40 protein-coding genes, 1 tRNA gene and 2 pseudogenes (1 of these 43 only partly in view) are annotated in these 57,671 nt (G+C 35.3%); 23 read left to right on the top strand and 20 right to left on the bottom strand.

The genetic code is table 11. The annotated features are described in order from the left end of the window. Positions 1 to 417 precede the first annotated feature (417 nt). The 7 genes from trxA to F6K06_RS06525 all read right to left on the bottom strand — a co-directional run bounded on the left by trxA (position 418) and on the right by F6K06_RS06525 (position 9,877). Positions 418 to 750: a thioredoxin gene (trxA, locus tag F6K06_RS06495; RefSeq protein WP_124146701.1), complete on the bottom strand. Its 333-nt coding sequence runs from the start codon at positions 748 to 750 to the stop codon at positions 418 to 420. Positions 751 to 2,483: 1,733 nt separating this feature from the next. Continuing rightward, positions 2,484 to 3,647 carry a GuaB3 family IMP dehydrogenase-related protein gene (locus tag F6K06_RS06500; protein ID WP_287238641.1) on the bottom strand — a complete coding sequence of 388 codons (1,164 nt, stop codon included), beginning with the start codon at positions 3,645 to 3,647 and terminating at the stop codon, positions 2,484 to 2,486. Positions 3,648 to 4,407: 760 nt separating this feature from the next. Next, on the bottom strand, positions 4,408 to 5,457 hold the full coding sequence (locus F6K06_RS06505) for a DMT family transporter (protein ID WP_287238643.1): 1,050 nt from the start codon (positions 5,455 to 5,457) through the stop codon (positions 4,408 to 4,410). A 367-nt stretch (positions 5,458 to 5,824) separates the two neighbouring features. Next, complete coding sequence (locus F6K06_RS06510; RefSeq protein WP_124146698.1) at positions 5,825 to 6,361, bottom strand: hypothetical protein; 537 nt, start codon at positions 6,359 to 6,361, stop codon at positions 5,825 to 5,827. Positions 6,362 to 6,964: 603 nt separating this feature from the next. Continuing rightward, the gene (locus F6K06_RS06515; protein ID WP_124146697.1) at positions 6,965 to 7,144 is read right to left on the bottom strand and encodes a hypothetical protein; all 180 of its coding nucleotides are present in this window, start codon (positions 7,142 to 7,144) and stop codon (positions 6,965 to 6,967) included. Further along, positions 7,145 to 8,380, bottom strand: coding sequence for a response regulator (locus F6K06_RS06520; protein ID WP_124146696.1), 1,236 nt, complete (start codon positions 8,378 to 8,380; stop codon positions 7,145 to 7,147). 294 nt (positions 8,381 to 8,674) lie between these two features. Beyond that, positions 8,675 to 9,877, bottom strand: coding sequence for a response regulator (locus F6K06_RS06525; protein ID WP_287238647.1), 1,203 nt, complete (start codon positions 9,875 to 9,877; stop codon positions 8,675 to 8,677). Between the two features lie 605 nt (positions 9,878 to 10,482). Between F6K06_RS06525 and F6K06_RS06530 the strand changes: the two genes are divergently transcribed. The 6 genes from F6K06_RS06530 to F6K06_RS06555 all read left to right on the top strand — a co-directional run bounded on the left by F6K06_RS06530 (position 10,483) and on the right by F6K06_RS06555 (position 21,950). Continuing rightward, the gene (locus F6K06_RS06530) at positions 10,483 to 13,389 is read left to right on the top strand and encodes a tetratricopeptide repeat protein (RefSeq protein ID WP_287238650.1); all 2,907 of its coding nucleotides are present in this window, start codon (positions 10,483 to 10,485) and stop codon (positions 13,387 to 13,389) included. A 748-nt stretch (positions 13,390 to 14,137) separates the two neighbouring features. After that, positions 14,138 to 15,763: a S8 family serine peptidase gene (locus F6K06_RS06535; RefSeq protein ID WP_124146693.1), complete on the top strand. Its 1,626-nt coding sequence runs from the start codon at positions 14,138 to 14,140 to the stop codon at positions 15,761 to 15,763. A 405-nt stretch (positions 15,764 to 16,168) separates the two neighbouring features. Further along, on the top strand, positions 16,169 to 17,587 hold the full coding sequence (locus F6K06_RS06540; protein WP_124146692.1) for a hypothetical protein: 1,419 nt from the start codon (positions 16,169 to 16,171) through the stop codon (positions 17,585 to 17,587). A gap of 25 nt (positions 17,588 to 17,612) precedes the next feature. Next, a complete protein-coding gene (locus F6K06_RS06545; RefSeq protein WP_287238655.1) occupies positions 17,613 to 19,010 on the top strand; it encodes a DUF1822 family protein in 1,398 nt (465 codons plus the stop codon). Positions 19,011 to 19,812: 802 nt separating this feature from the next. Continuing rightward, on the top strand, positions 19,813 to 20,781 hold the full coding sequence (locus tag F6K06_RS06550; protein WP_124146690.1) for a tetratricopeptide repeat protein: 969 nt from the start codon (positions 19,813 to 19,815) through the stop codon (positions 20,779 to 20,781). A 233-nt stretch (positions 20,782 to 21,014) separates the two neighbouring features. Next, positions 21,015 to 21,950 (top strand): tetratricopeptide repeat protein, encoded by a 936-nt coding sequence (locus F6K06_RS06555; RefSeq protein ID WP_124146689.1) that lies wholly within the window; start codon positions 21,015 to 21,017, stop codon positions 21,948 to 21,950. 877 nt (positions 21,951 to 22,827) lie between these two features. Here the strand turns inward: F6K06_RS06555 and F6K06_RS06560 are convergent. After that, a complete protein-coding gene (locus tag F6K06_RS06560; RefSeq protein ID WP_124146688.1) occupies positions 22,828 to 24,261 on the bottom strand; it encodes a GUN4 domain-containing protein in 1,434 nt (477 codons plus the stop codon). A 743-nt stretch (positions 24,262 to 25,004) separates the two neighbouring features. Next, positions 25,005 to 25,877, bottom strand: a complete 873-nt coding sequence (locus F6K06_RS06565; RefSeq protein WP_124146687.1) for a PhzF family phenazine biosynthesis protein — start codon at positions 25,875 to 25,877, stop codon at positions 25,005 to 25,007. Between the two features lie 46 nt (positions 25,878 to 25,923). On the opposite strand from F6K06_RS06565, the gene F6K06_RS06570 reads away from it, so the two are divergent. The 3 genes and pseudogenes from F6K06_RS06570 to F6K06_RS06580 form a co-directional block, all read left to right on the top strand. Then, positions 25,924 to 26,271: a hypothetical protein gene (locus tag F6K06_RS06570; RefSeq protein WP_287323193.1), complete on the top strand. Its 348-nt coding sequence runs from the start codon at positions 25,924 to 25,926 to the stop codon at positions 26,269 to 26,271. Between the two features lie 27 nt (positions 26,272 to 26,298). Next, entirely contained in the window at positions 26,299 to 26,475 is a 177-nt protein-coding gene (locus tag F6K06_RS06575) for an IS1 family transposase (RefSeq protein WP_124146686.1), read from the top strand. A gap of 277 nt (positions 26,476 to 26,752) precedes the next feature. Further along, positions 26,753 to 27,265 (top strand): annotated as a pseudogene (locus F6K06_RS06580) (IS1 family transposase); the annotation flags it as partial. Between the two features lie 16 nt (positions 27,266 to 27,281). Here the strand turns inward: F6K06_RS06580 and F6K06_RS06585 are convergent. Beyond that, positions 27,282 to 27,443 carry a hypothetical protein gene (locus tag F6K06_RS06585; protein ID WP_161564662.1) on the bottom strand — a complete coding sequence of 54 codons (162 nt, stop codon included), beginning with the start codon at positions 27,441 to 27,443 and terminating at the stop codon, positions 27,282 to 27,284. A gap of 553 nt (positions 27,444 to 27,996) precedes the next feature. Between F6K06_RS06585 and metH the strand changes: the two genes are divergently transcribed. From metH to F6K06_RS06605, 4 genes are all read left to right on the top strand, one after another. Further along, positions 27,997 to 31,581, top strand: coding sequence for a methionine synthase (gene metH / locus F6K06_RS06590; protein ID WP_124146684.1), 3,585 nt, complete (start codon positions 27,997 to 27,999; stop codon positions 31,579 to 31,581). Positions 31,582 to 32,338: 757 nt separating this feature from the next. Beyond that, positions 32,339 to 32,680, top strand: a complete 342-nt coding sequence (locus F6K06_RS06595) for a hypothetical protein (RefSeq protein ID WP_124146683.1) — start codon at positions 32,339 to 32,341, stop codon at positions 32,678 to 32,680. Between the two features lie 99 nt (positions 32,681 to 32,779). Beyond that, on the top strand, positions 32,780 to 33,784 hold the full coding sequence (locus tag F6K06_RS06600; RefSeq protein WP_287238667.1) for a gamma-glutamylcyclotransferase family protein: 1,005 nt from the start codon (positions 32,780 to 32,782) through the stop codon (positions 33,782 to 33,784). Positions 33,785 to 34,271: 487 nt separating this feature from the next. After that, positions 34,272 to 34,904, top strand: a complete 633-nt coding sequence (locus F6K06_RS06605; protein ID WP_124146681.1) for a GUN4 domain-containing protein — start codon at positions 34,272 to 34,274, stop codon at positions 34,902 to 34,904. Between the two features lie 178 nt (positions 34,905 to 35,082). Here the strand turns inward: F6K06_RS06605 and F6K06_RS06610 are convergent, their stop codons facing one another. The 4 genes from F6K06_RS06610 to F6K06_RS06625 form a co-directional block, all read right to left on the bottom strand. Beyond that, positions 35,083 to 36,066 (bottom strand): zinc-binding dehydrogenase, encoded by a 984-nt coding sequence (locus tag F6K06_RS06610; protein WP_287238671.1) that lies wholly within the window; start codon positions 36,064 to 36,066, stop codon positions 35,083 to 35,085. A 9-nt stretch (positions 36,067 to 36,075) separates the two neighbouring features. Next, on the bottom strand, positions 36,076 to 37,074 hold the full coding sequence (locus tag F6K06_RS06615) for an NAD(P)-dependent alcohol dehydrogenase (protein ID WP_124146664.1): 999 nt from the start codon (positions 37,072 to 37,074) through the stop codon (positions 36,076 to 36,078). A 450-nt stretch (positions 37,075 to 37,524) separates the two neighbouring features. Next, positions 37,525 to 38,895: a bifunctional UDP-N-acetylglucosamine diphosphorylase/glucosamine-1-phosphate N-acetyltransferase GlmU gene (glmU, locus tag F6K06_RS06620; protein WP_124146663.1), complete on the bottom strand. Its 1,371-nt coding sequence runs from the start codon at positions 38,893 to 38,895 to the stop codon at positions 37,525 to 37,527. 862 nt (positions 38,896 to 39,757) lie between these two features. Beyond that, positions 39,758 to 40,648 carry a tRNA (5-methylaminomethyl-2-thiouridine)(34)-methyltransferase MnmD gene (locus tag F6K06_RS06625; RefSeq protein ID WP_124146662.1) on the bottom strand — a complete coding sequence of 297 codons (891 nt, stop codon included), beginning with the start codon at positions 40,646 to 40,648 and terminating at the stop codon, positions 39,758 to 39,760. A gap of 42 nt (positions 40,649 to 40,690) precedes the next feature. Here F6K06_RS06625 and F6K06_RS06630 point away from each other — a divergent pair, with 42 nt between their 5' ends. From F6K06_RS06630 to F6K06_RS06655, 6 genes are all read left to right on the top strand, one after another. Then, positions 40,691 to 42,106, top strand: a complete 1,416-nt coding sequence (locus F6K06_RS06630) for a hypothetical protein (protein ID WP_124146661.1) — start codon at positions 40,691 to 40,693, stop codon at positions 42,104 to 42,106. A 247-nt stretch (positions 42,107 to 42,353) separates the two neighbouring features. After that, entirely contained in the window at positions 42,354 to 42,911 is a 558-nt protein-coding gene (locus tag F6K06_RS06635; RefSeq protein WP_124146660.1) for a hypothetical protein, read from the top strand. Between the two features lie 10 nt (positions 42,912 to 42,921). Next, the gene (locus F6K06_RS06640; protein WP_124146659.1) at positions 42,922 to 43,749 is read left to right on the top strand and encodes a sulfurtransferase; all 828 of its coding nucleotides are present in this window, start codon (positions 42,922 to 42,924) and stop codon (positions 43,747 to 43,749) included. A gap of 174 nt (positions 43,750 to 43,923) precedes the next feature. After that, positions 43,924 to 44,112: a hypothetical protein gene (locus F6K06_RS06645; RefSeq protein ID WP_287308804.1), complete on the top strand. Its 189-nt coding sequence runs from the start codon at positions 43,924 to 43,926 to the stop codon at positions 44,110 to 44,112. Further along, positions 44,099 to 44,353, top strand: a complete 255-nt coding sequence (locus F6K06_RS06650; protein WP_124146658.1) for a hypothetical protein — start codon at positions 44,099 to 44,101, stop codon at positions 44,351 to 44,353. The genes F6K06_RS06645 and F6K06_RS06650 overlap by 14 nt, the downstream gene beginning before the upstream one ends. A gap of 992 nt (positions 44,354 to 45,345) precedes the next feature. Next, entirely contained in the window at positions 45,346 to 47,028 is a 1,683-nt protein-coding gene (locus F6K06_RS06655; protein WP_124146657.1) for a tetratricopeptide repeat protein, read from the top strand. A gap of 854 nt (positions 47,029 to 47,882) precedes the next feature. Here F6K06_RS06655 and F6K06_RS06660 read toward each other — a convergent pair. Next, positions 47,883 to 49,394 (bottom strand): MBOAT family protein, encoded by a 1,512-nt coding sequence (locus F6K06_RS06660; RefSeq protein ID WP_287238683.1) that lies wholly within the window; start codon positions 49,392 to 49,394, stop codon positions 47,883 to 47,885. Positions 49,395 to 49,840: 446 nt separating this feature from the next. On the opposite strand from F6K06_RS06660, the gene F6K06_RS06665 reads away from it, so the two are divergent. Together F6K06_RS06665 and F6K06_RS06670 are read left to right on the top strand one after the other, a co-directional pair. Continuing rightward, positions 49,841 to 49,913 (top strand) — tRNA-Phe (locus tag F6K06_RS06665). A gap of 612 nt (positions 49,914 to 50,525) precedes the next feature. Next, positions 50,526 to 51,479 (top strand): annotated as a pseudogene (locus F6K06_RS06670) (hypothetical protein); the annotation flags it as partial. A gap of 104 nt (positions 51,480 to 51,583) precedes the next feature. Here the strand turns inward: F6K06_RS06670 and F6K06_RS06675 are convergent. From F6K06_RS06675 to F6K06_RS06695, 5 genes are all read right to left on the bottom strand, one after another. After that, complete coding sequence (locus F6K06_RS06675) at positions 51,584 to 52,210, bottom strand: reverse transcriptase/maturase family protein (protein WP_287238685.1); 627 nt, start codon at positions 52,208 to 52,210, stop codon at positions 51,584 to 51,586. 8 nt (positions 52,211 to 52,218) lie between these two features. Beyond that, positions 52,219 to 53,421 carry an RNA-guided endonuclease TnpB family protein gene (locus tag F6K06_RS06680; protein ID WP_287238688.1) on the bottom strand — a complete coding sequence of 401 codons (1,203 nt, stop codon included), beginning with the start codon at positions 53,419 to 53,421 and terminating at the stop codon, positions 52,219 to 52,221. Positions 53,422 to 53,487: 66 nt separating this feature from the next. After that, a complete protein-coding gene (locus F6K06_RS06685) occupies positions 53,488 to 53,940 on the bottom strand; it encodes a hypothetical protein (protein WP_287238692.1) in 453 nt (150 codons plus the stop codon). 191 nt (positions 53,941 to 54,131) lie between these two features. Next, positions 54,132 to 55,052 (bottom strand): Rpn family recombination-promoting nuclease/putative transposase, encoded by a 921-nt coding sequence (locus F6K06_RS06690; protein WP_287238695.1) that lies wholly within the window; start codon positions 55,050 to 55,052, stop codon positions 54,132 to 54,134. Positions 55,053 to 55,215: 163 nt separating this feature from the next. Beyond that, complete coding sequence (locus tag F6K06_RS06695) at positions 55,216 to 56,139, bottom strand: Rpn family recombination-promoting nuclease/putative transposase (protein ID WP_124154519.1); 924 nt, start codon at positions 56,137 to 56,139, stop codon at positions 55,216 to 55,218. Between the two features lie 452 nt (positions 56,140 to 56,591). Here F6K06_RS06695 and F6K06_RS06700 point away from each other — a divergent pair, with 452 nt between their 5' ends. Both F6K06_RS06700 and F6K06_RS06705 read left to right on the top strand, forming a co-directional pair. Further along, positions 56,592 to 57,140 (top strand): hypothetical protein, encoded by a 549-nt coding sequence (locus F6K06_RS06700; RefSeq protein WP_124154518.1) that lies wholly within the window; start codon positions 56,592 to 56,594, stop codon positions 57,138 to 57,140. Between the two features lie 473 nt (positions 57,141 to 57,613). After that, a protein-coding gene (locus F6K06_RS06705; RefSeq protein ID WP_124144991.1) for a YtxH domain-containing protein crosses the window boundary here: on the top strand, positions 57,614 to 57,671 show its start. 290 nt of this gene lie beyond the right edge of the window; the window shows 58 of its 348 coding nt (coding positions 1–58); the start codon lies at positions 57,614 to 57,616; the stop codon falls past the right edge of the window.

A 57,671-nucleotide genomic window follows, 5' to 3' on the forward strand; every position in this document is an offset into this window, starting at 1 on the left:
GAATCTCGGCTAAGTCATAAAATAGGTTGATTCTACCTTACTTGCTTGATAACTAGGACTGTAGAAAGAAAACAGTTTAATTATTGAGATTAGTCCACTAGAAACCTAATAGAGGATTATTTTCTCAATAAGAACATAACTGAGAACTACTGTCTGCTTTTAAGCAGAAATATATCTCAATTTAGATCGTTTTCCCTGTTGTTCTAGAGATACTTCATCAAACATTCAGTCTATAGAAGTGCGCGCTGGTATACTTACAAATTGCAGGAGCTGCCAATAGCTAAAATCTTGTATTATCAGCTTTTTATTTCCCCTATGGCTTGTTGCCTGCGCGCAACGTTATATCCTAATTATTTCTAAACATTTATGGATACAAACAGTTTTGTGCAACTTTCTACATATCTGTTTCAAAAATTCTCAATCATTCTCCAGGTACTTTTCTAAAGTTTGAGCCAATGTAGTTTTAGGAACGGCTCCAACCACCATATCAACTCTTTGGCCTCCCTTAAAAATCATCAAGGTAGGAATACTGCGAATCCCATACTGGCTTGCTACATTAGGATTTTCGTCCGTATTTACTTTAACTACTTTTATTTGTCCTTCGTATTGCCCTGCAATTTCTTCAACTACAGGAGCCACCATCCGGCATGGCCCGCACCAAGGTGCCCAGAAATCTACTAAAACTGGAACTTGACTTTCAAGCACTTCTTGCTTGAAACTGCTATCGGTGACTGGTGTTGGTGCTGTCATTCTTTACTAATCCTTAAATATGAATCTTGAATAGTATGGCGTAAATAGTATGGCGTAGGATTGTTGCTTCTTGGAGATTGCCTCTAGACTAGATTTAACTTGGTACCAAAGAAACCCTAGAATTTCTGCCAAGTATATCAGCCAGGATGGCTTCAGAAGCATTTCAGACTTGGTTGCTAGTCCAAGACACGGTCTGTCTGACCGCAAAGGTATGCCTATTTATTTACTAGGCTTAATGCAACTCAAATTTTTTTTTATACAGTTCATCAGTTGCCAGTTACGTCTGTTTAAAAACACCTTTATTATAATTTGGTATTTTTTGATTTTAGCAAGTTTACTTTTCCCAGAAAACACCAAATTTATTATTAGTTTAAGTGTTTTGGGAAAAATTTAAGATAAAATCCTGAAAAATATGGTAGGTTTTGATTCTACCAATGTATATATAAAGAGTATAGTATAGACTGGTATCAAGGTTAACAAACTATCATATAACATTCAATTAAAGTCTTCTCTAAGTACAATGTCACTTTAGTTAGTTAAGTCCACCATACAATCTTAAATTACTAGCTTTATTAATACTTTCTTTTATATCTTCTTCTGTGTCAAGTAGTATATAGAAAAATTAAAATACAAAGCGCAGAATCTTTTTTTCAAGTTAAGTTTTTCCCTATTCTCAAAAACTCTAGATATCTATCCGTAACTTTAACTTGATCAAGTCGCAAATAACTAACTAAGTAAACAAGTAACTATATTTATTTGTACCGTACTTGATTTGCACGAGAAATTTTATAAACAATTAAGCAATTAACTGAGTAGCTTACGCCGAATCTGTGATAACCTAATCACTATCAAAAAAATTTGATCTGAATCAAGCCTTAAGTGGCCATAAGGAACCGCCCAAACTAGAAAAGCTCGGGCGGAGTGTGGTGTGAGGAGTGAACGGAAACATGCATCTCCGCTATTACTATTGTGACATTTATTTTCAGATAATTCCAGGGTAATTTGTAAATTTCAAAACTATTTCACAAATTTTGTCAAGGGTACTGACATATCTTAAGTCATTGACATACTCTCCAGCGGTCAGCGACGGAGATTCTCCTAAAACCAGGATTCTTGGTTTGTGCTCCGCAAAGCTAGGCCAACAACGAGTCCACTTAAACTAATTACCAGAAGATATCTAGCTCAGAGATGGCTCTCTCCTCAAGGGTTTGCTCTATTCCAAAAGCCTCTGGGCTTATTCCCTACGGTACAGTTCAAAATCCTATAACTCTTTTCTTGGCCAGCATTTCCTCTATTGGTCGGCGTTCCCATAGCAAGGAAACCTTACCGGGTTCCGACCGCTTACCCCTGACAGCTACGCAGAGTCTGACGGCAGTTTTCAAGGTGCGTTGATCAATTATATAGCTAGGTTTTTAGAGCAGTTGAATACCTTTAGTTCTTTTCTAACTATAATACAAAGTCCCCCTTTTAGGGCTATCCATTACCCACATCTTTCTTAAGATAAAGCTTGACTTCTGAGATGTGTTATGAATAAGTCTTGGCTCGGCTTTTTCGGGAGAAAAATGTATTTTTATATACATTTTTTTGAAAACTTCAGTAGTTTTACTTAGCTACTATGATTTTTTCTCCTTTCTCCCCTGCTCCCTGCTCCCCTGCTCCCCACAAGTATTTCAAGACTTATGGGTAAGGGATAGCTTTTAGGGGGAGGCTTTAAACCTAATTTTTCGGTAAATCTACTTGCCCATACCTAATTGTTGAGCTTTTTGATAAACTTTACCCTCAGTCAACAATGAAGGAGCAATAACAACCTCAACTTGCTGCATTTCTTTCAAATCTTTAGCTCCCAAAGTGCCCATACTCGTTTTGAGAGCGCCCAATAAATTATGTGTACCATCGTCCAATAATGCCGGACCACGCAGAATTTGCTTGATGGTGCCAGTTGTACCGACCTTGATCCGAGTACCTCGTGGCAAAAGGGGACTAGGAGTAGCCATACCCCAATGATAGTCACGCCCTGGTGCTTCCGCGGCCCTAGCTATAGGCGAACCAATCATCACCCCATCAGCGCCACAAGCAATACATTTACAAATATCTCCACCAGTAATTAAGCCCCCGTCGGCAATAACTGGGACATAATTGCCAGTTTCTTGGTAATAATCATTTCGTGCTGCTGCACAGTCAGCTACAGCAGTAGCTTGGGGAACTCCTACACCTAAAACACCACGAGATGTACAGGCAGCACCAGGGCCAATACCTACTAGCACTCCTGCAGCCCCTACTTTCATTAAATTTAAGGCCACTTCATAAGTAACACAGTTACCTAAAACCACAGGCATAGGCATTTCTTGACAAAGCTTAACCAAATCCAGGTTTTCCACTGACTCAGGTGAAAGAAATGCAGTGGAAACAACTGTTGCCTGGACAAAAAATAAGTCTGCACCAGCATCAGCGACTACTTTTCCATATTTGAGTGCTCCCGCAGGTGTTAAGCTTACTGCTGCAATACCACCTTGGCTTTTTATTTCCTTAATTCTCTGAGAAATTAATTCTGGTTGAATTGGAGCTGAATAAAGTTCTTGCATTAAACCCACAAATTCATCTTTGCCCACAGAGCTAATTTTTTCCAATATTGGCACTGGGTCAGGATAGCGAGTTTGAATACCTTCTAAGTTGAGAACTCCCATTGCTCCTAACTCAGATAATAGAACAGCCATTTTGACATCAATTACTCCATCCATTGCACTAGCAATAATGGGAATTTCTCTTTCTATGCCGCCGATGCTCCATCTAGTGTCTGCTAAACTTGGATCGAGTGTCCGTTCCCCAGGAACTAGGGCAATTTCATCGATTCCGTAAGCTCTGCGAGCTGTTTTTCCACGTCCAATAAATATATCCACTACTTTTACCTATTCCCAAGACCATTTTAGTTAGGGTATCAAATTCAGAGGAGCATTGGTCATCAAGTCAAAAGTCTATAATTGAAAGTCAAACGCCAAACAATAGGAGTCAGGAGTCAGGAGTCAGGAGTCAGTAAGAATAGCCTATATATCTATAATATTATTTATTATTTAGTTAAAGTAAAACTCTGTGTTTAGTCAAATCGACATTTCTAGGTAAAGTCTTTTTAGCAGGGAAATTATTCGTAGCATTATTTTTTATATTTCATATTACTTCCGACATTCCGCACGTCAATTTATCAGGTTAAAAGTAGTATAAAAATTCCTGTATTGGCAGGTATTTCTGAATAAATTATCTTGATTGACCTTTCTCCAGAGTCATATTATTCGGAAAATATTCAGCATCAATACTCAATCACTTACCCAATTATGACTACTATTATTTTCTCCTGACTCCTGAACTCTGAATAGACATTTGGTGAAAATAAACTTGCCCTTTATTTGCTATAAACTAGAGTGTAATAACTCAAAAAATCATTTTTCGTGTTTTTTTTCTAAAAATATCTTCCCTGTTCTCTCCATACCTATTTCTTCCATACCTACTTTTACAAAAAGTCTATATCTTTTTCACGCCTATGTCTAATACATAGCAAGAAACGAATTGATTAGGACATAGATTAATAATGAACCGTAAGACAGATAAATACTTTTCCCACTTTTCCCTGTTCCCTCCATGCCTATTCCCTATTCCCTGCTATAGTTAAAAACCTTTAAATCCTAAACCTGTTTCTCTTTGCTGAGGATGAACCTTTTCAGCAAGTTGATTAATGGTAGTTTCGTTTTTATTCGCGACTTGACTCAATATAATTCCAACTAAAATAATAGCTCCCCCAATATAGTGAGCAGCGATGGGTTTTTCTCCTAATATTAAATAGGCTGCTATGACTCCAGCAATGGGATTAAATGCACTGGCAATAGAAGCATCAGAACTACTGGTTTTACTTAATCCTTTTAACCACAAAATTTGACCTATTACTACAATAACTGCACTATAAACTAACATCCATTGCCATAAAAAAGGCGAAAATAGTTCCATGAAATGACTACTTCCATAAAAATATAATGCGACAATAAAGAAGATAATACCTCCAAAACCATTACGAATAATATTAAAAAATCCTACGGGAATTCGATGAAGACGTGCTTTGCTAATAGTATTAGAAATTGCCGTAGCGGTCGCTCCAATTGCGGCTAAAATTTCTCCTGAATTGATAGATATCATATTTGTAGAATCAACTGAGTTTTGCCCAAAACTTTGCAAAACTATAATTAAAATTACTCCGGCAAATGAAATAATTGCTCCAGTAATTTTCCACCGATTAACTTTTTCTCCTAGCAAAAAAATAGCTAGTGCTAAAGTTAAGGGAGGTTCAATACGTCCAATTAATATTACATTGTTAACCATTGTGCGAGAAAGTGCTTCAAATGAGGCAGCAGGAGATAGAGCGCCAGCTAGGAATGCAACGGCTAACATACTTGCCCAATCTTGACTTGAAAATTGTTGAAAGTAACGTAGATTTAGCTGTTTTCTATAGATAATAATTAAAATTAATAGGGCACAGATATTTCCTACAAATAAAACATTACAAAATGAAATGGGATTTTCTCCAGGAAATTTTTCGGCACCAATTTCTGTTAATTGTTTTGTAATTGCGTTAGAAGCACCGAAAATAATGATTGCTAATAATAAGTAAATTTGTCCGGGGATTTTTTGCCAAAGGTTAGAGATATTTACAATTTTTTGGTTCATTTTTAACTATGGCTTGCTGATTAAATTTAAAAGTATTGACATATAAAGACAAGTGCCTTTTTGGAGTCTAAAAAAATGCCTGGTATCACGTCTAAAACGCTTAAAAAGTTAGTATTTTAGGCTCATAGTTGGGCAGAAAAATCCCAAATTGACAATTCAAATCCGAATAGTTAAGGTAAAAATCCTCTCATGAGCAAGGAAAAACAAGAAAAATTTTTCATAATTATTCAGCCCATTCCGTTTTCACTCTAGAGGTAATTATTAATAATTAATAATTACCTCCTCGCTCATTCCCATTTCTCCTGTCTCCTGTCTCCTGTCTCCTGTCTCCTACTCCGACTAAAAGACTTTTGAGCGCAAACCCTAACTAGAGTTTCCAAGACTGATGACAAGTCCAAGAGTTATTGGGATGGCGTTCATAAAATCGTAATTCCCATAATACCTCTGCTTGGGAATTGATGATTTTTTTTGCTATTTTTGCTAGTGTTTGTTGTTGTTCTGATGGAAATTTGTAGGCTAAACTGAGATGTAAATTATTTTTGAGGCGTAATTCATCAATACGAGTTTTTGAATTGGCTAGATGAGCAAAGTTAGCAATCAATTTTTCTAGCCAAATTGATTTTAATTGGAGATAATGAAAGTCTGTTTTTAACTCCATATCTACAACAACTATAGGTGGCGCTGGGCGATTTTGACTAGTATTGTTTAAGGCAGTATCTAAAGCTTGAAGATAAATTGGAACTGCGGTTAATTGGTCGTGAAAAAAACCTGTCAAGGTACAGTGCGGCATATATTGATGTGCAGCATTTTCACTACATTCTGCACGAGTAGTGGTGAAATATTCTTCTAGTTGATTATTTAGTTCACCTACTGGGCAAGCATATACGATAAATTCTCGTAGCATCAGATTATAGATTAAATTTATGATTTTTGAGTTTACAGCAGAAAAAAGAAGGAAGAAGGAATAATCTTACCGAATAATTAAGGTTTAAAGCCTCTCCTTTAAAGGAGAGAAAAAATTTTCCCTACTGCGTCAATCCTCTTCTTTTCAAGCAGAGGTAATAATTAATTATTAATTATTAATTATTAATTATTAATTGTTGAAGTTGTCTTAGTTTTAAGCTTTTGATTTGTCCTAACCTTTCCTTCGACTGCTATACAGCGCTTTTCAAATTGATCAACCACATCGTCACAAAAAAAATCCTGTAGGGGCGTTTTGCTCCGCAACATATAAAGCGGCAGCTTTGCGTTAGCAAATGGCCATTAGCCCCTAATTATTATTTGTAACATTCTTTTTTCATCCCTGGTATTACTCTCCTCTCCTGAATTCTGACTCCTGAATTATGAATATAGAACTCCATTCCACTTTCCTACGGAATTTTAGGCAAACACGAACAAAAACTTTCTTTTATATCAAATCCGTTTAATTCGGCACGTAAAAAATGTTCCATCTTCAACCATTACCAAATATTTCCCCATCTCTTCATCTCCCCATCTCTGGGTCTCCCTACCTCCTCACGCTTCCCACACTCCCCACACTCCCCTCCTGGGAGGGGTTAGGGGTAGGTCCCCACACTATGAATCTAATTACACCGATGCTACCGGATTTGATATTACTCTCCACTTCTGACTCCTGACTCCTGACTCCTGACTCCTGACTCCTAACTCCTGACTTCTCATATTGCAATTAAGAAAACTGTAGAGCTAGGGTTTCAGATATAGGTGTTTGAGGTAAGCAAGAACTAGAAGTTACATATTTATTAACTATTTCTAGAACTTGTTTTTCTCTAATTGGTTTAACGAGATAATCTGAACATCCTACCATTGTTGCTCGAACTCTATCTATTAATCGATTACTGCTTGTTAAAATTATTACTGGTGTTTCTTTTAATGCGGAAATACGACGAATCTGAGCACAAATTTCATAACCATTTGCTATGGGCATGATTAAGTCTAGAAAAATCAGATCTGGTTTTTTTTCTATCAAGGTTATGATTGCTTTGACTGAGCTGTTAATTCCGACAAAATCAAAACTATTAGCAGTCATAATTTGTTTCATTTGATGACAAACTATTAGGCTATCATCTATACAAGCAATTAAAGCTTTATTTTTTTTCTTTTGGCTAAATTCTCTTTGTTTATATAACTGTAGATTTGTTTTTTGGAACTGGGGAAATATTATGGGAATATCTGGTAGTTTTGTCAGCTTGATTAATCCTTTTTGAATATGAGGCAAGAAAAATTTTGCTAGACGAAACTGGTCTGATTTTATCTGACTCGCCATATCTCTTAAACTACATTGACTGTTGATTAATTTGCCTAATTTAGTATAGAGAATGGGTGATATTTTTTCTTGGAATTGCTCTGGTTTATATAAAATAATCCCAAAATTAGGAGATAAATTTTTTAACCCTGAGCTACTCCAGTTACACCAATTTTCTACTGCTTTTTTAAGAATAATTTTCGTGTCAATTAAAACTCTTGGCCAACGCAGGATGTTTGTCGTAATATTTGGTTCAATTTTATAACTTATTTGTCTCTGATTTTCCTGTTGTAATATATCAAATAGTACTTCTAAAACTATTGATTTAACAATCTTTTCAAACTGTTCTCTAGTAATTTGCTGTTCCTGAAGTAAACTACACAATAATTGATAAATCCAGCAATTATGATTATTATTAATTTGGAAAGGGTCTAAATTTATCGGATTAATTTTAACTTGATAGCGTATTATATGTTGTCGTAATTGTCGCCGAGAGTGTTCACAGCTATAACCCCAGACTATACGACCTCTAAAAAAGTAAAGACTCCACTTATCTATAGGGCTAGCTAACACATTCAAACTACCTGTAAATTGCTTTCTACTAATAGTGATTAGTCCATTGGTTAAACTCAGATTATTAATATTTGCAATGGATAACATAAGTTGTCTAAAATAGTAAAATTTGTATATATTTTTTCTTATAAAATATAGTATACATAATATGATTTTTGATACTGGTATTTAAGATATTTTTAACTTTATAACAATAAAATACTGACAGTTTTGTAGATGTAGTAGTGAATTAAAATAATATTAGTTTTGGCTAAACTGAAACTTCTATTCCTTCGTTGCTTCCAAAAACTGATTCTCAAGTGAGATTAGCTTCAAAGACGGTTTTAGACTAATACTATTACGATCGTTAAATTTTGACCTAGCTACACAATTGCAAATAACTTATAAGCTTGTTTGATCTGATTTTTCTGGTGATTTAGGAGGATAATTTTGTAAATATCGCTTTACTACTGCCAATATTTTTTTCGGTTGAAGAGGCTTGGTTATATACCCTGTGGCTCCCACCATTTTAGCACGAACTCTATCGACCACTCCATCGTTTCCAGTGATGATAATTATGGGTATATTCTCAAAAATAGGTACTCGTCGCAATTGAGTGCAAATTTCATAACCATTAGCAATTGGCATCATTAAGTCTAAAAAAATTAGATCGGGTTTATTTTCAATAATTATTGGTAATGCTTTAATAGAATCTTGAATTCCGATAAATCTATAATCTGCCTTTTTCAGAATTTTCTCTAACATATAACAAATTTGTTTACTATCATCTACACAAATAATTAATTCTTGGACTTTAGCTGGAGCTTTCTTTTTATTTACATTGGGCTGTAATCCTGGACTTCCTTCAATACGTTGTTTATCTGGAACTGACTTAAGAATAATTAATTCATTACGCACATAAGGCATTAAAAATAAAGTTAATTGACGCACATCTTTATTCATCAAAATAGCTATTTCTCTAAGAGTTCTTTGGCCATCGACTAATTTAGTGATTATTTGATAAGAGTTAGGTTTAGCTATTTGTTGTAACAATTTTTGTTTGATAATTTCAGGAACTAAATTAGGAGAATATTCAGTTAAATTAGACTGCTGCCATGCTAAAAATGATTTATGAAGAGTAGGAATTATAGCTTCAGGAGGAATGATTACTGACATTAAAATCAAGGATTTTTCCAATCCTTTTGGAGATAAATTATAAGCTAATAACTCTTGTGATTGCTGCTGTAAAATATCAAATACAACTTCTTTGATGTTCTCAACTATAACTGCTTTTACTTGATTTTGAATTAATACTTTTTTTCTAGATAAAATAGATAGAAGATGATAGTAATAAGAATGAAGATCATTATGTTCTCGTAACTTCATATTAGCCAGAGAAATATTCGGGCAAAATTGATGCCAAATTCTATGAAATCTGCGGTTAGGATGTTCACCTCCAGTAGCCCAAACTAGACGACCAACACAAAAGAATATTATCCAACTTTTCTGAGAACCTTTTACTTCTAACTTCCCTGTAAATTGATCGGGAACCTCATTGAGCAACAAATTAAAAAGTTGATTTTTCCTATTTTCATTACTGTTCATTTTTAATACCAATTGAATCAAGAATTAGGGAAATAAAAATTAAAAACTATAGAATATAGATGTATCAGAAAATATTTTAGACTATTTTTGAGTACAGTATTCTAATTATAATCAAAATTATTTCCTATTTTTCAGTGAAATTTGTTGGCAATGTAAAAATGCGATTTTCAGAATTATTTTCCTGAAAAAAAAAGAATAAAAAAGCAGCAAATAAATCTATCATTTTATGTATTTCTATAATTTATTAGTTTTTATTTTACACTGAAAATTTTTTTTTAAATAGTATTAAGTCCTACTCATCCGAAATCAACTCCCTAGTAAACAAAAGTTTCTCATAACAAGAATCTAAGAGAGACAAAATAGTACAAAATATCTTTTAAGAGCATATAGGGTGAGACCCATAATGCTAAATGGCCATATTAAGTTTGTATGGTCTTTAACTAGTGCAGGATGGCGGAAATAACTGACCAGTTACAAAATCCTAAAACAATTACAAATCAAAAATGATTGACTGTCTTGAGTGCGTCTTACATTCTGAGGTTTCCTCAGAATTACGCACTCGATGCATGACTTTTGACTTTTGACTTTTTTAGAGGACTCCTACAGTGAAGAATTCCTATCTCTACCTTAGTTACTTGAGCGCGATCGCTATTATTCTTTTCCCAGTACCTACCATCGCAAATATCCCGAATATTTTGGCCCAAACTCCCGAAGTGGAAACTTCCCCAGAATCTTCTGCCTCCAAGGCTGAAGCAGATAAGTTATTTGAAACAGGTGTGGAACAATTTCGGACAGGAAAGTTTGATGAGGCCCTCGAAAACTACGAAAAAGTTTTAGCAATTCGTAAGGAGCTGGGGGACCAGGCCGGAATTGCCCAAACCCTGAATAATATGGGGAATGTTTATGTTAACCAAAGGGAATATACCCAAGCTTTAGATGTTTTGCAACAAGCTTTAACTATTCGCCGAAAAATAAACGACCGCCCAGGGGTATCGGAAACTCTTAACCTGATTGGTTTTACCTATCAACGACAGAGGGAATTTTCCCAAGCGTTAAATCTACATCAAGAGGCTTTAGATATTTCTCAAGCTGTGAAGGACCGACCTAATGAAGGAGAGTCATTACATAATATTGCTGCGGTTAAGGCCAGTCAAGGACAACTTGACCAAGCACTTGAATTTTATGAACAGGCGCTGACCATTCGCGAAGAAGTGGGCGATCGCCGAAATAGAGGACGTACTCTCAATAATATGGGGGTGGTCTACTTTCGGATGGGTAATTATGACAAAGCTTTGGAAACATATCAAAAAGCTTTAACTGTGCGTAGAGAAATTAATGATAATGCTGGAGTTGGTCGGTTATTAAATAATATAGGTTTTGTCTATCGGGAAAAGGGTGAAGATTCTGAAGCTCTTAAATATTTTCAGCAAGCTGTGGCGATGTTAGAAGGTATTGGCGACCAAAGAAGTGTGGGGCGAATTTATGGTTTTATGGGGAAACTTTATGAAAAGCAAGGAGAAGAAGATAAAGCATTAGAGGTTTATGAAAAAGGGTTAGAAGCTGCTAAAGTTGCGGAGGATAAGACTGCTCAATTAGAGGCTTTGAGTTATTTGGGTGATGCTTATTATGAGATAGGAGAAAATACTAAAGCACAATCAATTTATGAACAAAGTTTAGCTTTTTATCAGGAAGCAGAAGATAAGGCGGGGGAAGGTAAAACAACTGTTGGTTTAGGGAAAGTTTATAACCGTTTGGGTGAAAATGATAAAGCCAAGCAAGTTTTACTAAAGGCTTTGCCTGTAAATAAAGAAGTAGGAGAAAAGTCGGTTATTGCTGCCAATTTTAATGCTTTGGGTGAAGCTTATTATAGTTCTGGCGATTATTCTATTGCTCTGAATTATCATAAACTTGCTTTGAATAATTTACCAGATAAGGAGGATAAAAATGCTGTTGCTGTGGCTTATGAAGGAATAGGAGATTCTATGTTTCAGCTCAGACAATATCCTCAAGCTTTAGAAAATTTAGTACAAGCATTGGCAATATATAAAGAGAGTGAGGAAAGGGTTAAGGAGGGTAAAATTTATGAGCAGTTAGGCACTATATTGGTAGTTCAGGAAAAACCAGAATTGGCAGTGGTTTTTTATAAGCAAGCTGTTAATTTGAATGAAACTATACGAAGTCAGGAAAGTGAGAAAAGTTTTTTAGAAAAGCCTGAAGAAATTTATCGAAATTTAGCAGGTTTATTATTACAAGAAGAACGTATTATGGAAGCTCAACAAGTATTAGATTTGTTGAAAATTCAAGAATTAGATAATTATCTAGGGAATATTAAGGGGAATGAAGCAACAGCAACCGGAGTTAAACTATTAGCTGCTGAAGAAAAAATTATGACTGAAGATACAACAGATATTTTAGAACGAGAGATTGACAAAAATAACTTAAAAGCGGATTTTCCAGAATTTAAGAATTTGCAGGCAAAATTACAAAAATTACCTGGAACAGTGCTATTTTATCCGTTAATTTTGGCAGATAAATTAGAATTAGTATTAATCAAAGCAGAAGGCGACCCTATACACAAAACTGTAGAAGTAAAAGCAGAAGAAATTGAAGGGGCGATCGCTGAGTTTCGGCTAACAATTTTGACTCCGGTTGGAGATGTCAAAGATTCTGCGGAAAAACTCTATAATTGGTTAATCAAACCAATAGAAGATGAGTTAATTAAAGCAAATGCCAATACTATTATTTATGCACCAGACAATCAATTACGTTATCTTCCTTTAGCAGCACTTTATGACGGAGAAAAATGGTTAGTAGAAAGTTTTGGTGTGAATAATATAATTGCAGCTAGTCTAACTAATTTTGAGACTCAACCGAAAAATCAACCCCGTGTATTAGCAGCAGCTTTAACCGAAGGTAATTATAAAGTTCAGGTAGGAACTCGCCAAGTTGAATTAACACCAACAACAGTAAAATTAGTAGAAAATTTAACAGAAACAATTCCTGGCTCTCGTAAACTTGTTAACAGCGAATTTAGTTCTGAAACAACAATTAGTAGTTTTAATGACTACAATATTGTACATTTAGATACCCCCGTTGTCTTGTTAAATGGAGAAACAGGAAATGGGAAACCAGAAGACTCTTTTATATTATTTGGAGATGGCGATCGTGTTACTCTGCGCGATATGGAAAGTTGGTCATTACCCAATGTAGATTTAGTCGTATTAAGTGCTGCTGAAACTAACATTGGTGGACAAATAGGTAATGGAGAAGAAATAGTCGGTTTTGGTTATCAGATGCAAAATGCCGGAGTTGAAGCAATAGTTACCTCCTTGTGGCGAGTTAATGATGATTCCGCTCAATTAATGAATACTTTTTACACAGTTTTACAAGAAGGAAAAAGCAAAACAGAAGCATTGCGGGAAGCTCAAATAAATATGATTACTGGAAAGGATAAAGAAGCAAATAATCCTTACTATTGGTCATCATTTATCTTGATGGGAAATGGATTTTAGGCGTTGCTGGATTAGTGTATGGTATTAATCTTACAGCAGTTATCTAGTTGATGAGTTACAAAGTTTATTGCTCTAGGGAACAGGGAATAGGGAACAGGGAACAGGGAACAGGGAATATAGAAATAAATAGTCTTATAACTGTACCTCACTATCCTCAAAAGTGCTGTAAATTACTTAGGAGTCAGGAGGGAATAAAGAAGAAGAAAGCTAGATTCATAATATCCTGCTGTTTGAACTATTTCATAAGTTAAATGCAGTAATAACGACTGACTTACCCATGAGGTACGAAAAACTAAGATTTGAGATTGCTTTCCGTCCCGAAATGCTCCGCAAACCCTGTCAGTCGCAATGACTAAAATACGTTGTAATGCTTAAGTATTAATATCTATAAATTAGAAACCCGGTTACTGAAATTAACCGAGTTTTTTTGTGCATAACCTCTAATCAATCAGATATATGTTGATTTGACAGAGGTTGAGGTTTCCTTTCATATATTCATATAGAAGAAGAGAAAGGGAAGAAGGAAGTAAGAAAAAAAAGCTTGATTAGTAATATCCTGCTGTTTGAGCTATTTCATAAGTCAAATACAGTAATGGCGACTGTTATATCTCAAAGTAACAAGTTGCTTAGGACTTATGCTGATGATGAAGTTCAGACAGGGAAATATTTTTCCTCCTGTTCCTTGTTTCCTGTTCCCTGTTCCCTGCTATAGACATAAAAATATCTGTACAATCTACCCCAAAAAACTATGTTTCCTTCAAACTATCCTGAAAATTCTGTCGATAATCTTCTTCCAGTTATTGGTGCGAATAACATTTCTATTATACCCGAACAGTTAAATAGTTATGAACAAGCAATTTTACCTGTTAATAATATCTTAACAGAACAGCAAATTGTGACAGATGAAATAAATTTCCCCTCACAAATAAACAGTAATATTACCCCTTACCTAAAATCTCACACTGAAGTTATCGAAAACCATTCCGAAACAAATATACTAACTGGTGAATTAATTAACCCTGAAAGAATAGCAAGTCAAATAAACCTTTTCCCACAGTCAGATGACACCTTGATAAACGCTCGCGATATTGGGGTTTTGAATACCAATCAAATTTGGAATGATTTTGTAGGTGACTTCGACTCCGTAGACTATTATCGTTTCCATTTGAATACAACCAGTGACTTTAACTTATTTTTATCTGGTTTAAGTGCAGATGCTGATGTAGACTTGCTCGAAGACAAAAATAACGATGGTTTTGGAGAAATAATTGATTCTTCCCTTGCTTTTGGCAGCGCTTCCGAAGAAATTAATGTGTCTAATTTAAACCCCGGTACTTATTACGTTAAAGTAAGTCAATACAGTGGAGATACAAATTATAATCTGAGTCTGTCAGCAACACCTTCATTTAATTCTGGACTTTCATTGAATTCTGATGGTTTTAATAGTATCTATGGATATGGTTTAATTGATGCAAATGCAGCAGTTGCTCAAACTATCAACGCACCAATTCCTGAAGGTTTTGATTTTAATAATTGGAATGTCGAAACAATTAATGCTCCCGAAGTCTGGAATCAAGGTTATACCGGGCAAGGTATTATAGTAGCAGTGATAGATAGTGGGGTAGACTACAATCACTTTGATTTAGCAAGTAATATCTGGACTAACATCAATGAAATTCCTAACAATGGTTTTGATGATGATGGTAATGGATATGTAGATGATTTTAGGGGATGGGATATTATCAATAATGATAATGACCCGATGGACTTTTTTGGTCACGGTACTCATATTGCAGGTACGATCGCTGCTCAACAGAATGGCTTAGGAATTACAGGAATTGCTCCTAATGCTAAAATTATGCCTGTTAAGGTAGGAAATTTTGAGACAATTCTACCTGATGATGCTGCTGCTGGCATTTACTATGCAGTTAATAATGGTGCCCATGTGATTAACATGAGTTTTGGGAGAGATTTTTATTCTCCTGTAGTAGATGATGCCATCCGTTACGCAACAGAAAGAGGAGTTGTGGTAGTTATGGCAGCAGGTAATGACGGTAGTAGTTTTCCTGAATATCCAGCTAATAATCTACAACAATGGGGAATTCCTGTTGGGTCAACAGATATTACAGGCAGAATTAGTGACTTTTCTAACCGTGCTGGGTCAACAACACTAAATTATGTTGTTGCTCCTGGAGAAAATATTTATTCGACTCTTCCTAATAATGATTTTGGAAATCAAAGTGGTACATCATTTGCTGCTCCTCATGTTGCTGGTGTAGCTGCTTTAGTTTTGAGTGCTAATCCTTTTTTAACTCCCGAACAAGTGGAATATATGATTACTACTACAGCTAATTCTAACCAAGTTATAGTTTAGTGCAGCTACGCGGAAGTCAAAAGTCAAAAGTCAAAAGTCAAAAGTATTGAAGCGAAAAAAGCATTTCCTTCTTCCTTTTTGCCTCTTCACTTCTTCCTTCTTTCCTCAATAAATATTGCATAACCTCTAGGAATATAGAAATATATTCCAATTGAAGGGATAAATATCCTGATATTAGAGCAAACTTTTGACCAGGAAAAATGATTATACAATTAACAATAATCAGCATTGTGGATTGAATATCTTACGGGTTAATGTTTGATAGTAGTCGAAGCAAAGGTTAGGAAAGATCGAGAGCTTAAAACTAAGACAACGTAATACTTTTCCTTCTTCCTTCTTTCTTCTGCTATAAGCTAATATATCTGGATAATTGTTCATTTTTATTGATCTCAAATCTAAAAGTAAATGGTTACTGCTTCTAAATACTGGAGACAGATTAAGATTAATAGTTCCGGGTCTCGTCAAATCCTGGAAATTACAGAGGCAAAACAATTTTTTACCTCAAATTTTCCAGAATATATAACAGATAGTGAAATTTCGGACATTAATATTCAGCGTCAACTTTTAGCATTGGTGCAAGATAATTCAGATACTAATTTAGAGAGAAATTCTTTATTAGCAGAACGCTGTCTTCTCTGTTTTATATCTTGGCAAATTGACGGTGTTTGTCAACAATTAGCCGCAAATTTTGGTACAAATCATGGCTTTACTAGGGAAAATTTATTCCCTTATGTTTTGACTGATGATGGCAGAATCTCTAGTCAAAAAAATAAAACTTCTTCTTGTTCTTTTGCTCAAGAAATTCTCCAAAATTTCGACCCAAATCAAAGCAATTTAGCTACCTGGACAACTAGAAAAGTTAAACAGCATCCTGAACTTAATAGTTTCTTACTGGAATGTGGAGTCTATTTAATTAGTGATTGGGCAATTCTGAATGATACTCCTCCTAAACAACTAGAGAAAATTTTCTCAGTATTTTATAATTTTACTGCTTTTGAAACTCGGGAAAGTATAGATATTTTATCAAGTTATCATGCTATTTATCGGGCGCAACGTCGCCAAAAAAGTTTATCAAGAGCAGGGAGAAAATGTTTGCCACCAACTACAGAACAATTAGAACAAATTGCTCAATTAATCAAAACTAAAACTGGTAAAAATATTTCTCCAAAGCAAGTATTGACTAAATTGCAAGACCTGGCTTCTCAAATACGAGAATATCGAATTTCTGTGAGAAGTGGTTCTCTACCAACAATACCATTAGATACTTCTAACCATAAATCTTTAGCTAATCAGATTTGTATTGTTCAAGAAGCTGATTCAATGGATGAACAGAATGAATTTTTGAGCAATTATAGAAAGCAATTTCTTTTAAGTTTAGATGATGCTATAGCTAAAGTAACAGATTCTTGGATACAATTACTAAAGAAAAGAAAAAACAAAAAAATGGAACAATTTATCCAAGGGTTACATCTATATCATTGTCAGGGAAAATCAATGACAGAAATTGCTCAAAATGTTGGCTTGAAAGCGCAATATCAAGTAACTCGCTTACTAAAATTAAAATCTTTTCGGGCTGATATTAAACAGGAATTATTAATTAGTTTGCGGGGTCGTATCTTAGAAATTGCTCAAGATTATGCAGATCCAAAACATCTAAAAACTATAGATAAAAAAATAGAAATAGCTCTAGATGAACAAATAAATATAGTCTTTAAAGAAGTAGAATCAGAGGGTTATAATTCTCAGTCTAGTTCTAAAGAAAATTTATTTGCTCAAAGAGTTTGTAAGCATATAGATAAATTCAATTATTGTAATTTATCATAAAACTTATTATCAAGGAAAACTTTAAATGAAAAATGAATTAACGAATCAATTAGAAGATTTGCTAGAATTTCAGGGTATTGCAACAGAATCTATTCATTTATCATTAGAAAAAGTTGACCAAGCCATCCAAATTAGCAATCAAATTCCTAACGAATCACGACAATGGCAAACTTATTTGAATGGGTTAGCTTTGTTTGGATTTGAACAATGGTTAGAAGAACGAGGTACAGATAATTTAACAGTTAATTTAGCTGATGCTTCTATTTTTAATCCAGTTCTTTCTAACTCAATTCCAGCCGTTTGTCATCTTAATATTAATCAATTTCAAGTTTGTATCATTACTCAAGGTAGTTTTATAAATGAAGAAGTTAGTTTACCAAGAGCAGTAGTAGATTTACCAGAGTTCTCCCATCATTTATATGTAGTTGTGGAAGTACAAGAAGAACTAGAAAAAGTTGTGATTAATAGTTTTATTTCTTATGCAGATTTAATGGGCAATAAAACACAGCTTAATCTACTGCCAGATGAAGATTGGAATTATCAAATTCCCTGGAGTTGGTTTGATACAGAAATAGATAATTTATTACTTTATCTTCGTTGTTTGGATATAGCAGGAATTGCCTTGCCAGAGGTACAACCTAAGTCAAATAATTTAGCTGCAGCTAAAGCTGAATTAACAAAATTATTACCTCAGCTATCCGCACAAAATTTATGGGAATCTTTTAACTGGGAACAGGGAAAAACTATCCTAACTAATTCTGAGTTATTAAATTGGATATATAATTGGCAATTGCAAATAGATATAGAGGAGGGGAATATTCCGAATAATTTAGTAGAAATTACAGAAAATTCAGAAAATTCTTTAAGTAGTCTGAGTAAATATTTACCAGATTTACTTAGTATCTTGACTGAACCTACAATTAATGTGGGGCGTTGGTTAAAGAATGAATTAGATGATTTTGCCAATGAATTATCCTGGGTTTTATTGCCAGAATTATCGGCACTATCTCCCATGAGAGGAATATCTTCTCCTACAGAAGAAATTGCTGGAATTATCAGAGAGTTGCCCAAAAATGGTGTATATATTCCTCCTCATGCTAGGGTTGCTTATCACGATTTATTATTAGCTGGAATTCCTTTAAGATTGTATGCTTTAACTTGGTCTTTAGTCTCAGATTCAACATTAGAATGGATGTTGCTATTAATATTAAGTACGCCTACAGGGATGGGTTTACCGGAAAAAATAAAATTGCGGGTTAGTGATGCAACGGGAATTTTAGTTGAACAGAAATTAAATTCCAATGAGGATGATTTTTATATATTTACTAATGTTGTAGGAGGTTGGAATGAGAAGTTTATTGCTACAGTTTATTTGACACCAGAAAATCAGGAGACTTTTCCTCCTTTTGAATTTAATCCATGATTTTGATCGGTTTGGCGTTATCAAATTTTGCAACAATAATGCTAAATCATTTTGAAGAAGGAAAAAGTGGATGGGATTTGTAGACACGAAGTGGCAGGTCGAAGACTATCCCCAACCAATTATGGACGGTGGAGTATTAAACCTATAAAGAAAAACATAAAAGTTGTTGACGAAATTGAGTGGGCAAATAAATATTGAGTTATTCTAACTGAGAAAAAGTTTGCTACAAATTTTTAGGTGAGGAAACCTTCGGATAGACAACTTAAATGTATCAACCCATAGCATTTTTTTTAGATATTTATTATCTATTAATCCGTTTAATTGCACATAGATCCAATTTAAACTGATGGGTCATAGGGAATAGTAAAGTTTTTAGCAATACTAACTAAATATTTAAGGGTTTAGCATCCTATACTGACTACTAATATACAGTTATAATTAGGCTCGTAGTTGGGCTTAAGCAATAATACTAAGGACTAGTGTAACAATAACCATTACAGTTTTTTTGATGGAAGCTAATTTCACAGTTGATCCCAGATAAAATTTGTACAAATTATTTTTACATGACTCCTAAGTATTGTAAGGGCTAGAGCAAAACTACGAACAAAAACTTTATTATAAGTAATTATCCGCTAGTATAGCTCCCCGGAGGGGGCACATGATACAATAAGTAACAATTATTTTTGTACTACATTTTATCTCCACAATGTAGTGCAAATTTCTGCATAACCTGCCAACTTTGAGAAATAGAGTAGTTTACAACCGGAAAATTACCAGTATTGTTCTGGAGGAACTACTTATCGTGTCCACTGCTATCTATTCCGCAGAATTAAAACAACTATCTCAAACAGGCGATCGCTTATTCGATCTGGGACAATTTGAAACTGCATTAAATACTTTTCAGGAAGCGTTAAAAATTGTGCTCACATCTGAGCAACAAATAAATATTTTAAACCGTATTGGATTAGTTTATCGTCGTCTGGAAAAATATGATTGTGCCTTAAAATATCTCAATTTAGCCTTGCAACTTGCTCAAGAAATTGGCGACCAAAATCGAGTTGTAATGATTTTGAATGATATTGGCGAAACTTATTGTTTGTCTATAGAATATACTTCTGCCTTAAGATACTATGCTCAAGCTTTAGAAATTGCCCAAGATTTTTGTAATTTATTAGGAATGGGTATAATTCTTAATCACTTAGGCGAAATATACAATTTACTAGGGTTATTTGAACAAACTCTTAACTGTTGTCAAAAATCTCTAGAAATTTTCCATAAACTTGAAAGAAAATCAGAATTAGATAAATTAGCTTGCCAAACTAACATTGCTACAGCTCTTTATAATATAGGAGAAGCTTACTTATGGATCGGTCGATATACCCAAGCAAAAGAAATCCTAGAACTTACTTTAGCTATTCGTCAGAAAATTTGCAAAGTAACTTTGAATAAATTTAGTCAAACTACAGATTCTTTAGATAAAAATATTCTCCACAATAATTATCTTAATAGCAAAAAATTATCTCAAACAAACCAACTACTCCAACAAGAAAAAATTTGCTTCAGTCAAAGTATTATCTCCCAATATAGAGCAGAATTAGCCAATACTATGAATTTAATCGAGAAAGTTTATTGCCATATAGGTCAACAGCAAAAAGCAGAGAAGTATCGTCAAGAAAAACTTGAAATTTGGGAAAGTTGTGGTGAAAAATCTGTAATCTACAATACCTATATTTTGCCCTTTTATTTAAGATTTCCTTGTCATTATGCGTGAAAATAAATTATCAGATTAGTTGGCAATACTATTACTTATGCTAGTATATAATCTATCCGTGCATTAATCAAAAAGTTCGGCGTTGGTCAATCAAGAGATGAAACTTTAAGAGTAGTCTGTTTCTGATACCTCTAATATATTTTACCAAAGTAAGTGATGGGTCTCACCCCTAGTAAAAAATCATTTTACCAATTACCAACGCCAAAAGTTCAGTATTGTCAGGGAGCAATATTATGAAATCTTATACTAGCCATCAAAATGAATTGAAATATCTATTTCAAACAGGCGATCGCTTCTATAGTATAGGTCAACTAGAAACTGCATTAAAAAATTTTCAAAGAGCTTTAGAAATTACTAGATTAATTAATAACCAGGAAACAAGACTCAATATTGTCTATAGAATTGGATTAGTTCACCGTAAAATAGGAGAATATTCCAATGCCCTTAAATACCTAGAACTAGCCTTAGAACTAGCAAAAACAATAGGAAACGAAGCAAAAATCGCCACTATATATAATGAAAAAGGAGAAATTTATTATCTTTTAAAAGAGTATACTACTGCTTTGAAGTGTTATTCACAAGCTCTAATAATATTTAATAAATTCAAAGATATCGTAGGTATCGGCAAAACAATTAATCACATTAGCACGATTTATAATTTAACTGAATTATCAACTCAATCCCTAGAGTATTCTCGCAAATCTTTAAATATTTTTCAAAAGCTTGCTCAATCGGCAAAAAATGATAAATTGACAATTAAAATCAACGAATCAATTGCATTGCATAATATGGGAGAAGCATATTTTCTAATCAGTAGACCTCGCCAAGCTCAAGCCTTTTTAGAACTTGCTTTAGAGATTCGGCAAAAACTCTGGGAAGATTCTCTAGATCGGTTAGCATTAACAATAGATAATATTCCTAAAATAGAAAAAAATCATTATTCTAGCTATGTATATCCTCAAAAAATGGCAACTTATGAACAGAAAGAAAAAGATGGATTTCGCAGAAGTATTTTTGCTGAATATGGTAAAGATTTAGTAAAAACTCTTGATTTAATCGAAAAAGTTTATAAAAATCTAGGGCTAGAGAGACAAGCGAATAACTATCATCAACAACGGATAGAAATTAGTGAAAAAATTAATAGTAATTCTTGGTTAGTTACAACTTAAGCTGAAGTAAGATTATAGCAAATTCAAAAAAAGTCGATTTCTTAATCTGTAGTTCCTATCAATTTTTTACAACTTTACTACCTCTGATAAATTGCAAAAGTTATAAGCTTTTGAGCATTTAAAACATATATTCATTTTTTCTTAAAGGCAACAGGTATATCGCTACGCGTAAGTCAGAAGTTAGAAGTTAGAAGTCAGAATTAATCCCGGACTGACTTTGAGCATTTATAAATTTCCTAACTTATTTGCGTAGTGCTATAATACCAGTTTGATAAATGTTTGCTACAAATAGATAGGATATTTCTTAGGAGTCAACCCACCCCTCGCCCCTCCCCCTCCCAGGAGGGGAACTAAGGAGTCAGAATGAGTGGTTTTAATAGCAGTTTTTAGGTCTGAATTTATCTTTTTACTCCAAGAGATATCTTTTATAAAGTAGGGGCGTTTTGCTCCACAATATGTAAACTAGAGAGCTTCTACGTTAGCCAATGGCCATTAGCTAGCTCACAACTACGTTAACGCCCTTACTGCCCCTATTATTGGTAACATTCTTTTTTGACCCTTAGTATAATATCAACAGGACTTACGCACAAGATGAAATTATACACCATTTCTACGAGTGAACGGCCGTTCACCCCTATCATAAGTGGTAGTTATGCGTAAGTCGTAATCATATTAAGTCTGATTAATTGACCACATTAAAAATTTTCTGCTCTTTCTCCTGTCAAATTTCTCAAACCACTGCTATTAAATGTTGCCTGTTACCTCAGACCTTACTATCATTTTTAACAGATGTTTGCGTAGTATTTCCAGACCGAAAAGAGACCGACTAATTGCGCACTCGATGCCTGACTTTTGACTTTCAATTGCCCATAACTCTCTATATTTGACAAATATTAAGTCTTTTTACCATAGCAGAAAATAACTTTTCTAACTCCATAAACCATACCCAGTTTCCACTCATAGCAAACATTGCGGGTAAATGACCATAGGGTGCTTTTTCTAAATCAAATATTAAGTTATCGTGATTAGTCCAACCAATTATTGAATGCCAACCCAAGCGATCGCCTAATTTTTCATAAGTTAAAAAAAATGTTTGAGTAGGCAAATTTTCCCAAATCTCTTTTTGTGCAGAAAAACCAAACTTACCATTTGAATATTTTACCCAAAGTTGATTAATAGTCCGTAGATCAGTGCAAGGTAAATGATTAATTGAATTAATATTTAATTTATCTCTATTTTCTCTATTAGTGATTTTTAACATTAACTTTGCTGTTTCTATATCTGCTTCTCGCCATTTTCCAGTAGCCAATAAATCACACAATTTACTATAATCAACTCCCCTTTCTGAATTTAAGTTTACTTCTAGAATAGATGAAGAGTCTACCAAATTACTTACCTGTTTTTTAGGTAGTGAAACATCAACATCATTAGGTTTAATCAATGCCATAATTTCTGTCGCTGACTGAAACCTTTTCTTCGTTGCTCCGACAATCATCCGGTCTAATATATTACCCAAAGGATCGCTAATAGGAGAAATTAAAAAATCTCGCCATACCCAATCATTTTCACTTACATCAAACAATTCAAACGGTTCAACTTGAGTCAATAAATGAATACAAGTCACACCCAAACTATAAATATCACTAGCAAAAATTGACTTCCCAATAGCTTGTTCCGGCGCAGCATATCCAGCAGAACCAATAACTGTTCCCGTCACCGCCAAAGCAGTACGAGTTGCAAACTTTGCTGCCCCAAAATCTACTAATACTAATTCACCTTTTTTCTGGGAAGATATAGGTTGCTTAATAATATTATCCGGTTTAATATCCCGATGAATTACCTTTTGAGAATGAATAAATTCTAATACTGGCAATAAATCATTTAATAACTCCCAAATCTGAGTTTCATTAAACGCCCCTACTGTTTCTAACTCCTGCTGTAAATTTTGCCCCTCAATAAATTCTTGAATTAAATATTGACGATTATCTTGAGTAAAAAATGCCAGTAATTCAGGAATCTGAGGATGTTTTCCTAAAGCTTCTAATCTCACTGCTTCTTTAGCAAATAATTCTGCTGCTTTTTCCATATTTTGTTTATCTTGAACTTCAGGAAAAAACTGCTTAATTACACAAAAAGCTTGAGATGGTTTAAATTCATCTACTGCTTGAAAAGTTCTACCAAAACCACCTTGACCAATAATTTTAATGGCACGATAACGTTCTGCTAAAAGTAATTTTGACCCACATTGCTGACAAAATTTTGTATCAGAAGGATTTTGATTTAGACATTCAGGATTTAAACATTGACTCATAATTTAAACCAGTTATATTATGTGCCCCCTCCGTGGGAGCTACGCTATCAGATAATTAGTTCTAATAAAATTTTTGTCTGTAGTTTTGCTCTAGCCCTTTAAATACTTATCTTATTGCTTAAGCCTAACTACGAAGCCGTATTATAACTGTTATACCTAACATGATATTACATAAAAGAATATTACAATATTTTGGTTGTAGGGAAGACAAAACTCTCACCAATGATTCTAAACTAATATATATAATTTCTCAAATAGATGAGGTACACAACTTTTTAATTTTTGGTAAGAGAGAAGAATAAACAAAGAAAAAATACCATATTTTATTAATATGAAAACCCCTATAGTAGTCTGATATCATGTCCCCTTGAATATTTATAAATAAGGGAGTAGGGACGTTCATGCAACCTTTGTACGCAGTAGAGATAATAGAGATATTTACCCTGTGTAAAAGCATAGGTTTTTTCATCACTAATTATCCGGACTTAATATTAAATGATTTATCTTTTTCTTTTGGGTTTAAGAGCTGGTTGATCAACTTAGTTAAAAGTCTTACATCACCTAGCTTTCAGGAATTTTGGAACTAAAGGATGATAACTCGCCAAACCTCAGTATAGCCAGAAACTCAACCTCTTAATATTTACTTGATAAATCCGCTGTAATACCCCGCCGTCTACAGGGTGTTTACAAGCTTGTTAGGATTTAAGTCCCCATCCACTTTTTCCTTCTTTCTTCTTCCTTATTTAAGCAACCAATTTTCCTTGAGCAACCATGATAACTTTACCACCAACTAATACTTCTATTCCTTCTACTTTTTTCTCTGCTTGTAACAATAATAAAGAAGGTCGATTAATTTCATATCCCTGTTCGACCCTAATATTAACTTTTGCCTCACCAAAATAATTATACTCAGCTAAATATCCTGCTAAACAACCATTAGCACTGCCCGTTGCCGGGTCTTCAGTAATTCCTAAATATGGTGCAAACATTCTCACACTTAAATTATTAATACTATTGTATGTCTCAGGGCAAAATATTAAAATTTCTGTAGCTTTTGCTATCTGAATAAACTGATAATATTTATCCAAATTTACTTGAGCTTTCTTCAATGCTTTGAGATTTTTCAAAGGCACAATGATAAAAGGTATCCCTGTGGAAACTTCCTGAATAGGAAACCTCATATCTATATCACCCACCTCTAAATTTAATATCTCTGCTAAAGATTCAATTTGATATTTTTGAGCAAAAGTAGGCATATTCTGAGCCATCCATAAAACTTCACCTTTCCAACTCACAGCAATTTGTCCTACACCCATATTTAAAATTACTTGTTCCACCGAATTTTTAATAATTTCTCGTTGAATAATATAGGCAGTTCCTAATGTTGGATGACCAGCAAAAGGTAATTCTTGAGTAGGAGTAAATATCCGCACATCATAACCATTATTTCGTTGTGTTGAAGATAAAATAAAAGTAGTTTCTGAATAGTTCATCTCTCTGGAAATTTGCAACATTTCATTATCAGAAAGATTCTCAACTTCAGAACCTGTAAATACAGCCAGTTGATTACCAGCATATTTAGTTTCAGCAAATACATCTACAATGTAAAATTTCATAGTATTTTGTTACCTTTAGGCTTATATAACTCATTTGGTATCTTTATTGGCGATTCAGTTTTTTGACAGGAGTCAGGAGTCAGGAGGTGGAGGGAAGGAATATGGGAAAAAGGTTGAAAAATACCCCCCACCTTCCCATCTCTTTTTAAATAGATCTCAAATGGGTTCTATATTCGATCTAATTTATCAGATCGTCAAAGTTTGTAGCTACAGAACACCTAGACCGCGCAAATCGGGTGGAAAGAAAAATATTTTTCCCTTAAATATTAGTTATTTTAAAAGAAACTCACTCAAAGGTCTAACCATATATCAGTCTATGGTTCGGAAAGTAGGAGTATTAGCGCTAGTATATGCTTCAATTTTTGGTAGTCCTGCTCGCGTAATGGTAATATAATTCAAATAGGTTAATCAAGTTAAGTTTGTGGAGAGCAATTGTCCTGAGTGCCAGTCTACTAAAATCATTAAATATGGACATACCCACGATGGTAAACCTCGTTTCCGTTGTACTCATTGTGGGCGACAGTTTGTAGAAAATCCTACCCGAGGACCTATGGATGAAGCAACAAAAATCATGATTGATCAAATGTTGCTCTTATAGATTAGCATTGGCAGCGATCGCTCTGATTAATATCATGTTCGGACGGGTCAGTTATAAATAAAATTTAAGGACTGACAGTACCGACGGTATCAAATAAATACTGAAATTGTCTTTACTTTTCTCCAATATTTCCTCTTTTTCTCCAATATTTCCTCCTGACTCCTGAGTTCCCCTCCTGGGATGGGTTAGGGGTGGGTTGACTCCTGAGGACTCACAACATTTATTTATTTATAAGTATTCAACCGTTAGCGTAGCTCCCCCGGAGGGGGAACATGATATAACGGGTGTTTCAACAAAGTTGGTTGCAGATTTACCTTCACCAGAAGTATGACTTGGTTCCTCCACAGGTTGAGGTTAGTCACAAAAAATTGGCCAACAGACAATTCAAATGGATCAAATGTGGTGATTTGTTGGTGCAAAAAGTAATCAACAATGGATTTGGTTAGCAATGGATGTTGAAACTCGTGAAATTGTGGGAGCAGATATTGGCGATCGCTCTCAACAATCAGCTCAAAATCTTTGGCGCTGTTTGCCAGGGTTCTATGGTCAATGTGCAGTCTGCTACAGTGATTTTGGGGAAGCTTACGAGATCATACTACCATCAATGCGACATCAAGCTGTGGGCAAGGAGACTGGTAAAACAAGCGATATAGAAAGGTTTAACAATACCATGGGACAACAACGTATCGGACGGTTAGTACGAAAAACCTGATGGTTTTCTCAAAAATTAAGTAATCACATTGGAGCTATCTGGAATTTCATACATCACTATAATGCCACAATTTGTTAACCATTACTATGTAGGACTACCCAATTTTTTTACTAGCCAACCATTGATCGATATTATCTGCTCCTCGCTGCATTTCCAACAAAGCATTTTTTTTCAAATTATCCAGAATTAATTCACGGACAACTTGATAGCTATAAAAAGCAGCAATACTAACTACAAAAGTAGTACCTGCAACCAACAAACGTAACAGAAAACTACGAGTCGATTTCTTGTCTTGTAGATGATTTTTCCACCAAATATTTAACCTTTGACAAAGTTTTATTGTTGGTAGTTACTCTGTTCTAGTCATAGCTATTTTATTCTAGTTGATTGAATCAAATCATTAGTTTTTTTTTAAGCACCTTAATTCACTATAATTAATCAGCCTGATTTTTATTATACCAACTTGGTCTGCTCAAAAAGAATAACTTTGTAATGGTAATAGAAATAAATTCTTAATTCATCTATCATTTTTGATGATATATCATTCTCATTTTAAAATTATATTTATTGGTAATTATCCTATAACTACTAATAAAATTTTGATAGATATTAGGATATATAAGTCATCAGTCACTAAGTCATAACTTCAAATTTTTTGAAGTTAATTTGAATTATTATTTAACTGTAGACAATCTATGTTCTAATTGCGATAGCACCTCTTAAGATATATTATCATAAAGAAAATAAATTGCTCTTAAATTCTCAAAAGAGTAGTATAAAATTAATATCTAAAAACCAAAAACTTGATTATGAACAGCTCATTTTTGAATCGTCTCCATAGTCCAGAACGCCCAGTCATAGTCTTTGATGGGGCAATGGGTACTAACCTACAAGTCCAAAATCTGACTGCTGAAGACTTTGGCGGTGCAGAATATGAAGGTTGTAACGAATACCTTGTCCATACTAAGCCAGAAGCAGTTGCTACAGTCCACCGAGGGTTCTTAGCAGCAGGTGCTGATGTGGTTGAAACTGATACTTTTGGTGGTACAAAAATTGTATTGGCAGAATACGATTTAGCGGACAAAGCTTATTATTTGAATAAAACCGCAGCGGAGTTGGCAAAGTCTGTTACTGCGGAATTTTCTACCCCAGAAAAGCCTCGATTTGTTGCCGGGTCCATGGGACCAGGAACAAAATTACCTACCTTGGGACATATTGATTTTGACACCTTAAAAGATGGTTTTGCCGAACAAGCGGAAGGTCTTTGGGATGGGGGAGTAGATTTATTTCTTGTGGAAACTTGTCAGGATGTTTTACAGATAAAAGCTGCCCTAAATGGTATAGAAGAAACCTTTGCGAAAAAAGGTGAACGTCGCCCCATCATGGTGTCAATAACTATGGAAGCTTTTGGCACTATGTTAGTCGGTTCAGAAATTAATGCTGCTGTGACAATTTTAGAACCTTATTCTATTGATATTTTAGGATTAAATTGCGCTACTGGTCCTGATTTAATGAAGGAACATATTCGTTATTTGTCAGAAAATTCCCCTTTTGTTATTTCTTGTATTCCTAATGCTGGTTTACCAGAAAATATCGGCGGACAAGCTCACTACAGATTAACTCCTATAGAGTTGAAAATGGCATTAATGCACTTCGTTGAAGACCTGGGAGTGCAAGTTATCGGCGGTTGTTGTGGTACTCGTCCAGACCATATTAAAGCATTAGCTGAAATTACTGAAACTCTCACACCAAAAGAACGAGAATATAACTATATTCCATCAGCAGCTTCTATCTATTCTTCCGAAACTTACGAACAAGATAACTCCTTTTTAATTGTTGGGGAAAGACTGAATGCTAGTGGTTCTAAAAAATGTCGAACTTTACTCAATAATGAAGATTGGGATGGCTTAGTTGCCCTGGCAAAATCTCAGGTAAAAGAAGGGGCACATATTCTCGATGTTAACGTTGATTATGTGGGACGCGATGGGGTTAAAGATATGCACGAATTAGCATCTCGTTTAGTCACAAATGTTAATTTGCCTCTGATGTTAGACTCCACAGAATGGGAAAAAATGGAGGCGGGTTTAAAAGTTGCTGGCGGTAAATGTTTGCTCAATTCTACTAACTATGAAGATGGAGAACCTCGTTTTTTTAAAGTATTAGAATTGGCGAAAAAATATGGTGCTGGTGTGGTAGTTGGAACCATCGATGAGGATGGAATGGCGCGGACGGCTGATAAGAAATTTGAAATAGCAAAACGAGCTTATGATGCAGCAGTAGAATATGGGATTCCTGCCCATGAATTGTTCTTTGATACTTTAGCATTGCCAGTTTCTACAGGGATTGAAGAGGATAGGGAAAATGGAAAAGCTACTATTGAATCTATTAAAAGGATTCGGGAAGAATTACCAGGTTGTCATATAATGCTTGGGGTTTCTAACATTTCGTTTGGTTTAAATCCCGCTGCCAGACAAGTATTGAACTCGGTATTTTTGCATGAAGCAATGGCAGTAGGTTTGGATGGATCTATTGTTAGTGCGAGTAAGATTTTACCCATGTCAAAAATTGAACCAGAACATCAAGAAGTTTGTCGCAAACTAATATATGACCAACGGGAATTTGATGGGGATATTTGTACTTACGATCCTCTGGCTGAGTTAACAACAATGTTCCAGGGTAAAACAACTAAAAAAGACCGTTCTGCCACACAAAATTTACCAATTGAAGAACGTTTAAAACAACATATTATTGATGGAGAACGTATCGGTTTAGAAGATGCTTTAGCCAAAGCTTTAGAAACATATCCGCCCCTAGATATTATCAATGTCTATTTATTAGATGGCATGAAAGTAGTGGGAGAATTATTCGGTTCCGGACAAATGCAATTACCATTTGTATTGCAGTCTGCTCAAACTATGAAAGCAGCAGTTGCTTATCTACAACCTTTCATGGAAGCAGAAGAGTCAGGTGAGGATAATTCTAAGGGAACTTTCCTCATTGCAACTGTCAAAGGAGACGTTCACGATATTGGTAAAAATCTCGTAGATATCATTCTTTCCAACAACGGTTATCGGGTAATTAATTTAGGAATTAAACAACCAGTTGATAATATCATTGCTGCTTACCGCGAACATAATGCTGACTGCATCGCCATGAGTGGTTTATTGGTGAAGTCAACCGCATTTATGAAAGACAACTTGGAAACATTTAACGCAGAAGGTATTACCGTTCCCGTGATTTTAGGTGGTGCTGCTCTGACTCCGAAATTCGTCCATGAAGATTGCCAAAATACCTACAAAGGTAAAGTCGTTTATGGTAAAGATGCGTTTTCCGATTTGCATTTCATGGATAAGTTGATGCCAGCAAAATCAGAAAATCAGTGGGATGACATTAAAGGATTTTTAGGTGAGTTTGCCGAAGAAAACGGTAACGGTAATGGCAATGGTAAGGTTAATAGTAATGGTAATGGTAAAGCTGCTACTGCTAAGTCTGAAGAAAAAGAGGAAACTAAACCTGCTGCTCCAGTCGTAATAGATACACGACGTTCCGATGATGTAGCAGTAGATATCCCTCGCCCCACTCCTCCATTCTGGGGAACAAAGTTATTGCAACCAGAAGATATGCCATTTGAGGAATTATTCTGGTATTTAGATTTGCAAGCGTTGATGGCAGGGCAATGGCAATTCCGTAAACCCCAAGGTCAACCACGGGAAGAATATAATGAGTTTTTAGCAGAAAAGGTTTATCCGATTCTGGAAACTTGGAAATCACGGGTAGTTAATGAGAAGTTGCTGTATCCCCAAGCAATTTATGGTTACTTCCCTTGTCAAGCAGAAGGAAATACACTTTTCATTTACGACTCCGACGAAATGAATAAGACTGGTAAAGCAACAACAGTTGTGAACAGTTTTGAATTTCCTCGGCAAAAGTCAGGACGACGGTTGTGTATTGCTGACTTCTTTGCTCCCAAGGACTCCGGAATTATTGATGTGTTCCCGATGCACGCTGTAACAGTAGGAGAAATAGCCACTGAATTTGCACAGAAGTTGTTTGCTGCCGATGAGTATACAAATTATTTGTATTTCCACGGTATGGCGGTACAAACTGCGGAAGCAATGGCAGAATGGTTACACGCTCGTATTCGTCGGGAGTTAGGTTTCGGTGCAGAGGATGCAGATAATATCAGGGATCTTCTGAAACAGCGTTATCAAGGATCACGTTATAGTTTCGGTTATCCCGCTTGTCCGAATATGCAGGATCAGTATAAGCAGTTAGACTTGTTGGATGTGAAAAGGATTGATATGTATATGGATGAGAGCGAGCAGTTGTATCCAGAACAGTCTACGACAGCGATTATTACTTATCATCCAGTGGCGAAATATTTTAGTGCGTAGGTAGAGAAGAAGGAGTCAGGAGTCAGGAGACAGGAGTCAGGAGGGAAGAGGAGGAAGTAGTAGAGTAGTAGTGGCACGTCAAGCTTAAAATGGTGGAATAGATTTTTGACTAAAAGCTTTGAAAAATCAGGATCGTACCATTTTCCCAAAGTAACATTTAAGGCTTGACACGGCAGTAGGGTGTGTTACACTTCGTTAACGCACCGTCAAATCTATAAACTTTTTGGTGGGTTACGCTGACGCTAACCCACCCTACTGGACCGACACAGCTAAAATGGTGCATTAGAAAATGGGGGGATGGGGTGATGGGGCGATGGGGTGATGGGGTGATTATGAAAAAAGCTAATGCACACTTTTAGCTGTGTCAGTCTACTACCCGCTTCTTCATTTACTAGAATAATCAACCTATTGGTAACATTGTTTGACAGAAAATATATGCAAAAAATTAAAATTAAGCTAGTTACTCTCGGAAGCTTAAAATACCCAGTTTATTTTCAGTTTATAAAAAAGTGGAAATCAAAAATTTTTAGCGCTGAACATCTCGATCAAATACAGATTTTACCAGAAATGGACGGTGAAAATTGGTCGTATACTGACAAATTGCTTGCAAATTTAATTTAAGTCAGATAAAAATTACGACTTTACAGTTGGTATTATCAACTATCGTTTAGAAAAGAATTACTATGTTAGAAGAGTAGGAAAAGATTTATGTATACTTTCGTTATATGAAACAGCAGAAATTATTCGTGATGCAAATTTGACTATTGAAAATTTTATCATCCGTAATCTTTATGAATTCTGCTCAATTTACTTAGAATATGCTAGAGATGCTTCTTTAGTTGAATATAGTGTAGCTCACGATGAAACTCGCAGTTGCTTATTTGATATGTGTGGAAACAAAGCTGATACGGAGTTCGATCACTGTATTCTCAAATCACATAGTAAAAATCGCTCAAAACACTCTCCAGTTAAGCATCAGAGTCGATTGTATACAGTAACGGGTAGTGAAAAAATCGCTCTTACTACTTTGGCTTGGGCATTCTGCGATTTTTCTTGGGGGGAAGTTCAGTTTTACCCCAATCACCAAGGGTGTCCTTAAATAATAAATCTTGGTCATTTGTCAAAAAAATTAGATGCGTTTGCCCAGGGCGATACAACTACAATAACATAATACTATTTAGTCACGAATCGAGGTTATATGCCATCCAATGCAGAACAATTGTTCAGCTCTATTTCTAATGTAAAATACTTTGCTTATGGCTCCAACTTATCTAAATCATTACTAGAATTCAAATTAGCATCAAATCTTCAAACAAAGGATAAATACAATACAGAACCTAATTCACTGATTTTACATTCTCAACCAGCTATATTAAAAAATTTTGAATTTAAATTTAATTTATATGTGCCGACGAATAATGTCGATCCAAGTTACGCTAATTTAGTTTATCAAAAAAATTCTATTGTACATGGTTGTTTGTATGAAATGTCACCAGAATGTAAAGCAGTAATTGATGGATTAGAAGGTAAAGGTCAAGTATATCAAGAAGAAATTGTACAAGTTTTGCCTTATGGTTCAAATACTACTATTAATGCTCTAACATATATAGCTTATAGAGAAAAAATTCAATTCCCAGGTCTGACAATTAAAGAGGGTATACCGCCTTCTAAAAGATATTTAAATACTCTAATTTATGGTGCTAAAGAATGTAATTTAGATTCTGAGTGGATCGAATATTTAAAAAATCAAAAAGTTGCAACAATGCCTTTAATTAAATTATCAAATGAAGAGCTGAAAAAGATTAAGGAAAAAATTTATACTCCTCAAGATTTAAAACTTAAAAATTTACCATTAGACCAAGCTTTTAATGAAAAGGGAGAACTGATCAGACATATTATTAGCAGTATTTGTGGGTTAGTATTTATGTGTAATCCGAATCAAGGATTTGCCATTGGAGCAAGGGCATGGATTAAACAAATATTAGGAAGAGATATGACTGTATTTTATGCAAGAAGATGTTTGCGAAATGAAGGTGTTTCATTATATGAAACGGAACAAGATATATTGTTGGCAGATCGAGATTGTCTAGATTATGTTATCGCAAATGCGTGTAATTTATTGAGGCAATCAAGAATAGAAGGAGAGGGTGTATTTTTACTTGGTAGGACAACTAATTTTCATTTGTGGAAAGATTATTTGTAAGCTATCAGCTATTGCTTTGCAGGAGGTAAAAGCGATTGATAAATTGAGGCCAAGTTCAACTTGATGTTGCTGAAACGCCTTAAACTTTACTATTAATAGCTGAATCGTTACGATTATTTGACTTCAAGAAGTTAGTCAAATTTAAAAATGTATGATAATGTTTATCGTAACTTAGTCCTTCTCCGAGATAGAGGTGGATTTTAGCCTAAATATTTAGCAGTTGGTTGCTAATTCCAATATATTTTCTATAAAATTTTAATTAAATAGGATTACTTATACAGCGTATTTTAGGTTTATGAGGTAAACTGACAACAATTTTACAGCACTTTTTAAGATGGTGAGGTACAGTTCAATATTAATCTCTATCTTCTCTTTCCTCTTCCCTACTCTCTACTCCCTACTTCCAAGATGTACCTCATCCACTAGAAAATTGTTGTATTTTTAATAAATTCTAGAACATGATGATAAATAATTTGGAGGTTAATTTATGATTAAGTATAAATTCAAAAATTTAATTGTTTTTTTATTGATTATTTTGGCAGCATTTCCATCATTAGCAAATTCTAATAATCTAGAAATATTAACCCACAATAAATCAGATATTTCTCAATCTCAAATTATTACTTCACCAGAGCCAGAGAATTCTCCTTATTCTAAGTTAGAAAATTTATTAGCAGATAATAAATGGCAAGAAGCAGACGAAGAAACATACGATCTGATTTTAACTTTAACTCAAAGAAAGAGAGGAGGAGGTATCAATACAAGAGCAATAAAAGAAAAAATTTCTTGTGAAGAAATCAGTAATATAGACCGACTCTGGCGGAAGTATTCTGAAGATAAATTTGGTCTTAGTATTCAAGTATCAATTTACTTAGAAACTGGCAATAATTTGGAAGCATACGACCCACAAAGTTACCAACTATTCGGCGATCAATTAGGTTGGAGAAAATCCAGAAAATGGAAAAAATATGAGCAGTTAAATTTTTCAGAAAATGCTCCTAAAGGTCATTTGCCAATAGCTTTAAGAGAGCTAGATGCTACTGTGAATATCCCAGAATTTATGATTACTAAACGTTTGCGTCGGATATTATATTCTAAGGTTCAAGAATGTAATCTCTAAGGAGTCAGGAGTCAGGAGTCAGGAGGGAAGAAAGAAGAAGAAAGAGCAGGAGGAGGAAAAGGAGAAAGTTTTTTGTTTGGTGGCGCACAACTGCCTTAACGTGTAAAGGGAACGGAGTTCTATGGCGCTATTATCCGGATATGATATTACAAAGACATTGTCTTTTCTCCAATACACTTTATCCCTCAACTTTAGCAACTATTTTACCTCGGACATGACGACCTTTTAAACGATTTAATGCTTCTGGTATTTCCTCTAAACTAATTACTTCTGTCAACATTGAATCAACTTTTTTTTGTCTGACTAATTCCCCCATTTCTCTTGCCATTTTTCCTAAATCTTTAATTGCTTTTTTATCCCCAGATAAATAAGCACCTCCCAAAGCAACTTCATGGATAGAAGCAGCAATACTAAAAAGTTTAAACTTACTAAAATCAGGCAACCCGGCAATACAAGCAATTCCACCATTAAATGCCAACATTTCAAAACCTTTTGTTGCAGTTTCTGAACTAACCGTATCTAAAATTGCATCAACACCACGTCCTTTAGTAATTTCTTTCACCCTAACAACTACATCCTCATTTTTATAGTCAATTAAATGCTTTGCTCCCAACTTTTGCACATAATCAAAATTATTCTGAGAACAAGTTGTAATTACCTCCAATCCAGCTAACACTGACAACTGTACCCCAAAACCACCAACCCCACCAGCACCACCATGAATTAAAATAGTTTGCTCTGACTGAATGTGCAAGCGTCGATGCAAAGCTTGGTAAGCAGTCAAACCCGCACAAGGAATAGCAGCAGCTTCAGTAAAAGAAACACCTTCTGGAAGTGGAGCAACTGCTATGGCGGTAGCGTTAGTATATTCTGCATAACCTCCGGGTTTAGACAAATTTCCATGATAATAAACTCGATCTCCAACTTGCCAGTCAGTCACATCAGCACCGACAGCATCCACAACTCCCGCCACATCTAACCCTAAAATAAATGGATAACTCCACCTTGACGACCCAGAAGCAGCTACTTTGTAGTCAACAGGATTTAATCCTACTGCATGAACTTTTACCCGTATTTCTCCTGCTTTTGGTTGTGGTAAAGGCATTTCGGCCATAAGTAAACTATCGGGAGTTCCTGGTTTATCCAATACTAATGCTTTCATTTTTATCTCCTAAAGTTGAATTGTAATTTTGCCAAAATGGGAACCTGTTTCCATATAACTTAGTGCTTCTGGAGCTGACTCAAATGGAAAGACGCGATCGCATACAGGATGTAATTTATTCACATCTATGGCCTTATTCATTGCCTCAAACATCTGGCGCGAACCGACAAAAATTCCTTGTATCCGGACTCCTTTCATCACTGCGGGTAAAGGATTAAATTCTGCTTGCGCTCCTGCTAATACACCTATTAAACTAATTTGCCCTCCCATTTTGACTGCTTTTAAAGACTTACTCAAAGTATTTGCTCCACCAACTTCCACAATATAATCAACTCCCACTCCCTCAGTTAACGCCAACACCTGTTTTTCCCACTTCGTTACAGACTTATAATTAATGACATCAGATGCACCTAACTGCTTCACCCTCTCCAACTTTTCATCACTACTGGAAGTTGCAATGACTCGCGCTCCTGCCATAACTGCAAACTGTAAAGCAAACAAAGAAACTCCACCTGTTCCCATAACTAACACTGTTTCCCCTGGTTTTAAACCTGCTTCCATTAAAGCGTGCCAAGCTGTTACTGCAGCACAAGGTAAAGTAGCTGCTTCTGTATCAGATAAGTGAGACGGAATACTTACTAAACCATCTTCAGACAACACCAAATATTCTGCCAACATTCCGTCAACTTCACCACCCAAAGCTGACTTAAATGCCTCCTTAGTTAAATTACCCGATCGCCATTTCTGCATAAAAATACTCGCAACTCTGTCTCCAGGTTTAAATTTAGTGACACCTTCTCCTATTGACACAACTTCTCCTGCTCCATCGGAACATGGAATAACAGGTAAATTTAGATGGGGGTTGTAAAGACCTTTAACCATTAAAATATCTCGATAGTTAAGGGAGACAGCTTTAACTTTCACTAAAACTTCTCCAAATTTTGGTTGTGGTTGTGGTCTTTCAGTACAGACTAAATTACCAAATTCCTGAATTTCAAAAGCTTTCATAATTAGTTATCAGTTATCAGTTATCAGTTATCAGCAAAATTTGTAGGGTGCGTTAGACGGCTAAAATTTAGACTATGAAAGCCATTTAACAGTCTGTCGTAACGCACCATTGAATATGTGTCAGTCTACTACTGGACTCCTGAACCGTATTGCATTTATAAATGGTGCGTTAATGAAATGTAACGCACCCTACTGGACTCCTTTTTCAAAATTCTCTCTAACCATCTTCCCTACTACCCTACTCTCCTAATAGTTAAGTTGTATAATCTCTGTACCTCTAAATTTTGGTTTAGAATAATCGATGGTTCTTGAGCTACGTCAATAATCAGTAACCTAGTAAACAGGCGTTGATTTTTATATTTTTGAAGAACCAGGAATAGCAATTGATCAATTGACTTTATCCAAGCATTCATTAGGGGGATAGTAATCTTTCAACTCACCTGAGTACAGTTACTGCTTTAACCGCCAACCTTTTCTCGTAAGTTGTCGAGAGCGAGCAATAACCAAACTATCATCCTCCACATTCTTTGTTACTACCGAACCTGCCGCCACCGTCACATCTTCCCCCAAAGTCACAGGAGCAACCAATACACTATTTGCACCAGTCTTAGAGCGATCGCCAATTTCGGTATGATGTTTTTTCACTCCATCATAGTTAGCAATAATTGTACCTGCACCAACATTTACCTTTTCTCCCAAGGTCGCATCCCCTAAATAAGATAAATGAGCTGCATTAGTGCGATCGCCCACCTGAGCTTTTTTCAATTCTACGAAATTACCAATTCGACAGCGAGAACCCACTTGAGAATCTCCTCGTAGATGTGCATAAGGGCCAATACTAGTATGATCTGCCACCGCACTATCAGAAATCACCGAATACAAAATCGATACATTTTTACCGATCTGACTATTTTCAATCAAACTTCCTGGCCCAACACGACTACCAGCACCAATGGTACTTCTACCCCGAATATGAGTTTGTGGTTCAATAATCACATCCCGTTGTAACAAAACTGTATCATCAATAGTGATACTATCGGGGTCTATCAAAGTTACTCCAGCGCTCATCCAATCATCTTTAACCCGCGTTTGCAAAATATCATAAGCTGTAGCCAAGTGTTTACGGTCGTTAATACCAACAATTTCTTGATAGTCATTCACATCAACTGCCATAACAGGGCTGAGAAAATTAACTGTATCTGTTATGTAGTACTCTTGTTGGTCATTATTTGTGGTAAGTCTTGGTAAAATCTCTGCTAAAGCTGGCCATCTAAAACAGTAGACTCCGGCATTTACTCGGTGGTTTTGTTTCTGAGCTGCCGTACAGTCTCGGTCTTCTACTATTTGTGTAACGATGTTATTTGTATCACAGAATATTCTACCGTAACCTTTGGGATTAGGCAGATTCGCAGTCAAGATGGTGGCTGAATTTTGATTTTCTTTGTGAGTGTCAATTAAATTCTTCAGAGTTTCTGGCCGTAATAATGGTACATCCCCATTTAAAACCAGAAGGTCTTCAGAAAATCCTTCAAGACTGGGTAATAACTGTTGAACGGCATGACCAGTCCCTAATTGTTCCCTTTGCTCTACAAATTCCGGGGTGGGTAAGTTATCGTCTTGATTCTCAGTATTAAGAAGAGACTCTTGTACAAGGTCTCCACGATAACCAACTATAATAATTATTCTCGATGGTTGAATAGAAACACAACTTTTCAAGACCCGTTCTACTAAGGTACAAGAACCTAACTGGTGTAATACCTTAGGTAGGTCAGATTTCATTCTGGTGCCACGTCCAGCCGCTAAAATTGCTACCGCTACCATGATTTTTGAGATTATTTTCTTATTGAATAAGAAACGTTATATTAGCGAATCTATAATATTTATCCTCTCATATATGGCAGTCCTCGAGGTGGTTGTTTAGAAAAAGTGGGAGATAGGGAGTAGGGCAGTAGGAGAGTAGGGGAGATTGAGAAAGATTTGGCAATGGCGCTCAGATTGAACATTTTTTTGATACCGACATTAAGCGGATATGATATAAAAAGCAGATAATATAAGACTTTTAGCTATTGGGTAGTCTCTGCAATTTGTAAATATACCCCTCAAGCACTGCTTTTTTTTCATAAAATCTCACTTTTGACTTTTAGCTATTGGGTAGTCCCTGCAATTTGTAAATATACCCCTCAAGCACTGCTTTTTTTTCATAAAATCTCACTTTTGACTTTTGACTTTTGACTTTTGACTTCTACGGTGCTTTAATGGAACATTTTTTAGCGGATATGATATAAAAAGCAGATAATATAAGACTTTTAGCTATTGGGTAGTCTCTGCAATTTGTAAATATACCCCTCAAGCACTGCTAAGTGCTTAAGCAAAATTAATTACCTAATTTTATTCTCTGTAATTTTTACAGCATCAGCTTTTTAGCTTTAGAGTATGTTTCATTAATTTTGCATGACTACTTATACTAGACAGTGCAAAGTTCTGGGAATAACTATTGCTAGTCAAGGGTTTCACGGACTCAAGGTTAAAAATTCTCCATTCACAACAGTAGGTGCTGTAAACCTTTCCCAGTAACACTTTCAATCTTGATAGCCAACTGTTTTTTAGCAGAACTTTGTACTCTCCAGTACTTATAGTTTCATAGTTTCATATATCCTCACTTTTGACTTTTGACTTTTGACTTTTAAATTTGAACTCCTGACTCCTGACTCCTGACTCCTGACTCCTTCTTCAACAACCAACGTTTTTTCCAATGAGATGTAGGTTCTAGGGAAGATTTTTGTTGTTCTAACTGGCGACGATGCATAATAATTTCCGCCGAGTCTGATAAGTGGGGGTCTCGGTAGGGAATACTAGCGCGAGTTAGTAAATGTTCTTTTTCTTTTTCGGACAGTGGGGGTAAATATTCTTCAGTAAAACTGGCCACTGTTCCTGGCGATCGCCTACCTACTGGTGCAGTAGAACCAATTTTCAAATGAGCTTCTAGTAATGCTTTTCTGACTGCTGCAGAGCAGGAAAAAGTAGCTAGATAACCATCAGGTTTGAGAAAGCTACCTACTAAGCGCAAAAATTCTACGGTCCAAAGTTGAGGACAACTGGGTGGAGAAAAAGGGTCGAGAAATATAGCATCAGCTTGGAAACCGGAGTTATTTAGTTCTTGAATAGTTCTTCTAGCGTCCCCGATGGGCAGTTTGGCTTGAATTTTTTCTGTTTGTAATTGATGGGTATTAGCTAGAGTAGCTAATAATTCTGGCACAGGGTCAGGCCAATTATCTAGAAGACCTGTAGCGATCGCTGCTTTTGGCACCTCTGGGTCTAATTCTAGACCCACCAATTGAACTTGACAACCAGGATTAATTTTCCAGATGGCTGCTAAAGCAGAAGCAGTGTTATATCCTAGTCCATAACAAACGTCAAGTAGGCACACCACGGGTTGATGTATTCTAGATAATAGTTGAACTGGGTAAACAAACTTAAATTCTGCTTCTTGTTGAGCGCCAAAATGAGAGTGAAAAGTTTCACCAAATTCGGGTGAAAAAAAAGTAAAAGAGCCATCTGCTGTTGGTTGTGGCATGAATTTGTGATTGATCAATTTTTCCTCTGAAATAGTTATCTAATGAATAAACAGAAAAAATTATACTTACCTCCTTGGTTTCCTTATCCTAGTTCTTGGTTAAAGGCTTTAATTATGGTTTATTTTATAACTATTTTAGTTGCCATAATTAAGGATTTAAAACTGGGAATATATTGTTGGCAAAAACTAGGGGGAAGTTTAGAGTTATTCATTTGTTTGAGTATTATTTTTCTGTTTTTTTTGATTCCTGTTTTTGCTTTTTTGCATCATTACTTTATTTTAATTTTTCATATTTTTAGGAAAATTTTACATCGAAGTTATCGGTATAATTTTTTCTTATTCCCGCCAATTACAAGTTGGTGGAAAGCTTTATATAGTTGGTTGATAATTATTATTAGTACCCTGGCAGCAACTTTAATATATACATTGATTTTGCCTTGGTTTAACCTAAATTATCAAGTTGCCATTTTAGAAAAAAGTCAATTTTTATATCCTGAAACATCCATCGAAAAGTTACTTTTATTTATATTTATTAGTGTTTGGTTAATTGTAGCAGCTAAATTATATCAGTTTGAATTTTTATCTAAAAGTTTTTTGGTATTGAACAAAATATATAGTCCTACTCTACAAAAGACAAGTTTATCCAAACAACCTCAGATTAATTTGATTGAAGAAGGAAGAAGGAAGAAGAAAGAAGGAAGAAGCGGTGCGACCCCGCGTCGGCGACAGACGGAAAGGAATACCCATCAAGAGAGGAAAAAGTGGATGGGGACTCAAACCCCAAGCAATTGTAAACACCGTGTAGACGGCGGGGTATTTAAGCAAAAAGAAAAAGATAAAACAGAGAATGAATTGACAAAAACTAGCACCTATTCTGGAGTTAAAATCACAAATAAACCTCAATCAGTATTGGCGACAAAAAAAGTCAAGCCAGTTGATCAAAGAGAAAAAAGTAATTACTTACAAACCATCCAGAAAACAATCAAAAACAATATTTTGGTATTACTGATTATTCCTTTACTTACATTAGGTATATATGGATTTTATCAATGGCAATTAATGTCCGAAAAAACTGTAGTTATAGTTCCGGAAAACCCCTCACCAATAGCCAAAAAAGTAAACTCCGAAAACCTAGAAATTGAAGAAGTCAAAACTCAACCTACACCTGTATATTCCCCAATAAAAAAATCTTCACCTATCCCAAAAACAACTATTGTATTACCGCCACCAGACCCATTTAAACTTGCAGTTAATCGAGCTATAAATGCAGCAGAAATGGCTCAATCTGCCCAGACTAAAATAGAATGGGAAGCAGTAGCAAGTCAGTGGCAAGACGCAACAGAATTTATGAAAATAGTGCCAGCATCTCATCCTAAATATAAACAAGCTAGAAAAAAAGTCAAAGAATATCAAGGCTATGCTGACTATGCAATTAGAGTAGCGAAAATTAAAAAGTAAAGTAAGCATTCCACAGGAAATACTTACGAAGTAAATAAAAACAAATATAGCAATCAGGAATCAGATGTGAGAATTGAGATGTTTCTTAAAAGTATACGGTATAGCAGTTATCTTATTCATAAGATATTCATTTTTTTATTCTTCTCTTTTCCCTGTTCCCCGTTCCCTGTTCCCTAAAAATCTTCAATATCTTACAACTAAAATCATATTGCTATATTTGCAATTCATTATTCAGAGGTAATTAATTATGGTTCAATATAGATTTATCGAACTTGCTAAACAAGGAAATTCTAAATCCATTGCTACCCTATTAAATGGAACGTTACATCCTCAAGGTATTAATGCAAAAGTTAGTGCAGTAAATGGATGGTTACACATACTCCTAGAATCTGAAGAATTGCCAGAGAGAAGTTATATTGTAGATATAGTTAGACATCAATTAATAGAATTAGCTCCTGAATCAATTAAAAGAGTTAAATTACTAATTAAAAGATACAGGGATGATTATGCAATTTGGGGTCAGGAGTTTGATTTAACATTAAATTCCTCATCATGTTTAACTTGGCCTAATTTTGATGATAATCAACAATATAGATTTGATTCAAAGCCAAAAATTAATACTATCAAAAATAGAAGTTGGAATCATCTCAAAATTAGTAAGATAACTCTAGGGATAGTTGTGGTAATCTTATTCATGGCAGTAGTTGTTTTTATCAGTAAAATGTTAGTGAAGCGATCGCCACAAACAATCAATAGTTTTACCACCTATCCTCAACTATTATTATCAGAAGAAAACTTAATTTAACTTAGTAAATATGACTAATAAAAATATTCTTATTTCTCCTCAGTGGTTAGTAGACCATCTCAATGACCCAGACCTAATCATCATCGACTGTCGTTTTTCTTTAGCTGACCCAGAATTAGGCCAAAAACAATATCAAGCAGGTCATATCCCTGGTGCATTCTATCTAGACCTTAATCAGGACCTTTCCAGCGCAGTACAAAAACATGGCGGGCGTCACCCATTACCCGTTCCTGATAAACTTGGTCAAAAATTAGCAAGTATAGGTGTTAAATACCGAGAGACTCTAATTGTAGCTTATGATGATTCTCGCTTTGCCTTTGCTTCCCGTTTATGGTGGTTATTGACATACATGGGCCATGAAAAAGTTGCTCTTTTAGATGGCGGTTTTTCTGAGTGGCAAAAAAAATATCCAATTACTAATGAAATTTATGCCCCACAAACAGGTTTTTTTGAACCACAAATTCAATCAAAAATGGTAGTAGATATAGAAATAGTTAAAGCAAAAAAAGATTTGCCAGAAGTAGTATTAGTTGATTCGCGAGATAGCGATCGCTACTTAGGAAAACATGAACCTATTGACCCTATTGCTGGTCATATTCCAGGGGCGGTTAATTATCCTTGGAAACAAGTTACTGATGAAAATAGTCAGGCGAAAGTTTCGGAACAAGTTTCTCGCTGGGAAGAAGTAAAAAGTGCTGAGGAAGTTATGGTTTATTGTGGTTCTGGTGTGACTGCTTGTGTGAATTTATGGTCGTTAAAAATGGCGGGTATTAATACAGGAAAACTTTATGCAGGTAGTTGGAGTGATTGGTGTTCTTATTTAGTAGATAATAAGTAACTTCAGTTAACATTTATCAGTTATCAGTATTTCATGGCATAGGGAGACTTGAAACACTGAATTTTGTTGATTTTTACCCATTTCAAGGGGAGGCTTGATACCTGATTTTCTGGTCAAGTAAGAATAAGCAAGAATGATTATATAAAGGATAAAATTAGCATAAATAATCTGATTTTGGCTGAAATAGTTATGGAAGTAATTTTTTATTCTAGGTTTCCTGTAACTCCTGATCTCAAATTATGGTTATGGAAAATATCAGGTATTAAGACAATAAAATTTGATGGAGGTAGTGGTAATTATTGGTGTTCTTATTTGCTAGAGAGTCAATCAACTGAAAGGAGTAATTCAGATGGAATTATATGATGTTCTCTTGAATACTGATGAAAATAGTCACGGAAATTTTGGGGAACAGATTTATTCTTGGCAAGTTAAGGAAGTAATTTTTTATTCTGGGTTTGCTGTCACTCTTTATCTCAAATTATGGTTATGGAAAATCCCAGGTATTAAGACAATAAAATTTGATGGAGGTAGTGGTAATTATTGGTGTTCTTATTTGCTAGAGAGTCAATCAACTAAAAGGAGTAATTCAGATGGAATTATATGATGTTCTCTTGAATACTGATGAAAATAGTCACGGAAATTTTGGGGAACAGATTTATTCTTGGTAAGTTAAGGAAGTAATTTTTTATTCTGGGTTTCCTGTAACTCCTTCAACTAAAAAGCAATACGGTTTCCTACGGAATGCTGCGCAAATAGATAAGACCAAAACTCCTATACTATGGAACCATTAGATCAGCTTTTCAGATCACAGAACTTCCAAAAAAATCCTTAACTGAACCCTATTGAACTAAAAAGAAGGAATTCAGAAAAAATCAGAAACTGTTTGGTTGAATACTGATAAATATTACGGAGTAAGTAACAGCCAAAAAAAGGAAAAGAGATAGAATTAGGGAGACTTGCTTAAGATATAGAGTCAAGTTTTTTTACTGCTAATTAAACGGACTATAGCTAAAAAAATAAAATTTTAGTAAAGCTTTGAGGTTATACAATTTACAGAACTTCCAAAAAAATCCTTAACTGAACCCTATTGAACTAAAAAGAAGGAATTCAGAAAGAATCAGAAACTGTTTGGTTGAATACTTATAAATATTGCGGGGTAAGTAACAGCCAAAAAAAGGAAAATAGATAGAATTAGGGAGACTTGCTTAAGATATAGAGTCAAGTTTTTTTACTGCTAATTAAACGGACTATAGCTACTAAAAAAATAAAATTTTAGTAAAGCTTTGAGGTTATATAGCAATGTGCGCTGGCATATTTACAAATTACAAGAACTGTCCAATAGCTAAAAGTCTTGTATTATCGGTCTTTTATTCCCCCAGATGAGCTGTTGCCAGATGAGCTGTTGCCTGCGCACAGCGCTATACAATAGCCTACCTGAAGAATTGCTATAGTAATATTGTCTTCTATAAATAAAGAAGTCTACTTGCCCTGAGAATAATATTTTTTTAAATAAGTTATTGCCAAAAACACCAATACAAAAAATAGAGCAAAACTTGACATCTTAAATAACCTTATTCAATAATTAACAACCATAGTATGAATATTAAAACAAAAAAAAATCTGATTTTTCTTATCTCTATCTGTATCACAACTTGCATTTATATTACACTTACTTTAAATCCTTCTTGGTCAGCTAGTGAGAGAAACCAAAATCAATTAAACAGTGTAGTTCCTCTATGGAATAACTTAGGAAATATCCATCATCAAATAACAACAAATTCTCCTGAAGCTCAACGTTACTTCGACCAAGGTTTAACCTTGATTTTTGGCTTCAACCATGATGAAGCTAAACGTTCTTTTCAACAAGCAACTAAATTAGATTCTAATTGTGCAATGTGTTATTGGGGTATTGCTTTATCAGTAGGTCCTAATATTAATGCACCGATGAATCAAAAATCTATTCCTACTGCTTATCAAGCCATCCAAAAAGCTCAAAAACTTTCAAGCAAAACTACTTCTATAGAACAATCTTATATTAATGCTTTATCTCAAAGATATTCTGCTCAAAATTTAGAAAATCGTCAACCTTTAGATATGGCTTATGCTAATACCATGAGAGAACTTTCCAAACAATATCCTGATGATTTAGATGCAGCAACTCTATTTGCTGAATCTTTAATGGATTTAATGCCTTGGAATTACTGGAAAGAAAATGGTGAACCTCAACCTTTAACGAATGAAGTTGTTAAAAAATTAGAGTTTGTATTAGAAAAAAATCCAAATCATCCAGGAGCAATACATTATTATATTCATGCCCTAGAAGCTTCCCCATATCCAGAAAAAGCAGAAAAATCAGCAGATAATCTCCGGAATTTAGTTCCTGCTTCTGGTCATTTAGTACATATGCCGTCTCATCTATATCTCAGAATTGGTCGTTATCACGATGCAGCTAGTACTAACCAAAATGCGATTAAAGCAGATGAAAAATTTCTAGCAACTTCTCAACAAAAAGGATTATATTCAGCACTTTATTATCCTCACAATATTCATTTTTTCTGGTCAGCAGCTAGTATGGAAGGACGTAGTACAGATGCAATTAATGCCGCTAGAAAATTAGTAGATAAAGTTTCTCTTCAGGAAGTTGAGCAGTTTCCTTTGACTGAAATGTTTCTCCCCACTCCCTATTTTTCTTTGGTGCAATTTGGTAAGTGGGATGAAATTCTTACCGAATCTCAACCATCAAATAAGTTACCCTATACAATGGCAATGTGGCATTATGCAAGAGGTATGGCATGGGTTGGTAAGGGAAATTTAGAAAATGCTCAATTTGAGTATCAAAAAATCAACAAATTATTGCAAAATTCAGAGTTTAGTGCTTTGGAAACTGCAAATGTTCCTGCTACAAATTTAATTTCAATTGCTAATCATTTATTAATGGCAAAAATGGCATACCTAAAAGATAAAAATGAAGAGATGATTTCCGAATACCAAACTGCCGTAAAACTTCAGGATAATTTACCCTATATGGAACCTCCTTATTGGTATTATCCTGTACGTCAATCTTTAGGTGCAGCTTTGTTAAAATTAAATCGGGAAAAAGAAGCAGAAGTAGTTTACCGTCAAGATTTAAAACAGCATCCAAATAATGGTTGGTCTTTATATGGATTAGCAAAAAGTTTATTGGCACAAGGTAAACAAAAAGAAGCTGCTGAAGTCAAACAAGAGTTTGAAAAAGCTTGGTTAGCAGCAGATATTAAACTAACTACTTCTGAGTTTTAAAATTGGTGATCTAAAGTGCTTAATAATATTCAGTTAAAATTTTTTGATGAGATGCGAGCTTGAATAATTATCAGCTAGTAAGTCATCATATCTAATCTAGAAGAACCTAATTAAATTGGTTTGAATTTCTGAAGTGGTGGCATTTTCCTAGAACTTAAAATTCCGGATTAGGAAGTTGACAAAATCTAGAGTTATCTAGAGATAGTTGTAGATTATTAACCCTGATTGAATAGGAAAAAATTAATATTTATGAAACGATAAAAAGTACACTTAGTAAATATCTTGTAGTATACGAGCCATTACGCAAAACATTAAATCGGTACAGAAACCTGAAAATACAATACAACAACAACAGGGGACTTAGAAAAATACAAAAGCACATAAGGAAACATATTAAGCATAAAAATTCTGTTTTCTTTGTGTAAGTTAGCTCAAATGATGAAGGGTAGGAGTCAGGAGTCAGGAGTCAGGATAAATGGGAATTATAGAGGAGGTAGGAGGAAGAGTTACCCCTTGATTTTTCGGCCCAACTATTGCCCTAAAATACTAACTTTTTGAGCTTTTTAGACCGAAAAGCTTGTACTTTTTTCGACAAAAAAAGGCTAAAACCTTTATCTATCAATGCTTTTAAATTTAATCAGTAAGCCCTAATTATTAATTATTCGGAAAAAAACATTCACTTCATTTAGTTGTACTTCATAACTTCGGAAACTACTGTATCATTTTTATTCAATATTTATTCCCTCTTCCTTCTTATTTCTTCCTTTTATTCCCTCTTCCTTCTTCCCTCTTCCTTCTTACCTCCTCCCTCTTTCTTCTTTCTTCTTCCTTCTTCCCTCTTCCCTCTTCCTTCTTTAAAAATCAAAATAAATATAAGGCAAACCCTCCGGCGCCAGCAACCAAACAACAAACAAAAACACAGGTACTAATAAAACTTTCAACTGCCAATTTAACTGTAACTTCAGACCACGATGAAACCAATAATTAATCGCCATTGCCACAACAACTCCACAAATTAACCATACCAAATGTAACCTTTCTAAACCCATCGCCTCCAAATAAACCTTATCCACAAATTGAACATCACCATCATAATTCCACCAGTGAGAAAACACCCAAAAAGAATCCCTTAAATTCGGCAGTCGGAAAAATATCCAAGCACCAAAAACCATACTCTGAGTTAACAACCAACTGATTAAAATTCCAGGCAAACTTTCCCATACTTTTTTGACCTTAAAATGTTGAGAAATTGCCTCTATATACCGATGAATTACTAATGCCAAACCATGCAAAACTCCCCAAACAATAAATCCCCAAGCAGCACCATGCCAAATACCAGCAATTAACATCACAATTAACAAATTCAAACAAGTCCGAAATAAACCTACCCTTGAACCTCCCAAAGGAAAATATAAATAATTTCTCAACCAATCTCCCAAAGTTGTATGCCACCTCCGCCAAAATTCTGCAATACTTGTACTGAAATAAGGAAAATCAAAATTTTGTGGCAAACTTAAACCCATTAAAAAAGCACTACCACGAGCAATATCAACATAGGCAGTAAAATCAAGATAAAGTTGTAATCCATAAGCAACAGTTGCTAACCACAGATCGCCACTTCCTGCTCTTTGCAAATTACCAAAACTCAGCTCTACAAAAATTCCTAAATTATCAGCTATTAAAGCTTTTTTTACTGCCCCAGTTGCAATTAACCAAATTCCTTCTGTAATTTGTTCTAAATTTGGGAATTTTAAGGCTGGTATTTTAACTGAATCTAGAGTATTTTTTTTGCCGATCATTCCTAACTGATTTTGTAGATAATGATAGCGAGTAATCGGACCAGAAATAAGCTTGGGAAAAAATAATTTATAAGATGTAAATTCTAATAAAGAAGAAGCTGATGGAGCGCCTCGATAAACATCAATTAGATAAGCAAGACATTCAAAACAAAAAAAACTTAAACCTAATGGTGCAATTACATTACTATCAACCCAATTAGCAGTTTCTAAAATATTAGGTATATTGTACAGAATGCCAATACTATTTAATAAAAAAGGTATATATTTGAAACTTAATAAAAGTAAGATATTGCATATTATACCTAACCACAATAATAGCAAGCGACGGCGGTTCCATTGTTTATTAGCAATACGCCAATCTTTAGGTTCCCCAATAGCTTGAGCAAGGTAAAAATTAAATAGGCTAATTATTAATAGCAGTAGAATATATTGGGGTTGAATAGTAGCGTAGAAAATTAAACTGGCAACCAAGAGGACAAACACTCGCCAAGACTGTCGTGGCATTGACCAGTAGATTCCTAATACTATTAATAAAAATAGAGCGTAGTTAAATGAGATAAAAGTCATATTTTGAAGTAAAAAGTCAAAATTCAAAAGTCAAAAGTAAGATTTTATAGATTTATAGACTCCTTGTAAAATAAATATTAAGCCACGAACCAAAATCTTAACTGTCCGCCGTAACCCACCGAACATACCGAACATAAAGAGCTCTATTTAGTAAAATTCTTTTTTAACGCTTGGTATTATCAGTTAAGTTATTAGTTATCAAGTTACCAGCTCCTCTGTACGCCTCATTGCTTTAATTTAACTTTTGACTTTTGACTTAATTAAATTCTTACTTTTAACTTTTGACTTTTAACTTCAAAATTTGACTTGGTTAAATTCTTACTTTTGACTTTTGACTTTTGACTTTTGACTTAATTGAATCCTGATTCCTGACTCAATAAAAAAAAATCTAAAAGTACTTGTCAAAATTATATTTAGTCTGCTACTATAGTAAAAGTGAGAAAAAAGCCGGGATAGCTCAGTCGGTAGAGCAGAGGACTGAAAATCCTCGTGTCGGCGGTTCAAGTCCGCCTCCTGGCATAAAAAGATCATAATTGTGTGATTGTCAGCTTACTAATATCTCAGTTTATATAGGGACTATTGTATATTAATACGAACGCGTATTGCCTTCTTTTATGTCCTTAGTGACGTATACAGATCGATTTTCTCTGTCAATCACCTCATGTGGAATTAACATTGACCGGGTGGCAAAAAGCCATGATTACAGTGATAGGAAAAAAACTAAGGTTTAAACCCTCTCCGGTTATTCACCCAACTTCACCTACGAAAGTAGAAAGATTAAGAGAAAGTTGCCTGAAGTTATATTTCTTTAAACCTAAACACCATAAGATACATCGTCTGTCCACGATAGTCCAATAATACTATATCCTTTGGCTGTCTTTTATTACCGTCATGATTGTTGCGGATGATGCACTGACAGTTTGCCGTCCATTTGGGGTCGTGATATCTTTACTTCGGGGTTTTCTTGTTTTATAGTATCATATGTCTTAATGACGTATTAGTAAAAAACCATAAAATCAATGCAAAAAAAGATACCCGACGAATTCAAAGTAGCAAAAAACAATCACGAAATAGATGATATTTTAGGGCCGGGGGGGGGCCTATTGTTGCCTACTCAAACCGACAAATGACAAGTGGTATGATCAAAAACCACTAAGTTTGAATGGGAAGGTGTATATAACCCATACAAAGCCAATAGGGGCGTATTTAAAGTATCTAAATTTTTATAGAATCCCCGAAGGAATAGAGCAAGAGCGTGTTTTTACAAAGAAGAAAGGATATCGTCTGGGAGCGGAGTATTCTTTAGAAATCTCCGCAACGCTAGGCGCTAATATAAAAGCGATTGAGGCAAGTGGAACAGTCACGCATAGTTTTACGTTCACTGCCGAGATGGAAGTAGAACAAGAGGAATCATTTACTGAAAAGATAACAGGCCCGATCAACCTAAGGGTTTATCAACCGGTTTTATTGTATGTAACTGTGGTGGAAGGGAATCAAGAGATAAAGGATCATCTGAGGATAAATAATATGCAGTATGTAGAGAGAGGTGGTTGTTTGTATTTTACGAGAGGAGTATTTCGCAATTCACCGTACCTGTTCGCAGAGGAAGATTGGTTAGAGGATGTGGTGGATGAAATGGAGTTTAGTGAGCACTTGTTAAAAGAAGCATTTGACGAATGGATCACAGACCTAGAGTACCAGTGCAGAGGAAGAATGAGGGAAAAAAAAGGTTATGTTTTCGAGAGTAATGAGCATACTTCATATATCAAAGCGGAAATGACGAGTGGCGGGGATGAAGAAAAGTATATAATAACGAGGTCTGGGCGGTTCTATAATATAAGTCAGGGTAGACAAGTTGTATCACCAGCGAGTGGTCATGGTGGTGGAATAACACTATTAACTTATGGACAGTCGGTTGCGGAATACGAGAATGAGATATTTTTATACACGGAAGAAAAGAAAATCATGGAGAAGGGACAGGGAAAATACTTAGGAATAGGTAAGATGTTTGGCGGTGGTATATTTGATAAGGTTTTGGATATACACCCTGGTAGTGAGTATGAAGGAAATTTTGAATTTGTGTGAAAGGAAGACGGATGGTGTGCCATGATTGCAGGGATGTGTGAAAGGAAAAGCGAAATAAAAGAAGAAGCCCTATCCTGAGATCTGATGACGAAAAAAAATCTATGTTACGCCAAGTGATTAGAGATTGGAGTCAATGATGTTAGGACCCTCGCTACCCCAACTGCTTCCAACTCAACCCTCTGAACCCCACTCCTAACCCAAATCAACCAACGGCGAGCGTATTCCTCAATGCGACTCGCCGTCGCATTTTGCTCATAAAGCCGAGAAACCCGCTCCAAAAACCGTTCCACCGTCACCCGCGCCACCGCCAACCCCCCAGGGGCGAACCTATACCCCAAAAAATCGAACCCCCGCCCCACCCTACCGATAAAAGTCTTATCCGGGTGCTTTTCCACCTTCAATTCCGCCATCACCTGATTAGTAGCCTTGATCGCCCGTCGCAATGCCCACCGCGTCGGAGCCAAAACCACCCAATCATCCATATACCGCACATAAAAGCAGCCCATCGCCGCCATCCGATCGTCCAACGGCTTCAGATATAAAGCCCCCATCAACGGCGACAAAGGGCAACCCAGAGAAATACCCCGTTCAATATCCACATATATCCCCCCATCAGAAACAAACCGCCGGAGGTACTGCCCTACCAAGTCCAACACTACAGGGTCTCTCACATATTCAGCCACCTGACTGAAAAGAATATCATGTTGACATCCTCCCCGGCCTGAAGGCACGGGGATTCCTACCGAGCCGTAGCTCCTCGGCGAGTTGACCTTTCACAGGCTGCTGCTACTTTTGCAGTAGTCTTACGCTTGCCTCCACGTCCGTTTAGTGTCTCGGACTGCCCGCCCGCGACTAATATATTTATTGCTGCATTCTCGTCTCTATCATGTTTTGCACCACAGTTGAGACACTCCCATTCTCGCACCTGAAGGTCTAGCTTCCCACCTTTAAAGCCACAATTTGAGCAAATTTGGGATGTTGGCTCCCAACGACTAATTACTCTAAAATCACGACCATATTTTTCTGCTTTTCCTTCTAAAAAAGTCCTGAATGTTCTCCAACCTAAATCAGAAATTGCTCTGGATAATTTACGGTTTTTAACCATTCCAGAAACGTTTAAATCTTCTAAAACAATTGTTTGGTTTTCACGAATTATTTCAGTAGATAATTTATGTAGAAAATCTGTCCTTGTATCTTTCAGTTTGGCATGGAACTTAGCAACTCTAATCCTTGCTTTTTCATACCTTTTAGAGCCTTTAGTTTTATGAGATAATGACTTGCTTAACTTTCTTAATTTCTTAATTCGTTTCTTCAGTGGTTTAGGAGCATCAACCTTTGTACCGTCACTAAATGTAGCAAAGGTTTTAATACCTAAATCTATACCTACTGAATTATCAGTTTGAGGTAAGATTTCTGGTTGTATTTCTACTACAAAACTCAAGAAATATCTATTAGCTGAATCTTTAATTACTGTTACTGATGATGGAGAACCAGGTAACTCTCTAGACCAAACTATTTTCAGCTTTCCAATCTTAGCCAAATAAACTTTATGTTGACCAACTTTAAATCCTCCCTTTGTAAACCTAGCAGTCTGCCTTGATTTTCTTCTTTTGAATTGCGGAGGTTTTATAGGTTTGCCTTTTCTCTGGCCTCTGGTTGACTTAAAAAAGTTTTGATAAGCCTGGTTCAAATCATTTAAAGATTGCTGTAATGGTATGTTAGAAACCTCTGACAACCACTCTCTGTATTCAGTCTTTTTAGCAGATGTGATAAACTGTTTTTGTAGCTCAGAGTTAACAGGTTTCTTCTCTCCTATTTTGTACTTTTCTTGACAGCAAGCTAGACTATCATTCCAAACCACACGGACACAGCCAAATAGCTTGGCTAGTCGGTATTTTTGTCCCCGTGTTGGATAGATACGATACTTAAATCTAGCTTTCATAGAATAGCCTCTTGACTCACAACATGATAACATAATTTGTTGCACAAAATCAACTAAAAAGTCGCCCTAGAAGGGCGAGGCTTGAAACCCAATTTTCTGGTCAATACTGGCATAATACCCCTTCACATCAGTCCGAAACACAAACTCAAACTCATGCAGATGGGCATCCACCTCCCGCACGGCTCCCTTAAGTCCGCCAGTCCCCGCCAGATGAAAGCAACGGGGAGACAAATGGGGTTGCAAAACCTCCTGAAGGACAATAGCCAAAGCCTTCAAAACCAGAGCATCTTGGGCAGACCATATTTCTTTCACCTCACCCCTGGACATAACCCGACGCTGCTCGCCAAAGCGATAGTTACCTGCCCGCAGTAGGGCCACCAACCTCGGCTTTTTCTCCTGCCACCAGCGCCGTAACTGCCAGACATCATTATTGTAGTGGTAGTCTTTGCGCTTTTCGCAGAGCCAATCAAAAGCTTTATCGATCGCCTCATCACTAGCAACTTGTTCGATTAACAACATGAAATTCAAGAATTTAGAATTTAGAATTTAGAATTGCCTCATCTGAGAATTGAGAGGATTGGTAAAAAGGATTTTTTTTATTTTTATCCCCTGGAAAGGAGAGGGATGAAACCACAATTATTCGGTCACCTTTAGTTATGGAATATTTAATTTTATAACAGAATTAGAAACTGATAAAGTATCACAGGATTCTAAATCAAACGTTCCTGCAACCAACTTTCCAAATCTGCCAAACTATTAAAACTTAAAAACACCTTCACCAAATCCTCCACATCTGCTAAAGGCAAATCTTTTATCTGACTATTAATCTTTTCAGAAACCTCTCCAAAACGTTGAGTTATTAATAGCTTGATTAGAGCTATAGTTTGATTAAGTCGTGCAATTTCTTCTGCATAAGCTATCCGTCCTCTTTCATCTTGCATCGCTATCCCTCGGTTTTCAACTATCTCTAACTCCTCTGGACTCATATTAATAAAATTAGCAATATTTAAAGCCTGTTCTATTTCCGCAACTTCCCCTAAACTCTCTGGTATCTCATCAAAACTAGCCGCCTCTTTCAGAAAATAAATCCACTTATCTGTCAAACTATTTAACTCTGACAAACTTTTATTAAACTTCGGCAATTCCACAAAAATTAACCGCAATTCTTTTTCCAAGCATTTAAGCTTTTTAGTTTCTTCCTGAAACACAAATTTATTAATATAATCATCTTTACTAATATTATCATCAGTATTATAAAACAGAATAAAATCTGTAATTGTGACAGCTATTGCCGGATTTAATAAAGGATAATTCTCTCCTTTATCCAACTGATTAGCATAAGCTTTAGACAAATTGTAAGCCACCCGCTTGTTAAAAGCAGTCATTCGTGCCACTTGCATTTCAATAATTACAATTGAACCGTCAACTAAAACTGCTTTAACATCCAAATAAGTTTCTTTTAAACTGATAATTTTACCAGGATTAAAAGGATTGACAATCGTTAAATCCTTAATGGTTTTTTCTCCATCGTAAATTATCGCATTCAGAAAACTGATTAAAATCTCTTTGCTTTGTTCGGAGCCAAAGATTTTTTTAAAAGCATAATCAACTTTAGGATTGATAAATTTCATAGTAGTATTCTCCTTATAAACAATTGATAATGAACAATGAATAATGGATAATTACCTATCCTTGAAAGAAGAGGATTGACAAACAGGAAAATATTTTCTTTTGATTTTCTTGCATTTTTGAAGAGGTATTAGACCAAATTAAGCAATTATCAATTATCAATTATCAGTTATCCATTGATAAACGTTCCTGTAACCAACTTTCCAAATCTGCCAAACTATTAAAACTTAAAAATACCTTCACCAAATCCTCCACATCTGCCAAAGGCAAACTTTCTATCTGACTACTAATTTCTTCAGAAACCTCTCCAAAACGTTGAGTTATTAAAAGTTTGACCAGAGCGATCGCTTGATTAAGCCGTCCTTTTGCTTCTCCTTGTTCTTCTGCATAAATTAGTCGTCCTTTCTCATCTTGTAATGCTATGGCCCGACGCTCGACTATCTCTAATTCTTCTGAAGTCATATTAATTCTCTCAGCAATATTTAAAGCAAGTTCAATTTCTGCAACCTCCCCTAAACTATCTGGAATATCATCAAATTTGGCAGCTTCTTTCAGAAAGTAAATCCACTTATCTGCTAAAGTTTTTAACTCTCCCAAAGTTTTTTTAAACTTCGGCAGTTCCACAAAAATTAACTGTAATTCCCGATCGGGATATTCCCAGTTTTTCTCTCTATGTTTAAACACAAATGGATTAATAACATCTATCTTGTCTTTAAAAAGAATAAAATCTGTAATTGTTACCGCTATAGCTGGACGTAGTAAGGGGTAATCATCTCCTGTTTCCAACTGGTTGCCATAACCTTTAACTAAGTTGTACATTACCCGTTTGCTAAAAGCAGTCATCCGTGCGACTTGCATTTCAATAACTACAATAGAGCCATCAAATAAAACAGCTTTTATATCTAAATAGGTATCTTTCAAACTGATAATTTGACCAGGATTAAAAGGATTGACAATTGTTAAATCCTTAATAGTTTTTTCTCCATCATAAATTATCGCATTCAGAAAACTGATTAAAATCTCTTTGCTTTGCTCGGAACCAAAGATTTTTTTAAAAGCATAATCGACCTTGGGATTGATAAATTTCATAGTAGCTTTTCTCCTTATTATATAAATAACCAGAAACGAAGTTAAAAGTCAAAAGTTAAAAGTTAAAAGTTAAAAGTTAAAAGTAAGATTTTATAGGCTTAAATCTTTGATGCTACAGTAATTTCCGGAAATTATTTCACGTCTAAAACGTTGAGTTATCAAAACCTTGACCAGAAAGATGGGGAGATTGAGAAAGATTTGACAATGGCGCTTTAATGGAACATTTTTTGATACCAAATCCGAGTGGATTTGATATAATATACTTTGATAACTCTATCGCAATCCTATTTTATTCGTGTCAAAAATCTTACTGCTTTTTAGGGAACACTTAACTGGGAACACTTAACTGGTAAGAGTTTCAGTTTTTTTATTTACTTTTTGATTTGTCACGACCTATTTAGGATTGCTATATAATGACTTAAATATTCAATCTCCCCCACTCCATTTTAGATGTGTCGGTCCAACATAAGAGTTTTAGGGAACATCTTAACGAAGTCAAAAGTCAAAAGTCAGAAGTTAACCCACCCCTCGCCCCTCCCCCTCCCAGGAGGGGAAATAGGGGAAGCGTGAGCAACTCTCCAAAAATATTGCGCCTTAAAAGGCGAGGTTGCGCGACCCTGATGATAATGATAAGTTTTGATTCTGATTGGACTGTTTGTTTTAGTTATTATGTAGAATGTTCGGTGAAGAGAAAAATGCTGTGGTTAGTAATTGAACTAAATATTGTTATCTCAATTTTTTGTTTTTACCTCGCTTGGAGAATCTGGAATGTTAGACAAACATTGCTACAAGTAGAACAAACTCTCAATTTGATAGATTTTTGTACCAGTAAGGTACTTGATAAAACACCAGAATTTTTCCTACTTCACCAGCAGAAAATAAATCAACTACGACAACTATATAAACAACTGGATTTACAAGTTCAACAGGTTAAACAAATTATGGCCATGCTGTGGTTGCTCAGAACCATTTGGCATCGTTTCTGTAGAATTTGGCGCTAGTGCCGCTACGCGGAAGTTAAAAGTCATATCAAATCCGGTTAAACAGCCATAGAATGGTTAAGTATGGAGTCCTCAGGAGTCAACCCACCCCTCGCCCCTCCCCCTCCCAGGAGGGGAAGACAGGAGTCAGAAGGAGAAAGAATTACAAAGATGAGGGTAGTTATGACGATTGAAGATTTTTTTTATGTCCAATTAAACGGATTTGATATCAAAAGTTAAAAGCGAGTGCGTAATTCTGAGGTTTCCTCAGAATGCAAGACGCACTCAAGACAGTCAAAAGTATTGATTTGTAATTGTTTTTTGACTTTATTACGGTCTATATTTGCGCCTTCCTGCACTAAATATATTGACACTCTCAGCATCAAATCTTACCATCAAATAAGAGCGATTATAATGGGAGTACTCTTTCAAAAATTTAGATATGATTGATAATAAAGAAGTATTCTAGACAGAGATATATATATTTTTTAAGTATGTCAAACAAAAAATCTGGACTATTTATCAGTGGTCTACTGCTAGGTTCAGCTATAG

This window comes from Okeania sp. SIO1H4 (assembly GCF_010672695.1).
Lineage (GTDB): Bacteria > Cyanobacteriota > Cyanobacteriia > Cyanobacteriales > Microcoleaceae > Okeania > Okeania hirsuta.

Coding starts and splice junctions, on each gene's coding strand:
- trxA (WP_124146701.1), bottom strand. CDS start 750: ATGACAGCACCAACACCAGTCACCGATAGCAGTTTCAAGCAAGAAGTG.
- F6K06_RS06505 (WP_287238643.1), bottom strand. CDS start 5,457: ATGAACCAAAAAATTGTAAATATCTCTAACCTTTGGCAAAAAATCCCC.
- F6K06_RS06510 (WP_124146698.1), bottom strand. CDS start 6,361: ATGCTACGAGAATTTATCGTATATGCTTGCCCAGTAGGTGAACTAAAT.
- F6K06_RS06520 (WP_124146696.1), bottom strand. CDS start 8,380: ATGTTATCCATTGCAAATATTAATAATCTGAGTTTAACCAATGGACTA.
- F6K06_RS06525 (WP_287238647.1), bottom strand. CDS start 9,877: ATGAACAGTAATGAAAATAGGAAAAATCAACTTTTTAATTTGTTGCTC.
- F6K06_RS06535 (WP_124146693.1), top strand. CDS start 14,138: ATGTTTCCTTCAAACTATCCTGAAAATTCTGTCGATAATCTTCTTCCA.
- F6K06_RS06540 (WP_124146692.1), top strand. CDS start 16,169: ATGGTTACTGCTTCTAAATACTGGAGACAGATTAAGATTAATAGTTCC.
- F6K06_RS06545 (WP_287238655.1), top strand. CDS start 17,613: ATGAAAAATGAATTAACGAATCAATTAGAAGATTTGCTAGAATTTCAG.
- F6K06_RS06555 (WP_124146689.1), top strand. CDS start 21,015: ATGAAATCTTATACTAGCCATCAAAATGAATTGAAATATCTATTTCAA.
- F6K06_RS06560 (WP_124146688.1), bottom strand. CDS start 24,261: ATGAGTCAATGTTTAAATCCTGAATGTCTAAATCAAAATCCTTCTGAT.
- F6K06_RS06565 (WP_124146687.1), bottom strand. CDS start 25,877: ATGAAATTTTACATTGTAGATGTATTTGCTGAAACTAAATATGCTGGT.
- metH (WP_124146684.1), top strand. CDS start 27,997: ATGAACAGCTCATTTTTGAATCGTCTCCATAGTCCAGAACGCCCAGTC.
- F6K06_RS06600 (WP_287238667.1), top strand. CDS start 32,780: ATGCCATCCAATGCAGAACAATTGTTCAGCTCTATTTCTAATGTAAAA.
- F6K06_RS06605 (WP_124146681.1), top strand. CDS start 34,272: ATGATTAAGTATAAATTCAAAAATTTAATTGTTTTTTTATTGATTATT.
- F6K06_RS06610 (WP_287238671.1), bottom strand. CDS start 36,066: ATGAAAGCATTAGTATTGGATAAACCAGGAACTCCCGATAGTTTACTT.
- F6K06_RS06615 (WP_124146664.1), bottom strand. CDS start 37,074: ATGAAAGCTTTTGAAATTCAGGAATTTGGTAATTTAGTCTGTACTGAA.
- glmU (WP_124146663.1), bottom strand. CDS start 38,895: ATGGTAGCGGTAGCAATTTTAGCGGCTGGACGTGGCACCAGAATGAAA.
- F6K06_RS06625 (WP_124146662.1), bottom strand. CDS start 40,648: ATGCCACAACCAACAGCAGATGGCTCTTTTACTTTTTTTTCACCCGAA.
- F6K06_RS06630 (WP_124146661.1), top strand. CDS start 40,691: ATGAATAAACAGAAAAAATTATACTTACCTCCTTGGTTTCCTTATCCT.
- F6K06_RS06635 (WP_124146660.1), top strand. CDS start 42,354: ATGGTTCAATATAGATTTATCGAACTTGCTAAACAAGGAAATTCTAAA.
- F6K06_RS06640 (WP_124146659.1), top strand. CDS start 42,922: ATGACTAATAAAAATATTCTTATTTCTCCTCAGTGGTTAGTAGACCAT.
- F6K06_RS06650 (WP_124146658.1), top strand. CDS start 44,099: ATGGAATTATATGATGTTCTCTTGAATACTGATGAAAATAGTCACGGA.
- F6K06_RS06655 (WP_124146657.1), top strand. CDS start 45,346: ATGAATATTAAAACAAAAAAAAATCTGATTTTTCTTATCTCTATCTGT.
- F6K06_RS06660 (WP_287238683.1), bottom strand. CDS start 49,394: ATGACTTTTATCTCATTTAACTACGCTCTATTTTTATTAATAGTATTA.
- F6K06_RS06680 (WP_287238688.1), bottom strand. CDS start 53,421: ATGAAAGCTAGATTTAAGTATCGTATCTATCCAACACGGGGACAAAAA.
- F6K06_RS06685 (WP_287238692.1), bottom strand. CDS start 53,940: ATGTTGTTAATCGAACAAGTTGCTAGTGATGAGGCGATCGATAAAGCT.
- F6K06_RS06690 (WP_287238695.1), bottom strand. CDS start 55,052: ATGAAATTTATCAATCCTAAAGTTGATTATGCTTTTAAAAAAATCTTT.
- F6K06_RS06695 (WP_124154519.1), bottom strand. CDS start 56,139: ATGAAATTTATCAATCCCAAGGTCGATTATGCTTTTAAAAAAATCTTT.